This is a genomic window from Paenibacillus sp. FSL W7-1279 (assembly GCF_037969845.1).
Classification (GTDB): domain Bacteria; phylum Bacillota; class Bacilli; order Paenibacillales; family Paenibacillaceae; genus Paenibacillus_AQ.
Map to the genome: position 1 here is coordinate 5,361,404 of NZ_CP150215.1, position 56,979 is coordinate 5,418,382.

61 protein-coding genes and 1 other RNA gene (2 of these 62 only partly in view) are annotated in these 56,979 nt (G+C 50.6%); 21 read left to right on the top strand and 41 right to left on the bottom strand.

The annotated features are described in order from the left end of the window. The 3 genes in view from MKY82_RS24235 to MKY82_RS24245 are tightly spaced (at most 25 nt apart) and all read right to left on the bottom strand, a layout consistent with a single transcriptional unit that may run on beyond the window. Positions 1-155: the start of a DUF309 domain-containing protein gene (locus MKY82_RS24235; RefSeq protein ID WP_220684341.1), read on the bottom strand. It extends 289 nt beyond the left edge of the window; the window shows 155 of its 444 coding nt (coding positions 1-155); the start codon lies at positions 153-155; the stop codon falls past the left edge of the window. Next, on the bottom strand, positions 145-957 hold the full coding sequence (locus MKY82_RS24240) for a GTP pyrophosphokinase family protein (RefSeq protein ID WP_194543877.1): 813 nt from the start codon (positions 955-957) through the stop codon (positions 145-147). The genes MKY82_RS24235 and MKY82_RS24240 overlap by 11 nt, the downstream gene beginning before the upstream one ends. A 25-nt stretch (positions 958-982) precedes the next feature. Further along, on the bottom strand, positions 983-2,077 hold the full coding sequence (locus MKY82_RS24245; protein WP_194544902.1) for a quinone-dependent dihydroorotate dehydrogenase: 1,095 nt from the start codon (positions 2,075-2,077) through the stop codon (positions 983-985). A 196-nt stretch (positions 2,078-2,273) separates the two neighbouring features. On the opposite strand from MKY82_RS24245, the gene MKY82_RS24250 reads away from it, so the two are divergent. Continuing rightward, positions 2,274-2,411, top strand: coding sequence for a hypothetical protein (locus tag MKY82_RS24250; RefSeq protein WP_015736685.1), 138 nt, complete (start codon positions 2,274-2,276; stop codon positions 2,409-2,411). On the opposite strand, the gene MKY82_RS24255 is transcribed toward MKY82_RS24250, so the two are convergent. From MKY82_RS24255 to MKY82_RS24265, 3 genes are all read right to left on the bottom strand, one after another. Continuing rightward, complete coding sequence (locus tag MKY82_RS24255) at positions 2,408-3,820, bottom strand: L,D-transpeptidase (RefSeq protein WP_220684340.1); 1,413 nt, start codon at positions 3,818-3,820, stop codon at positions 2,408-2,410. The genes MKY82_RS24250 and MKY82_RS24255 overlap by 4 nt on opposite strands. Positions 3,821-3,986: 166 nt before the next feature. Further along, entirely contained in the window at positions 3,987-4,226 is a 240-nt protein-coding gene (locus tag MKY82_RS24260) for a ferredoxin (RefSeq protein WP_009594795.1), read from the bottom strand. A gap of 187 nt (positions 4,227-4,413) precedes the next feature. Further along, on the bottom strand, positions 4,414-5,745 hold the full coding sequence (locus MKY82_RS24265) for a DNA polymerase IV (RefSeq protein ID WP_194543879.1): 1,332 nt from the start codon (positions 5,743-5,745) through the stop codon (positions 4,414-4,416). 324 nt (positions 5,746-6,069) lie between these two features. Here MKY82_RS24265 and cimA point away from each other — a divergent pair, with 324 nt between their 5' ends. After that, positions 6,070-7,686 carry a citramalate synthase gene (cimA, locus tag MKY82_RS24270; protein ID WP_194543880.1) on the top strand — a complete coding sequence of 539 codons (1,617 nt, stop codon included), beginning with the start codon at positions 6,070-6,072 and terminating at the stop codon, positions 7,684-7,686. A gap of 90 nt (positions 7,687-7,776) precedes the next feature. Here cimA and MKY82_RS24275 read toward each other — a convergent pair whose 3' ends face one another. Next, positions 7,777-8,328, bottom strand: coding sequence for a TlpA disulfide reductase family protein (locus MKY82_RS24275; RefSeq protein ID WP_339294554.1), 552 nt, complete (start codon positions 8,326-8,328; stop codon positions 7,777-7,779). A gap of 480 nt (positions 8,329-8,808) precedes the next feature. Between MKY82_RS24275 and MKY82_RS24280 the strand changes: the two genes are divergently transcribed. Further along, entirely contained in the window at positions 8,809-9,342 is a 534-nt protein-coding gene (locus tag MKY82_RS24280; protein ID WP_339218821.1) for a Mov34/MPN/PAD-1 family protein, read from the top strand. A 31-nt stretch (positions 9,343-9,373) separates the two neighbouring features. On the opposite strand, the gene MKY82_RS24285 is transcribed toward MKY82_RS24280, so the two are convergent. Genes MKY82_RS24285 through MKY82_RS24295 form a run of 3 tightly spaced genes read right to left on the bottom strand, consistent with a single transcriptional unit; the run spans position 9,374 to position 12,678 of the window. Then, complete coding sequence (locus MKY82_RS24285) at positions 9,374-10,114, bottom strand: 3'-5' exonuclease (protein WP_113060337.1); 741 nt, start codon at positions 10,112-10,114, stop codon at positions 9,374-9,376. Then, entirely contained in the window at positions 10,111-11,190 is a 1,080-nt protein-coding gene (locus MKY82_RS24290) for a DUF294 nucleotidyltransferase-like domain-containing protein (RefSeq protein ID WP_339294555.1), read from the bottom strand. Before MKY82_RS24290 ends, MKY82_RS24285 begins: the two co-directional genes overlap by 4 nt. A gap of 48 nt (positions 11,191-11,238) precedes the next feature. After that, entirely contained in the window at positions 11,239-12,678 is a 1,440-nt protein-coding gene (locus MKY82_RS24295; RefSeq protein WP_339294556.1) for an ammonium transporter, read from the bottom strand. A gap of 315 nt (positions 12,679-12,993) precedes the next feature. On the opposite strand from MKY82_RS24295, the gene MKY82_RS24300 reads away from it, so the two are divergent. Beyond that, positions 12,994-13,443 carry a MerR family transcriptional regulator gene (locus MKY82_RS24300; protein WP_071223103.1) on the top strand — a complete coding sequence of 150 codons (450 nt, stop codon included), beginning with the start codon at positions 12,994-12,996 and terminating at the stop codon, positions 13,441-13,443. Positions 13,444-13,485: 42 nt separating this feature from the next. Further along, positions 13,486-14,166, top strand: a complete 681-nt coding sequence (locus MKY82_RS24305) for a zinc metallopeptidase (protein WP_009594846.1) — start codon at positions 13,486-13,488, stop codon at positions 14,164-14,166. 118 nt (positions 14,167-14,284) lie between these two features. Here the strand turns inward: MKY82_RS24305 and MKY82_RS24310 are convergent, their stop codons facing one another. Together MKY82_RS24310 and MKY82_RS24315 are read right to left on the bottom strand one after the other, a co-directional pair. Further along, entirely contained in the window at positions 14,285-15,205 is a 921-nt protein-coding gene (locus MKY82_RS24310; RefSeq protein ID WP_071223104.1) for a LysR family transcriptional regulator, read from the bottom strand. A 90-nt stretch (positions 15,206-15,295) separates the two neighbouring features. After that, entirely contained in the window at positions 15,296-15,910 is a 615-nt protein-coding gene (locus MKY82_RS24315) for a rhomboid family intramembrane serine protease (protein WP_194543885.1), read from the bottom strand. Between the two features lie 121 nt (positions 15,911-16,031). Between MKY82_RS24315 and tpx the strand changes: the two genes are divergently transcribed. Continuing rightward, positions 16,032-16,550: a thiol peroxidase gene (tpx, locus tag MKY82_RS24320; RefSeq protein WP_071223106.1), complete on the top strand. Its 519-nt coding sequence runs from the start codon at positions 16,032-16,034 to the stop codon at positions 16,548-16,550. A 72-nt stretch (positions 16,551-16,622) separates the two neighbouring features. Here tpx and MKY82_RS24325 read toward each other — a convergent pair whose 3' ends face one another. The 3 genes from MKY82_RS24325 to MKY82_RS24335 form a co-directional block, all read right to left on the bottom strand. Next, a complete protein-coding gene (locus MKY82_RS24325; RefSeq protein ID WP_006211699.1) occupies positions 16,623-17,015 on the bottom strand; it encodes a DUF1499 domain-containing protein in 393 nt (130 codons plus the stop codon). A 145-nt stretch (positions 17,016-17,160) separates the two neighbouring features. Then, positions 17,161-17,352, bottom strand: a non-coding RNA gene (ssrS, locus tag MKY82_RS24330) — 6S RNA. A gap of 43 nt (positions 17,353-17,395) precedes the next feature. Continuing rightward, on the bottom strand, positions 17,396-18,199 hold the full coding sequence (locus MKY82_RS24335; protein ID WP_113060342.1) for a DUF624 domain-containing protein: 804 nt from the start codon (positions 18,197-18,199) through the stop codon (positions 17,396-17,398). Between the two features lie 188 nt (positions 18,200-18,387). Between MKY82_RS24335 and MKY82_RS24340 the strand changes: the two genes are divergently transcribed. Beyond that, positions 18,388-18,489, top strand: a complete 102-nt coding sequence (locus MKY82_RS24340) for a sporulation protein YjcZ (RefSeq protein WP_194543886.1) — start codon at positions 18,388-18,390, stop codon at positions 18,487-18,489. A 190-nt stretch (positions 18,490-18,679) separates the two neighbouring features. On the opposite strand, the gene MKY82_RS24345 is transcribed toward MKY82_RS24340, so the two are convergent. Further along, positions 18,680-20,281 (bottom strand): DEAD/DEAH box helicase, encoded by a 1,602-nt coding sequence (locus tag MKY82_RS24345; RefSeq protein WP_194543887.1) that lies wholly within the window; start codon positions 20,279-20,281, stop codon positions 18,680-18,682. A gap of 286 nt (positions 20,282-20,567) precedes the next feature. Here MKY82_RS24345 and MKY82_RS24350 point away from each other — a divergent pair, with 286 nt between their 5' ends. The 4 genes from MKY82_RS24350 (at position 20,568) to MKY82_RS24365 (ending at position 24,977) form a co-directional block, all read left to right on the top strand. Then, positions 20,568-21,389 (top strand): YitT family protein, encoded by an 822-nt coding sequence (locus tag MKY82_RS24350; RefSeq protein WP_071223109.1) that lies wholly within the window; start codon positions 20,568-20,570, stop codon positions 21,387-21,389. Positions 21,390-21,561: 172 nt separating this feature from the next. Next, positions 21,562-21,756, top strand: a complete 195-nt coding sequence (locus tag MKY82_RS24355; protein ID WP_071223110.1) for a hypothetical protein — start codon at positions 21,562-21,564, stop codon at positions 21,754-21,756. A 388-nt stretch (positions 21,757-22,144) separates the two neighbouring features. Beyond that, the gene (locus MKY82_RS24360) at positions 22,145-23,332 is read left to right on the top strand and encodes a putative glycoside hydrolase (RefSeq protein ID WP_194543889.1); all 1,188 of its coding nucleotides are present in this window, start codon (positions 22,145-22,147) and stop codon (positions 23,330-23,332) included. A 268-nt stretch (positions 23,333-23,600) separates the two neighbouring features. Further along, a complete protein-coding gene (locus tag MKY82_RS24365) occupies positions 23,601-24,977 on the top strand; it encodes an MATE family efflux transporter (protein WP_194543890.1) in 1,377 nt (458 codons plus the stop codon). Positions 24,978-25,148: 171 nt separating this feature from the next. On the opposite strand, the gene pfkA is transcribed toward MKY82_RS24365, so the two are convergent. Next, complete coding sequence (pfkA, locus tag MKY82_RS24370; protein ID WP_113060346.1) at positions 25,149-26,120, bottom strand: 6-phosphofructokinase; 972 nt, start codon at positions 26,118-26,120, stop codon at positions 25,149-25,151. Positions 26,121-26,141: 21 nt separating this feature from the next. Then, on the bottom strand, positions 26,142-27,224 hold the full coding sequence (locus MKY82_RS24375; RefSeq protein ID WP_233355033.1) for a tetraprenyl-beta-curcumene synthase family protein: 1,083 nt from the start codon (positions 27,222-27,224) through the stop codon (positions 26,142-26,144). Positions 27,225-27,467: 243 nt separating this feature from the next. On the opposite strand from MKY82_RS24375, the gene MKY82_RS24380 reads away from it, so the two are divergent. Then, positions 27,468-28,658, top strand: a complete 1,191-nt coding sequence (locus tag MKY82_RS24380) for an MFS transporter (protein WP_339294557.1) — start codon at positions 27,468-27,470, stop codon at positions 28,656-28,658. 92 nt (positions 28,659-28,750) lie between these two features. On the opposite strand, the gene MKY82_RS24385 is transcribed toward MKY82_RS24380, so the two are convergent. After that, positions 28,751-28,948 (bottom strand): cold shock domain-containing protein, encoded by a 198-nt coding sequence (locus tag MKY82_RS24385; RefSeq protein ID WP_006211711.1) that lies wholly within the window; start codon positions 28,946-28,948, stop codon positions 28,751-28,753. A 195-nt stretch (positions 28,949-29,143) separates the two neighbouring features. Between MKY82_RS24385 and MKY82_RS24390 the strand changes: the two genes are divergently transcribed. The 5 genes from MKY82_RS24390 (at position 29,144) to MKY82_RS24410 (ending at position 33,065) form a co-directional block, all read left to right on the top strand. Next, on the top strand, positions 29,144-29,377 hold the full coding sequence (locus MKY82_RS24390) for a hypothetical protein (protein WP_071223114.1): 234 nt from the start codon (positions 29,144-29,146) through the stop codon (positions 29,375-29,377). 3 nt (positions 29,378-29,380) lie between these two features. Further along, the gene (locus tag MKY82_RS24395) at positions 29,381-29,563 is read left to right on the top strand and encodes a hypothetical protein (protein WP_071223115.1); all 183 of its coding nucleotides are present in this window, start codon (positions 29,381-29,383) and stop codon (positions 29,561-29,563) included. Positions 29,564-29,765: 202 nt separating this feature from the next. Next, a complete protein-coding gene (pepF, locus tag MKY82_RS24400; RefSeq protein WP_071223371.1) occupies positions 29,766-31,556 on the top strand; it encodes an oligoendopeptidase F in 1,791 nt (596 codons plus the stop codon). Between the two features lie 108 nt (positions 31,557-31,664). Further along, positions 31,665-31,991 carry a lipopolysaccharide assembly protein LapA domain-containing protein gene (locus tag MKY82_RS24405; protein WP_100538498.1) on the top strand — a complete coding sequence of 109 codons (327 nt, stop codon included), beginning with the start codon at positions 31,665-31,667 and terminating at the stop codon, positions 31,989-31,991. 39 nt (positions 31,992-32,030) lie between these two features. Continuing rightward, positions 32,031-33,065, top strand: coding sequence for a M42 family metallopeptidase (locus MKY82_RS24410; RefSeq protein WP_339294558.1), 1,035 nt, complete (start codon positions 32,031-32,033; stop codon positions 33,063-33,065). 177 nt (positions 33,066-33,242) lie between these two features. Here MKY82_RS24410 and taeA read toward each other — a convergent pair whose 3' ends face one another. The 7 genes from taeA to hemE form a co-directional block, all read right to left on the bottom strand. After that, entirely contained in the window at positions 33,243-35,189 is a 1,947-nt protein-coding gene (gene taeA / locus MKY82_RS24415; protein ID WP_339218839.1) for an ABC-F type ribosomal protection protein TaeA, read from the bottom strand. Positions 35,190-35,255: 66 nt separating this feature from the next. Continuing rightward, positions 35,256-36,062: a DUF92 domain-containing protein gene (locus MKY82_RS24420; RefSeq protein WP_194543894.1), complete on the bottom strand. Its 807-nt coding sequence runs from the start codon at positions 36,060-36,062 to the stop codon at positions 35,256-35,258. A gap of 36 nt (positions 36,063-36,098) precedes the next feature. Then, a complete protein-coding gene (locus MKY82_RS24425; protein WP_339218842.1) occupies positions 36,099-36,722 on the bottom strand; it encodes a fumarylacetoacetate hydrolase family protein in 624 nt (207 codons plus the stop codon). A gap of 4 nt (positions 36,723-36,726) precedes the next feature. Further along, positions 36,727-37,500 (bottom strand): glycerophosphodiester phosphodiesterase family protein, encoded by a 774-nt coding sequence (locus MKY82_RS24430; protein ID WP_194543896.1) that lies wholly within the window; start codon positions 37,498-37,500, stop codon positions 36,727-36,729. 33 nt (positions 37,501-37,533) lie between these two features. Continuing rightward, positions 37,534-38,859 (bottom strand): CapA family protein, encoded by a 1,326-nt coding sequence (locus tag MKY82_RS24435; RefSeq protein ID WP_339294559.1) that lies wholly within the window; start codon positions 38,857-38,859, stop codon positions 37,534-37,536. Positions 38,860-39,001: 142 nt separating this feature from the next. Beyond that, positions 39,002-39,943, bottom strand: a complete 942-nt coding sequence (gene hemH / locus MKY82_RS24440) for a ferrochelatase (protein WP_194543898.1) — start codon at positions 39,941-39,943, stop codon at positions 39,002-39,004. Between the two features lie 35 nt (positions 39,944-39,978). Beyond that, the gene (gene hemE / locus MKY82_RS24445) at positions 39,979-41,037 is read right to left on the bottom strand and encodes a uroporphyrinogen decarboxylase (RefSeq protein WP_339294560.1); all 1,059 of its coding nucleotides are present in this window, start codon (positions 41,035-41,037) and stop codon (positions 39,979-39,981) included. Positions 41,038-41,274: 237 nt separating this feature from the next. Here hemE and MKY82_RS24450 point away from each other — a divergent pair, with 237 nt between their 5' ends. Beyond that, positions 41,275-42,486 (top strand): MFS transporter, encoded by a 1,212-nt coding sequence (locus MKY82_RS24450; protein ID WP_098748046.1) that lies wholly within the window; start codon positions 41,275-41,277, stop codon positions 42,484-42,486. Between the two features lie 200 nt (positions 42,487-42,686). On the opposite strand, the gene MKY82_RS24455 is transcribed toward MKY82_RS24450, so the two are convergent. Then, positions 42,687-43,322: an O-methyltransferase gene (locus MKY82_RS24455; protein WP_113060359.1), complete on the bottom strand. Its 636-nt coding sequence runs from the start codon at positions 43,320-43,322 to the stop codon at positions 42,687-42,689. A gap of 163 nt (positions 43,323-43,485) precedes the next feature. Here MKY82_RS24455 and MKY82_RS24460 point away from each other — a divergent pair, with 163 nt between their 5' ends. Continuing rightward, positions 43,486-44,634, top strand: a complete 1,149-nt coding sequence (locus MKY82_RS24460) for a class I SAM-dependent RNA methyltransferase (RefSeq protein ID WP_339294561.1) — start codon at positions 43,486-43,488, stop codon at positions 44,632-44,634. Positions 44,635-44,755: 121 nt separating this feature from the next. Next, entirely contained in the window at positions 44,756-46,741 is a 1,986-nt protein-coding gene (locus MKY82_RS24465) for an LTA synthase family protein (RefSeq protein ID WP_339218851.1), read from the top strand. A gap of 185 nt (positions 46,742-46,926) precedes the next feature. Here MKY82_RS24465 and MKY82_RS24470 read toward each other — a convergent pair whose 3' ends face one another. The 9 genes from MKY82_RS24470 to racE all read right to left on the bottom strand — a co-directional run bounded on the left by MKY82_RS24470 (position 46,927) and on the right by racE (position 53,163). Beyond that, entirely contained in the window at positions 46,927-48,387 is a 1,461-nt protein-coding gene (locus tag MKY82_RS24470; RefSeq protein ID WP_339294562.1) for a serine hydrolase domain-containing protein, read from the bottom strand. Continuing rightward, a complete protein-coding gene (locus tag MKY82_RS24475) occupies positions 48,384-48,947 on the bottom strand; it encodes a hypothetical protein (protein ID WP_339294563.1) in 564 nt (187 codons plus the stop codon). The genes MKY82_RS24470 and MKY82_RS24475 overlap by 4 nt, the downstream gene beginning before the upstream one ends. Next, the gene (locus MKY82_RS24480; RefSeq protein WP_194543905.1) at positions 48,944-49,306 is read right to left on the bottom strand and encodes a PadR family transcriptional regulator; all 363 of its coding nucleotides are present in this window, start codon (positions 49,304-49,306) and stop codon (positions 48,944-48,946) included. The genes MKY82_RS24475 and MKY82_RS24480 overlap by 4 nt, the downstream gene beginning before the upstream one ends. Positions 49,307-49,429: 123 nt before the next feature. After that, positions 49,430-49,693, bottom strand: coding sequence for a hypothetical protein (locus tag MKY82_RS24485; protein ID WP_339294564.1), 264 nt, complete (start codon positions 49,691-49,693; stop codon positions 49,430-49,432). Positions 49,694-49,826: 133 nt separating this feature from the next. After that, positions 49,827-50,048, bottom strand: coding sequence for a DUF1450 domain-containing protein (locus MKY82_RS24490; RefSeq protein WP_076325704.1), 222 nt, complete (start codon positions 50,046-50,048; stop codon positions 49,827-49,829). A gap of 30 nt (positions 50,049-50,078) precedes the next feature. Beyond that, the gene (locus MKY82_RS24495) at positions 50,079-50,381 is read right to left on the bottom strand and encodes an iron-sulfur cluster assembly accessory protein (RefSeq protein WP_194543907.1); all 303 of its coding nucleotides are present in this window, start codon (positions 50,379-50,381) and stop codon (positions 50,079-50,081) included. A gap of 103 nt (positions 50,382-50,484) precedes the next feature. After that, the gene (locus tag MKY82_RS24500; protein ID WP_220684327.1) at positions 50,485-50,760 is read right to left on the bottom strand and encodes a hypothetical protein; all 276 of its coding nucleotides are present in this window, start codon (positions 50,758-50,760) and stop codon (positions 50,485-50,487) included. A 164-nt stretch (positions 50,761-50,924) separates the two neighbouring features. Further along, the gene (locus MKY82_RS24505; protein WP_194543908.1) at positions 50,925-52,127 is read right to left on the bottom strand and encodes a M14 family metallopeptidase; all 1,203 of its coding nucleotides are present in this window, start codon (positions 52,125-52,127) and stop codon (positions 50,925-50,927) included. 229 nt (positions 52,128-52,356) lie between these two features. After that, the gene (gene racE / locus MKY82_RS24510; protein ID WP_194543909.1) at positions 52,357-53,163 is read right to left on the bottom strand and encodes a glutamate racemase; all 807 of its coding nucleotides are present in this window, start codon (positions 53,161-53,163) and stop codon (positions 52,357-52,359) included. 261 nt (positions 53,164-53,424) lie between these two features. Here racE and MKY82_RS24515 point away from each other — a divergent pair, with 261 nt between their 5' ends. Beyond that, a complete protein-coding gene (locus MKY82_RS24515) occupies positions 53,425-54,492 on the top strand; it encodes a nitric oxide synthase oxygenase (RefSeq protein WP_339296714.1) in 1,068 nt (355 codons plus the stop codon). A gap of 128 nt (positions 54,493-54,620) precedes the next feature. Here the strand turns inward: MKY82_RS24515 and MKY82_RS24520 are convergent, their stop codons facing one another. The 5 genes from MKY82_RS24520 to MKY82_RS24540 form a co-directional block, all read right to left on the bottom strand. Further along, complete coding sequence (locus MKY82_RS24520; protein ID WP_194543910.1) at positions 54,621-54,983, bottom strand: YtxH domain-containing protein; 363 nt, start codon at positions 54,981-54,983, stop codon at positions 54,621-54,623. A 15-nt stretch (positions 54,984-54,998) separates the two neighbouring features. Then, a complete protein-coding gene (locus tag MKY82_RS24525) occupies positions 54,999-55,451 on the bottom strand; it encodes a DUF948 domain-containing protein (RefSeq protein ID WP_339294565.1) in 453 nt (150 codons plus the stop codon). A gap of 272 nt (positions 55,452-55,723) precedes the next feature. Continuing rightward, positions 55,724-56,146 (bottom strand): HepT-like ribonuclease domain-containing protein, encoded by a 423-nt coding sequence (locus tag MKY82_RS24530; RefSeq protein WP_194543912.1) that lies wholly within the window; start codon positions 56,144-56,146, stop codon positions 55,724-55,726. A 43-nt stretch (positions 56,147-56,189) separates the two neighbouring features. Continuing rightward, entirely contained in the window at positions 56,190-56,477 is a 288-nt protein-coding gene (locus MKY82_RS24535) for a Dabb family protein (RefSeq protein ID WP_194543913.1), read from the bottom strand. Positions 56,478-56,672: 195 nt separating this feature from the next. After that, positions 56,673-56,979: the 3' portion of an NAD(P)/FAD-dependent oxidoreductase gene (locus tag MKY82_RS24540; protein ID WP_339296715.1), read on the bottom strand. Its footprint extends 1,130 nt past the window's final position; 307 of the gene's 1,437 nt are visible here — the last part of the coding sequence; its start codon lies beyond the right edge, outside the window; it ends in the stop codon at positions 56,673-56,675.

Consider the following 56,979-nt stretch of genomic DNA (forward strand, 5'->3'; position numbering starts at 1 on the left):
TGGAAAAGCCCGACGGCTACTTGCAGAAGTCCCTTATACCTTGGATCGCGGTCCCGCGCGAGCCACAGTTCCTCTAGCACCTCATGGCATTCGAAGTAGTCTTGATCCCGGTTAAAGTAAACGAGGTAAGCGACATACAGCGGTTCATAACTCATGCTCGTTTACTTTCTTCTTGGCTTCGGCCAGCATCTCCTTCACCTCGTCCAGAAGCACCTTCATCGCATCCAGGTCATGATCCTGAAATAGCGTGTTAAACCGGCTCTGAAAAGCAATCGCCTCATTGACCAGATGAAAGAAATACAGCTTGTGTATCGCGTTCAGCACCTGTGTCGTAATATTGGAATCATCCTCGAACTGGCGCTGCGCCTCCAATATATCCTCCCGGATGCTCGACATTTCCGTATCCAGCGTATTCGCCGCTTCTCCGGCTTTCTTCAGCCGCGCCCGAATGTCATCCGGCAGACTTTCCCGGTACTTGTAGCTAAGCGAATGCTCAATCGTAGCCCAGAAATTCATGGCCAGCGTGCGGATCTGAATTTCGGCAAGCACTTTCTTTTGCCCCAGAGCCGTTTGCACCGGATACTCAATAATCATATGAAAGCTCCGATAGCCGCTCTCTTTGAAATTGGTAATGTAATCTTTCTCATATAATACGGTCAGGTCTTTCCGTGCCCGGATGTATTCGGCTACCCGCCGGATATCCTCCACGAACTGACACATAATCCGAATGCCTGCGATATCCTCAATCCCGGTTTCCAACTCGTCCATCGGCACATCGAGGCGTTTCGCCTTGTCCAGTATGCTCGAGATCCGTTTGACGCGACCCGTTACGAATTCGATCGGTGCGTATTCCTCTCTTTTTTTCAGTTCGGAACGCATCGTCTTGAATTTAACCTTCAATTCCTCAACGGTCTGCTCATACGGAAGCAAAAATGTTCCCCAGTCTCTAACGTCCATCGCCTTGCCTCCTGTCTTTACCCCATTACCGATGATTAGCGCCGACGGCTTCGGAAATATGGCTGAAGCCATCCCGTGCAAGCAGCTCCCGGAGACCGGAATGAAGCTTGCGGTTCACCTCAGGCCCTTCATAGATAAGTGCTGTATAAATCTCCACCAGGCTTGCGCCTGCGCGTATTTTGTCATAAGCATCACTTGCCGTGAAAATCCCGCCAGACCCGATAATCGGAAGGGCACCGCCGGTCTGCCTGTATATCCGGGATACAATCTCCGTCGAACGGTTACGCAGCGGTTTACCGCTAAGGCCGCCGGTTTCTTTGGCGTTACCGTGCGTCAATCCATCCCGCGATAGTGTCGTATTCGTGGCGATAATGCCGGAAACGCCGCTTGCGCTGATCGTATCCACCATGAATTCCAGTTCCTCATCGCTCACATCCGGCGCAATCTTCACCAGAACGGCCTTCTCGCCTCCATGAATCTTCGCTTGGCGGGACATTTCGTTCTTCACGGCTTCCAGCAGGGATGACAATTCGCTCCCATGCTGAAGGCTGCGCAAGTCCGGCGTGTTCGGGGAACTGATATTGACAACAAAAAAGTCGCCATACGGAAATAAAGCTTGAATGCAAGCTTCGTAATCACCGTTGGCTTTCTCGTTCGGAGTCGCCTTGTTCTTCCCGATGTTGACGGCAACCGGGATGCGGCGTTCCTTGAGTGCGGACAGCCTCTTTGCCATCGCCTCGGCCCCTTCGTTGTTGAAGCCCATCCGATTGATGAGTGCCTCGTCAGGAGGAAGCCGGAACAATCGCGGCTGTTCATTGCCCGGTTGTCCCTTCGGGGTCACCGTGCCTACTTCCATAAATCCGAAGCCGATGGAGGAGAATCCTTTGACGGCCTGAGCGTTTTTATCCAATCCGGCGGCAAGTCCGACCGGTGTCGGGAAATGAAGCCCGAACAGGTCTACTGCCAAATCCGGTGTTTCGCTAACACCGTACATCCCTCGCATGACAGCGTCTGCGCCAACCACGCCGGAGGCACGTCCAAGGCCGCCAACCACAAGGTGGTGAGCTTTCTCGGGATCGAGTTTGAAAAATATAGGTTTGCCTATGTTGCGGTACAGCACATCCACTCTTCCTCTCATCCAGTTATTTCTCTATCCTTCAGTTTATCCGTTTCTGCCTCAAAAAGAAAGTTCTTCAGCATAAACCGGGCGATCATCCCGGCGAGAAAGCGATATGGCAATTTCGGGACAAACGCCTTACAATAAAGGAAGATTGTACAAATCATTATCACGATCATGAGAGAAAGAGGGGAAGCACATGTCAGCCAAACGTAAACCTCCGACCTTGCAGCAGAAAAAAGAAGAGGTTAATAAGAAGGCCATACTATGGATCAGCTCCGGCATCGCTCTTCTTATTATCCTGATTATTGTTCTGATTGTGATCGCCCAGCCTTAATCCAGCCAGTGATACACCTTGCCCGGGTTGGTCTGCCCCTGGGCAAGCTTGAGCTTGAAGCGATCTTTCGGCGTCCACAGGCCCTCGGGCAGAACCCCTTCCCGAATTTTCACAACGGTTCCCATCGGAACCAGATCAAACAGCTCCTCCACATCCTCCTTAAGCATACGGATACAGCCCTCGGATTCATTCGCTTCGATACTGTCCACGTCCAGCGTACCGTGTATGGCGTACAACGTATCGGACAGCTGCATTCCCCGCGTTCCATAGGGGCCCTTCGTGGTCCCGTTCGGATTCACAACCTTGTCATTGATATGAAAATCACCCAGCGGCGTTTTCGCTCCCCCGAGCCCGACCGCATAGTTGCGCAGCATGACGGTCCCGCTGACAACGGCTAGCCGATGATGTTTCCGGTCGATGATGACCTGAAGCGGCTGCTCAAAAAAAGGATCCCCATTCGGCGATGTCCCCCAGTATCCCGTCTCTTTCGGATCGTTCCAAGGCGGCTGCTGCCCCGGCTGGTCCTCATGGCCGCCTGCTCCTTGGGCCTTATGCTTCATTAAAGCTCCGAACATCTCCTCCATCGCTTTCGATCGGCCGGACAGCCAATTGTTCGGATACGGCTGCGTCAATTCATTCAAGCTTTTAGGCAGGCGCCCATGCCGAGCCTTATACTGGTTGGCCGCTTCCTGCAGCACGGCCGTTTCGACTTGCAGATCCGCCCATTGCCCCGCGCTTCGCTTAAGCTTCGAACTATCCGCAGGCTCGCATTCACACTCCAATGCCGCTCCTTCATATGGCTTGATCGCAATGGCGCCCTTTGCGTCCCGATGCAATCCGTATAAACGCTCCATGTCCTTGCTCCATAACTGCCACTTGCCGGATGGCTTCATCCCCAGTGCAACCGACCAATTCGGCAATTCCTGAGGATGCCGAAGCAATGAGGACAGTGCGCCGGCGGAATCCTTTCCCTGGCCGGAAGCAACGGCGATGTACAGCGGTTCTTTACGCGAATCCCGCTTCTCGTTGTTAGCGACCGAGGCGGATACGGGTTCATTCGGCGGGAACACATCGGATGCAAAATCCCCCGGAACGGAGCCCGGCGCCTGGGCCGAAGGAAGAAATACGAGCAGCAACAATACCAGCGCAGCAAGCAACCGTCGGGTTCTTTTTCGCCTGCGGTCCTTATCCTTCTCCATCTCCAATAAGCGCTGTTCGTAATTTTTCCATATATCGGACGGAACCTGGCTAAGCTCGAAGGCTTCATAGACCCCCTCCGCCTTGTTATAGCAGTAATTTGCCTTCCCCTGTTCGCCGGCCTGCTCATATTCCTTGCCGAGCAGATACCAGGCCATTTTATTATCAGGATGCGTCTCCACATATCTTTTGAGGTACAGCGAATTGTTCATTCGGGAGCCTCCTTTTATGACATTTTTACCTCTATTATCCTGTATATCGGAATATACGCTCCAATTATGTATGAATCGTGGATACGAAAAAACGCCCCCTGCCTTTGTCGGGCAGAGGGCGTCGGTATAAGTTCAAGATGGAATATCAGGGCTCGAGCGGTATTGGTTATTCTGCGTTAAACGGCTCGTCTGCAATCCGAATTGAATCTGTCGGACAGCCGTCGCAGGCATCCAGCATATCGTCATGCATATCTTCCGGAATTTCGGTTACCCCGCGGTTGTTGTCTCCGTCAAAAATGACTTCTGCCAGGCCTTCGTCGTCGTAATCGTAAATGTCGGGTGCCGTTGCGCCGCATGCTCCGCAAGCGATGCAGGTATCTTTATCTACCCAAGTAAACTTCGCCATAGTCTCTCTTCCTCCTGTATATCTATAAACATCTCTATAAACATAGTATAAGCTGACGGTCTCCCGCCACCATCTACATATATTAATACAATTTTTTTAGGAATACAAATAAATTTCCTCACATTTTCCGACAAAATTCAGGTGTGCTCAAAGGATATGGAGTATCTTCAACCAGCAAATAAAGCGATTAATCCCGGTCCGGATCCTGCGAGATCGGCTGATCGGCATTTTTATTATCGTTCCCCAGATCCCTTACAAAATCCATCTGTAAAGATGTTCCTCTCCGCTTATGATTACGGATTAAAGACGATGGATCATCACCCAGCATGCCAGCGGTCAGCACCGCACTTTCCCCGAATTTATTGCGCAGCTCGTCCATAACCCGGGTCAGCGATTCTTTCTTCGGCTGTTTCTCGTAATCGAACAAATCCAGCTGAATGGCGGACTCCTCCTTAGGGGCAAGCTGCTGGAGCGTAACGCCAAGCAGACGGAGCGGCTTGTCCTGCTTCCAGTGCCGATGATACAGCTCGCACGCTTCCCGGTAAATATCCTCGGTATTTTCCGTCGGAATGGCAAGATGCCTCGACCTGGTGATCGTCTTCATGTCCGGTGTACGCAGCGTGATCTGTATGCCGCCGGTCACAAGACCCTGTCTGCGGAGCCTGCGCGCTACCTGATCGCTCAAATTCAGAAGCACCCTTCTCGCCTCCTCCGCCGATGTAACATCCTGCGGAAGCGTGGTCGTGTGTCCGATCGATTTGCTCTGTTCCCGCTCTGCAACGACAGGAGCATGGTCGATGCCGCTGGCTGCCCGTTTCATCCATGACCCCATCACGCCAAAAGTCGAGGTCAGCAGGCCTTCATCGGCGGCGGCCAGCTGTCCGATCGTCTGGATATTCAGCTTGCGCAGCTTATCGGCTGTCTTGCTCCCGATGCCGAACAGCTCTGCACAAGGTCTGTTCCAGAGCACCTGCGGGACATCCCGTATCCGCAGCACGGACAGCCCGTTAGGCTTCTTCATGTCAGATGCCATCTTGGCCAGCAACTTATTGGGAGCAATGCCGACGGAGCAAGGCAGCGACAGCTCCTCGCGAATACGCGCCTGAATTTCGCGGGCGATATCCAAGGGGGTGCCGAACTGCTTCGATCCCGTGATATCCAGGTAACATTCGTCAATCGAAGTCGCTTCCAGCAGCGGCGTATAAGCATAAGCTATATTCATAAATGCATTGGAATACTTGCGGTACAGATGAAAATCCGGCTGGATGATCATCAGGTCCGGGTAAATCCGCAGCGCCTGTCTCACGTTCATTCCTGTGCGTATCCCGAGGGATCGTGCCGCATAGGAGCAAGTAACAATGACGCCTTTTCGCAGCTCGATGCTGCCTGCGACAGCCGTGGGCTTCCCCCGGTAAAGCTCCGGCTCCTCCGCTTCGTGTACCGAGCAGTAAAAAGCATTCATATCCACATGTAGTATAACGCGGCCGCTGGCCGGATAATAATTGTCGATATGTCCCACGCAGAATTCCTTCTTTCTTATGATACGGTTCTTCCCTATATCATGCCCCCGTCTTTTCGCAGTCGGGTTGATGATTCTATCATTTCTATGTGTTCCATTATAACTTGTTTAGGACCTTGTGTGCCGCAACGTCTTGTTCGTAGGATCATGATCGCATAACTGCCAGCCTAACGCCTCAAGCATACTGCTCCCCTTAACACGGGTCAAGAATAAACCCCGCGGGGTAAAGTTTGTTTTTTACTCTGTTACTTTCCCGCAAAGAAATGTTATAATACAAAATTATAAACAATGCGGTCCAATCCCGGACACCCAAAGGAGGACATCATGTCTAAGTCCATTTCCATCTTTGATACGACACTTCGCGACGGAACCCAAGGCGAAGGAATCAGCTTGTCGGCGGACGACAAGGTCAAAATCGCCAAGAAACTCGATGCTCTTGGTGTTCATTATATTGAAGGCGGTATCCCGGGAAGCAACAGCAAGGACATCGAATTTTTCAAAAGAGTCCAGGATCTCGGCTTAACCTCAAAAGTAACCGCCTTTGGCAGCACTCGCCGCAAAGGCTCCATCGCCGATCAGGATGCCAATCTGCTTCGAATTCTGGAATCCGGCGTTTCTGCGGCCACTTTGGTCGGGAAGTCATGGGATTTCCACGTCCACACCGCGCTTCAGACGACACTGGAAGAGAATCTGGCCATGATCTATGATTCCATCGCTTTCCTGAAGCAAAAGGGCCTCGAAGTGATTTTTGATGCCGAGCACTTTTTTGACGGATATAAGAACAATCCCGAATACGCTGTTGCCGTATTGTCCAAGGCTCGGGAGGCAGGTGCTGATTGGCTTGTCATGTGCGATACGAACGGCGGCAGTCTTCCGCACGAGATCTCGAACATCGTGGCATCTTTAGCGGGTCCATTATCTGGCGCTCCGCTCGGCATTCACACCCATAACGATTGCGAGCTTGCTGTTGCCAACACGCTAAGTGCCGTACAGGCAGGTGTCCAGCATGTGCAAGGAACGATGAACGGTTACGGGGAACGCTGCGGGAATGCCAACCTGTGCTCCATCATTCCAAATCTGCAGTTGAAGCTGGGATACGAGTGCATCGGAGACGATAACCTCCGCACGCTGACGAACACCGCACGATATATCAGTGAAATCGCCAACGTCAATATGCCTGTCAACCAGCCGTATGTCGGTAACGCTGCCTTTGCCCATAAGGGAGGCATCCATGTTTCGGCGATCCTGCGCGATTCCAGAACGTACGAGCATATCGAACCGGAGAAAGTCGGAAACAAGCAGCGCGTGCTGGTGTCCGAGCTTGCAGGACAGAGCAACATCGTATCGAAGGCACAAGACATGGGTCTTAACTTTGATCCGGCTAGTGAACAATCCAAGCTTATTATCGGAAAGATCAAGGATCTTGAGCATGAAGGATATCAATTCGAGGGGGCAGACGCTTCCCTGGAGCTGCTGCTTCGAGAAGCGAACGGAGAGTTTAAGGAACTGTTTACCTTCGAATCCTTCAAAATGCTCGTAGAGAAGTCAGCCGGCCAGCCGGTTGTTTCCGAAGCCTTTGTCAAAGTCAACGTTGCCGGTGAGAGCATCTACACCGCAGCGGAAGGCAACGGCCCGGTCAATGCGCTAGACAACGCGCTGCGTAAAGCGCTGGTCCAATACTTCCCGACACTCAAGGAAATGCATCTTGCTGACTATAAGGTACGGGTGCTGGATGACAAGGATGCGACGGCAGCCAAAGTACGGGTGCTCATCGAGTCCAAGAACTTTGAGAACTCCTGGAACACCGTCGGGGTTTCCAGCAACGTCATTGAGGCGAGCTGGGAAGCGCTGGTTGACAGTATGCGTTATGCGCTGCTCGGTCAAATCTCACCGGAGCAGGTACATGAGTCCGCGGCAAGGCAAGGGTTGGTTAATCACTAAGGATGTATCCAATATAAAAAGCGCGTATCCGCCATGTATGCACATGGAGGCCGCGCTTTTTTGGTGTTTCAGCCGCTCTTCGCTTCACAATTAATTCAACAACTTAGCTATCTTTTTGCGAAGATCCTTGGGATCCGGAGCGCCAAGAATGATTTCCTGGATCACGCCGTTTCGATCAATCAGCACATTCGTCGGGAAGACCTGACCTTTATACAGCTCCTCGAACACTTCTCCTTTCGTATCAAGAAGTATTGGATACCGGAGTTCAAAATCCTTAACGAATTGACGCGCTTTCTTCTCATTATCATACTTGGACACGTTCACGCCGTAGATTTCCAGCTCATCTGCATATTCCTCCGCCAGCTTATCGAGCTCCGGGGCTTCTTGTTTGCACGGCTCACACCAAGATGCCCAGAAATTGACAACCATCGCTTTATCGCGTGCTCCGCCGCCGGCATATGTCTTGTCGTCCATCCCCTTCAGGGTGAAGGTAGGGGCAAGCAGTCCGGCTTTGGCGCCTGTCTCCGTCGGGAGCGGCTTCTCCTGCGTGAAGACAGCCTGGATATTGTCGCCGGCTTGGTTATAGATTACAGCGCCTGCCGCTACAACCAGCAGAACGAGGATGATGATGTTTCGTTTCATAGATATAGGTTCCTTTGCTAAACTTAGTTATAGAGGTTGTTCAAAAAGTCCGCTTTTGATAAGAAAACCTCTATCGAGGCCACTTCAAGGATGAGCGACCGCGATGCATAGGTAGGTTTTCTTGCGATATAGAATTTCATCAGTTCCACTGATAACTCATAAATTCTATATCTAACACGAAGCGAATCAGGAAGCAGCTCGGCATCGAATCTTGAATTCAGCCGGGCCTAAGCAGTTGCTTCCGAAGTATGTTTCCTGCGGAAACATTTCAGGTGCTCACGTACCCAAACGTACGCTCCGCTCCTGACGTCCCTAGCTTCATCCAACTGAAGCGTTTTGAAAAAACGCACATCGAAAGCATAAGCTTCGGTGCTGAAAATCGACCTTTTTGAACACGCACTTATAGTCCCTATTGTACCCTGAAACCCTGATCTTTCAAACACGTGATCAACTCTAAAATATAGCCCGGGAGGGAAAAAGATGAACCCGTCTGACATGGCCCTGGAGCAGCTTCTACTGCACGCGGCCGTACAACAGCATATATCGGACTATACGTATGATTGTCTGCCACAGGAGGCTTGTGGTGTCTTTATCGGGCACTCCAGCGCAGCAAGGCGATCAGTAACCGTTACGCAATTTATCCCCATAAAAAATACAGCGGAGTTTCCGCTGCATTCTTTTCATCTGGACCCTGTTCAATGGACCCGCTTGGTGTTAACTGAAAAAGGAATTGTCGGATTGTTTCACAGTCACCCGGATACATTCCCTGAGCCGTCCGGCCAGGATCTGCTGCAGCTTCAGTCCTTCGGCGGATTGCTCCAGGTGTATGCCATCGGATCTCCTGCAGCTCCAAACGCTCCCGATTCAAAACCATTACAGCTTCAAACTTACAAAATTATTCGAGGACAAGAGACCTCAGAATTATTCAGCAATCTGCCGACACATTCCTGGGTGCGGCAGGAATCGGAATTCTATTCCCTCGCCCCGATTCCTTGCAAGATCATAACAGAATAATAAGCTATCGCGGCAACCATCTTATTCGCGGTTACGCCTCGCTTAGATAGACATACAAATCTCCAAGCGTGGTTGCATGGCCGCGCGCCTGAATTTCTTTCATATAATCCGCCCACAGCCGGGCAGTCATTCGCGCGTCGGACAGAGCATGATGCCGGCCCTCCACCGGAATGCCGCTGCTCCGCAGCAGCTCATCCAGACTGTAGTCCTTCTGCTCAGGATATAATCTCTGCGCGAGCATCATCGTATCAAGGAGCCGATGGGTTAATCGAACCTTTGACGTCTTCCACAAGGCTGCGTTCAGGAATCCGCGGTCATGCGCAGCGGCATGGGCAACAAGCACCCTGCCTCCTATAAAAGCCATAAAATCATGCAGCCCCTCCATTAAGGGCGGGGCTGCATCAACCATATGCTGCGTAATTCCTGTCAGCTCAGCAATGAATGGGGGAACAGGAGCACCGCTGTTAACAATCATATGAAAGGTTTCGTTCTCGATCACTTGCTCGCCGATGACCTTGATAGCACCGAATGACAAAATTTCATCACCGTGCTGGTGATTGAACCCCGTCGACTCCAGATCAAACACAACAACCTCCAGCTCGTCCAGCGGGGTACCCAGAACCTCCGGCCTCCGGTTATCCTTCATCTGGGATCGGATGAACGCCAGCTGCTGCGCCGTCTGCGCCCCGCGCATAGAGGCAATGGCAGAATTAAAGTTACCCGAACGGAGGGATCTCCAGAAGCCCCCGTTCGATTGTCCCGGTTCAGTCATGGGTTCCTCCTCTCCGCAAAACGGTGCTCTCGCTGCAATGACCGGTGTATCCGTCTGACCACACCAAGCGTATCGCGAAGCTCGTACTGCATGGTTTTGTTCTTGAGCTGCTCCTGCGGGATATACCCGCTGCTCGTGATCAGCCCGTTCTCCAGCCGATGGGGCGTGTTATTTCTCAGCCGAAGCGCCGTCAAAAAAGCACGCTGCACGCTTTCCAGCAGCAAGTTGCCGCCCTCAAGCAGCATCACCTTCTCCATCCGCTTTTGCGTCGAGGTTTCGATGATGCCTCTTTGGAGCGCCATCGTGCGAATACTGTTTACAAGTGGAATATAAACGCCATACTTTACGTCAAATTCACCGGCATGCTCACCAAACCGCTCCGTTACAATTCGCCCCATGACATTCAGCGTTGCCTTGTGCTTGACCGTATTGCGCAGCACGGCATTGCCGATATTCGGGTTCAACTCGACGGAGCTCCGGAAATGGTCGACCCATGCCTCCGTTAGCTCGCCATCTCCCGCTATATGACGGAGATCCGAAGCAATGATAAAATTGCGAATCGGCTCCCACTGCTGGTCTCCACACCACTCGCTAATCTGATTTTTCCAATCGCCAAGCTTTTTATTCCATAAAGGTTCGGAACACATCACTTTTCCCGAACATTTGGGATAGCCTGCATACTCCAGCAGGTTCGCCAGTCGAAGGCCATATTCCCGAAAGAAGGGAAGCTGTTCCTCCTCCAGCTCATCGCCAATGATCAAACCGTTGTCCTGATCGCTCCACAGCGTAGCTTCCTGCCTTCCGCTGCTGCCAAAAGCAACAAACGCATAACGCGCAGGAGGCCGGCCCAAGCCAGCCTCCCACATGTCCTGCTCACAGATTGCCGCGGCACGCTGTCCAATCAGATCGTGCATCGTATTGACGGATGCGATCCACTCTCTCAGCTCCATGTCATGACGCATCTCGATCAGATGGTTCTGACAAACGATCCGTTCATCTCGTAATTGCTGGGCTGTTGCTGCTGTCTGAATTTCCGAGAATACCGGAAACAGATTTACGGATTTCAGAGGTTTCATGCCGCGGCCTCCTCATTACATAATCAATAACCATTTAGAGTTTCATATTTATAACGCCGTATCGCTTCCAGGTACCCCTTTGCCTCCGGAACGAAACTCTGGTAATTTCCCTTCCGATTCCGCCAGAAGTTTCATTTGCTCCGGATATCCGTAAGTTCCATGTTCGCTCATATCTAGACCCACTAATTCTTCTTCCTCCGTTACACGGATACCCATCGTAATTTTCATGAGGTACAGAATAATGAATGAGATCACGAGAACGAATGCAAACGTACCGATGAGGCCCAATAGCTGAACGCCAAGCTGACCGAAGCCCCCGCCGTAGAACAAACCTTCTTTGCCTACGCCTGTAATTTCAACAAGTCTCGGTGCTGCGAACAAACCGGTGGATACAGCCCCCCACATACCGGCAATACCATGTACGGAGAATGCATATACAGGATCATCAATGCCTTTGCGGTCAAACCACTGTGCCGTAAAGAAGGTAATCGTACCGGCTACTGCACCGATAACAACAGCCGCCCAAGGTTCCACGAATGCACAGGCCCCCGTGATGGCCACAAAAGCAGCAAGAATACCGTTCAGCATGCTAGGAATATCTGCTTTGCCAAGAACCGCCCAAGAGATCAGCAATGCCGCTAGCGCACCTGCCGCAGCCGCGATATTCGTATTTAAAGCCACAAAACCGAAGAAGCCGTCCGTGAGTGCGGAGATGGTGCTGCCTGGATTAAATCCGAACCAACCGATCCAGATGATGAATACGCCGAGCACCGATAATACCTGGTTGTGGCCCGGAATGCTGTTAGGCTTCCCGTCCTTATTATATTTGCCAAGCCGTGGCTTCAGAAGAACGGTAGCCACCAGCGCCGCTGTAGCACCTGTCAAGTGAACGACCGTCGATCCGGCAAAGTCCTGCATACCCAGAGCTCCGAGCCAGCCTCCGCCCCATACCCAGTGAGCAACAATCGGATAAATCACGATGGTGAACAGCAATCCAAACACGATATAGACGCTGAGCTTTGCCCGTTCTGCCATACCACCGCAAGCGATGGCCAAGGATACGGCCGCAAAGGATAAGTGGAACAAAAACATAATGGTTGTCGGCACATCGTAAGCGGACAAGGAATCAAAAGAGCCAGCCGCATTGTCGCCACTTAAGAAAAAACCTTCAAATCCGAAAAAACTGTTCCCGTTGCCGAATGCCAGGCCAAACCCTAGTGCCCAGAAGGCAACGATCGAAATGCCGAAGGTCAGGAATGTTTTGCCTGCAACGTGGCCTGCATTCTTCATACGGACAGATCCGGCTTCCAGCAGTGCGAACCCTGCTTGCATGAAGAATACGAGCAATGCTGCCAAGAATACGAACACGGAGTTCAAACCAGCCGTTAATTCAACGTTCGTGGCTCCCCCATCAGCGGCGAACGCGCTCGCCGGGAATGCAAGCAATGCGATTACTCCCACCATTAAACCTAGCCATCTTTTTCCCATGTTTTACACTCCCCTTAATGTGAACTATTATAACATGACCTTGAATTCATATTGTCATTATAGGGGGGTTAACCAAAATCCGCAACGGTTATTTTCATAAAAAACGAAGTTTGTGTAATATAATCTAACATTAAGTGCATACAGTGCAAATCCTCAAACATCATGTATCGATTAAAAAAACTAGGCTTCAAGATTTTTTGTCACAACTATGACGTTTGACTGTATGGTTCAAGATCATGTATCATATTTCTATTAAAATGAAAATATAAATGCATTCATTAATTTCCAATTCAATGAAAGCTTGTGAGGTGATGAATGATGGGGATCACGAGCGGAAACCTTTTCCGAATCGGTGAGCTGGCCAAAGTTGCCGGAATCAGCGAAAGAACCATTGACTATTATACGAAGCTGGGTTTGATCTCCCCTGAAAAACGGACGTTAAAAAACTACCGGTTGTACAGTTCTGAAACCTTAAGCACTCTCGAACGTATTAATCAGTTAAAGCAAGAGAAATATACTCTCGATGAGATTAAGGAGAGACTTGATCGCTGGAAGTCGGTTCCCGATGATTCCGAAATGACGGAGAAGCTAACCAAGCTCGAAATACAGATGAAACAGCTGGAACGGGATGTGAAGGAACTCAACCCGCTTCTGAGTGAATTAAAGCCAAGTCAAGCCCGGGAAGTACTCGCTAACATTCTTCCTAAAGGGGCTGCTTGCATCGAGTCGCTACAAATCTTGCTGAACCAGTTCACTTCGATGTAATGGTGAAGAACCAAATAACAACTTTGTATGGGGGTATGATACATGTATTCTGACTGGATGTTTATTCTCATTATTATCGCTTTTATATTCTCGCTATGGGCCCAGTTCCGGGTCAAAGGCACGTTTAACAAATGGGCTAAGGTCGAGAACAGCACCGGCATGACAGGATACGATGCTGCCCGGCATATGCTGGATGCCAACGGACTCCATGATGTACCGATTGAACCGGTGCCAGGCACACTCTCCGACCACTATGATCCAACCAAACGCGTTGTGCGTTTATCGGAGCCCGTTTATTATGAACGCACGATCTCGGCTGTCTCTGTTGCTTGTCACGAGGTTGGCCATGCGATCCAGCATGCCGAGCACTATCCGATGCTAGTAGCCCGTCACAAAATGTTCCCGGTGGTAAACTTCGCATCGGGTATCGCTCCGTTTCTCTTGATTGCCGGTTTCCTGTTCCAAGCCATGAACCTGGTCGGTCTCGGCATCATCTTCTTCTCTTGCGCCGTTGCCTTCCAGCTCGTCACCCTGCCGGTCGAGTTTAACGCAAGTAACCGTGCTCGTCAGCTGATGGTTCAAGAAGGCTATATCGCCAATGACGAAGAACGCGGAGTTGCTAAAGTATTGAACGCCGCGGCCTTGACCTATGTCGCTGCAGCTTTGATCTCTCTGCTCGAGTTGATCCGTTATATCATGATCTTTACGAGCAACCGGGAATAACCCAATAAAAAAAAACAACAAAGGGCTTTCCTCTCTACCTGGATTGGTGGAGAAGGAAAGCCCTCTTTTTTATATATGTTATTTTTGATTAATGAAGCCAGGTTAGGGAGTTGATGCGTCAGTCCGCTTTCCCTTCCTTTTTCGGCGACGGATCAATACCAAAATATTGAAGCAGAAACGCACGGAATGCCTGAGCAACCGGTGGCAGCTTCTCGTCCGCGCGGTGGATCAGACCGATGGAACGCGTTACCTTCGGCTCCGAGATCCGGACGCGTGCCGGCTGCAGAGGATTCGTCTGGAATAGGGCCATTTCAGGAAGCAGGCTGACCCCCATACCGGCCGCAACCAGCCCGCGGATCGTATCCGTTTCCTCGCCTTCAAAAGCAATCTTCGGCGTGAACCCTGCTTCAAGACAGGCATGCCACACAATTGGACGCAAGGAGTAGCCTTTGCTGAACAGCACAAAGCGCTCCTCTTTCAACTGCTCCAGCTTGATGGACTGCTCCCCCGCAAGCGGGTGATTCGGCGGCAGGATCGCAAACAGCTCCTCTGTCAAAACGATATCCCCATCCACTTGATCATGACGATCCGGAAACGGCGACACAAATGCCAGATCCACTTCAGCTCCAACCACGTCCCGGATCAGTGTCGGGAACATCCCCTGCTTGAACCGGAACTTCACGTTCGGATATTTCTTCCGGAATTCAGCCACAATGGACGGAATCAAATGGATGCCCAGGCTGTGTGGGAATCCGATGCGGATCTCTCCCTGTTCCGGGTCCAGAAATTCATGTATCTCGACGACCGCACGGTCCAAGTCCTTCATAATGCTCTCCACCCGTTTGCAAAAAAGCTGGCCTACCGGGGTTAACTGCAGATTCCGGCCTTTTTGCATGAACAAATTAACACCAAGCTCTTCTTCCAACTGATGTATTTGACGGCTGACGGCTGACTGAGCCACATGAAGCTCTTCTGCCGCTTGGGTAACGTGTTCCTTTTGCGCAACCTTTACAAAGTATTGCAACTGTCGTAATTCCACGCCTTTTATCGCTCCATTCTTATTCCCTAGAAGACTTGAAGACTTTATCAAATCATCCAATTCTATTATAACAGACCCTCTAAGGTCCGATTATGTTCGACGTTTAAATAATCGAATCATGAGACCGTAGAGGAAAAATCCGCCTACCAATCCGCCGACATGCGCTACAAGGCTGACCCCTGGGGTAAACGAGAACAGTATCCCCAAAATAAGCAGGGTGAACAGCGTCTTGCGAGACGACTCATCAATGACATGCCGCTGGAACAGGGCGATGTACAGATAAGCGCCATAAGCTCCGTAAATGGCTCCTGAGGCGCCTACAAGGAAGGTATAGTCCTCCATGCGCTCATAATAAGCCAATCCGATTACATTACCGAGAACACCGCTGAGCAGATACAGAATGGCAAACTTCCAGCTCCCCATGATTCTCTCCAGCGGGGGAACAAATACCAGCAGTGCGAAGCCGTTGAACAATACATGATCAAACCCGTTATGCAGAAACATCGCCGTAAAGTATCTCCATGCCTGGTCAACGAATTGCGGCAAATCCGATAAAGCCCCATATTTCAGCAGCGTAACCGGATTTCTGGAACCGCCGTCTAAGGATGTGATCACAAACATCACCAGGTTAATGACAAGCAGCAGCGATGTAACGGGATAATAACGCAAATAACTTTTCCAATTTTCATAACGTACGAATATCATAGCATCCTCCTCATCCTAAACCAGGGCAGGGATGCTCCTAGTGGACATACCCTTTTTAAAAAGATTATAATGTACCATGAACCTGATCACCAAACTTTGATATCCAAGGAGGAGATTTCTCATGGCTCAAGAACGTTCAGGAGCTGCCACTTTCAAAGGCAATCCTATTACACTCATCGGTCCACAGCTCAAGGCTGGTGATGCCGCGCCGGATTTTACAGTGAGCAAAAACCTGCTCGAAGACGTATCTCTTAAGGATTATGCCGGTAAAATCAAGCTGATCAGCGTCGTTCCTTCCCTCGACACCGGGGTATGCGATGCACAGACGCGCCGTTTCAATGAAGAAGCTGCTGGTCTGGGCGATGATGTGGTGATCCTTACGATCAGTGCCGACCTTCCGTTCGCTCAAGCCCGTTGGTGCGGAGCTGCAGGCGTTGACCGGGTCATTACGCTCTCCGACTATAAATCGCGTTCTTTCGGTGAAGCGTATGGCGTGCTCATCAAGGAATTCCAACTCGACATGCGTTCGATCTTCGTCGTGGATACTAACGATACCATCACCTATGTTGAATACCTTGGTGAGATGACGGAGCACCCGAATTACGAAGCCGCGATCGATGCAGTAAAATCTTTGCGGTAACACGCCAAAAGCTACATACACTGCACACTTTTAAAAAGCGGGAGAGCAGCTCTCCCGCTTTTTCTTATTCTACTAAGCATCCACTTTATACTTGCTCAGTTTTTTATCCAGAACAGCGTACAGGTTCAAGATAACCCGGTAGTTCGCTCCCAGATCCCCTAGGGAACCGCGGGAAGCCGAATACATATCAACTGCGCTGCGAACCGGACTGATGCCGAGCACGGATACGGTAATGTCCAGTGTACGTCCAAACGAGGTTCTTTTCTCGAGCGTGATCTCTCCCACGGATTTAACCTCATGCAGAACTTTGTAACCCGGAATTTTTTTCAGTGTCGAGGAAACCTCTTCAAAACACTTTTCTTTTGAAAGATTGTAATAACGCGTCTTCAGCTTGGGATCTTTAGCACGGTCGCTTGTGCCGTCATAGCTGCGCACGATACCAATTAGAACTCGTTTTAATGACAAAGACCGTTCCTCCTTTATAAATGACCGTTCCTTTCCATACTCTAGTTTAACATTGTTTATGCTTTCAGCAAACCTTTATATATAGCAAAAAGGCACCTCTTTCACTTCGAATTCGAAATGAAAGAGGTGCCCATTCATTGACTTAACGAAACCCGCCTATGCCGTCCGGTAAACATTGTCTTCGAACCTGCATTAGCAGGTGGGTGACCGCAGAACCGCTTATGAATTCCCCTTGTCATATAGACAGGGCATTTCAGCCACGATTACGTATAGATCTCCCTAGACATCGTCATTGGTTCAAAACAACGGAAAACCGAAACGAACATCGCAGGATGTAGTCTTATTATAGGGGGTTTTGCCGGAAAAGTAAACCTCGCGTACTAAGGTTTCGATCCGTTCTCTCCCTTTTTGGCAGATTCCATGCTCTCCAGAAGAGCTTGTTCGGTTTCGGACTCCTCTTCCTCCGCTTTCTTCATCTTCTCCTGCTGTTCCTGCATTTTGGTGAAGGTGGCATAGAAATTAAAGAATGCGAACAATGCCATCAGGCAGAACAGGAAGAACACGAACAGCACCGGCATCTGCGTGCCGATATACGCCAAGACAGCGCTTCCGATCAAAGTCGAAAATACGCGAAACGGACGAATCAATGTCAGCAGCACCGCATTTTTTAACAGCTGCGTCGTTTTCATCTCATAATGAACGGTCATGGAGAAGAAATTAAACAGGGAGACAAACAGCACGATAAGCAGCACGAGCATCACAATGCCGACAAGCTGGAAACCATCTAGCTGCGTCATATAAACCGTGTAATCCACGTACATAATCACGAACAGCAGCGTATAAAAAATACCGCCGATCATGCTCTGCTTGTAATTTTCCTTATAACCCTTGAAGAACGTTTTAAATACGGACACGTCCGGATTGCCCATTACCCATTTGCGTACAACGGTAAATAAAGCCGCCGTAGCCGGAAACAAAACAAACGGTGATAATATTCCCAGAACCCAGTTCGACAGCAGCTGCTCATTATGCGCATCCGGTGTCTGAACGGCCATTAGGAATTTGGTTAGAACAATAAACAGGAAAGGCGATGTACAAATAACCCACAAGATGTTCGAAAAAGCAATACGGGTAATCCACTCGGTGAGCTTATATAAGCCACCCATGGCTCCTTTCATTTCCAAATCCGTTTCCTCCTCACTCAAATCATGCATGTATCTATTAATATACCTTATTTGGTACATGCATTGCCAGAGCCTAATTTATACGAACCTGGGTGTTTATCCAATCCAGTGCCCCTGTTTCTCCATACGATATCACGTAATCCGTTCAACAAGCTTGAATTTCCAAATTTAAAGAGGAGGGATTATGTATGTCTTGTGAAGGCGGCGGTTACGGCTACGGAAGTAATGTTGGTATTGTCCTGGTTCTGTTCATTCTCCTTGTCATTATTCTCAGCACATTCTACATCTAATGTCTCTTTGAATCATGAAGTGAAACAGATCAGCTTGGTATTGCTCTAAAACTGCGAGTTTAAAGGGGATGCACCCTGGGTGCATCTTCTTTAAACATGAAAAAAGACGAAGCGCGGCTCCACCTGGCGTGGGCAGCTGCTTCGTCTTTTCTGTTTGGTTTCTTCAATCAGAAGAAATTACACGTATATATTATTCGTCTCCGCCCCGGTTAGGACGACGCTCGCCGCCGCTGTAGGAACGAGGTTTACGGTCACCGCTATTGTTGCGGTCACGGTTGTAGCCACCGCCCTCGCGGTTGCCATAACTGCTGCCGCCGCCATCACGGTTGTATCCGCCTTTGGAGTAGCCGCCACGGTTACCACCGCTGCCGCTGCCGCCATCACGGCGATATCCGCCGCCGCTGCTGCGGCCGCCATAGCCACCGCTTGGCTTGCGACCATTGCGGATGTCCGGCTTCCGGCGTTTTGCACGGATCGGATCTTCAGGCGTCAGATGAATATCGGATGCTTCCTTCTTGTCGCCTGTCAGGATTTTCATTGCAGCTGCCAGCAGCTGTACGGAATCGTACTGCTCCAGCAATTGAATCGCAAGACCTTTGTATTCGGTCAATTCACCCTGCTCAATGATTTCAAGCACTCGCTCAGCGATGATACGTTGTTTGCCTTCAATCGCTTCGGCAATCGTTGGCAACGGCTTGCGTGGAATACGATGACGAGTCACACGCTCGATGAAATACAGATGATCCATTTCACGCGGTGTCACGAAAGACCAAGCCGTACCTTCCTTACCCGCACGGCCTGTACGTCCAATACGGTGTACATAACTTTCAGGATCTTGCGGCAAGTCAAAGTTTACAACATGGGTAACGCCGGATACGTCGAGACCGCGTGCTGCCACATCGGTTGCCACGAGGACATCGATGCTTCCGTCGCGGAATTTACGCATAACGGTATCACGTTGGTGCTGGGACAGATCGCCATGAAGACCATCCGCCGAGTACCCGCGTTTTTGCAATGCTTCTGCCAATTCGTCAACACGGCGCTTGGTACGTCCAAAGACGATCGCAAGCTCAGGTGACTCCATATCCAGAAGGCGGCTCAATGCTTCGAATTTTTGACGTTCAGGAACTTCGATATATGCTTGATCAATCAGAGGTGCACTAACGTGCTTAGGAATAACGGATACATGCTCAGGTTCCTTAAGGAACTGGGATGCCAGCTTCTGAATGTTAGCCGGCATAGTTGCGGAGAACAGCAAGGTTTGACGTTCTTCAGGAACAAGCTTCAGGATCGACTGGATGTCTTCCATGAAGCCCATGTCCAGCATTTCATCCGCTTCATCCAATACAACGGTTTGGACATCGTCAAGTCGGATGGTTTTTCTGTTGATGTGGTCAAGTAGACGACCTGGTGTGCCGATAATAATTTGAGGCTTCTTTTTCAAAGCGCGGATCTGACGCCCGATATCCTGTCCGCCATAAATAGCCAAGGAACGGATTCCTTTAAAACGGGACAGTTTACCGATTTCTTCAGCAACCTGGATGGCAAGTTCACGGGTCGGTGTCATAATCAGAGCGACGATACGCTCCTCTTCCTTGGCGATTTTGTGGATAAGAGGAAGGCCGAATGCTGCTGTCTTACCAGTACCCGTCTGTGCTTGTCCAATCATATCCTTGCCGGTCAGAGCAATCGGAATGGATTGGGATTGGATCGGTGTGGCTTCCTCAAAGCCAAGTTCAGTAATTGCTTGCAGCACGCGAGGCTCCAAGCCAAAATCTGCGAAATTTTTCAATAGGTTCATACTCCTTCTATCTGTGGACTTCCACTTTCTTCTCTGTATTCTTAAGTAGTGGTAACGTTTATAGGCTTTCCCGGCCAGCAGGATTTTCTGCACGAGGTGAACCGGTATATTTCTCTTATCACCAGTATGATGACTGGTTAATGTATAATCATCCTGATAAGCTTGCAAAGTTATCAATGTAACGGACTACTCAAGAATATCCAATACATTATATCACAAAACATTTCTGGAATACCAGCAAGCTTAAAGAAGTCATAATAACCGGGAGGTGATTCCTATGTTGAAGCGTCTATGGACCTATTTCTCGATCGTGTTCGGCGGCATCATTATCGCCGGCGGATTTAATTTGTTTCTGATTCCCCATCATCTGCTCAGCGGAGGCGTTTCCGGCGTGGCCCTAATTATCGGCTACTTCACGCCGCTTAATATCAGCGTCATGTATTTTGTGCTCAATATCCCGATTCTTATCACAGGTTGGTTCAAGCTCGGCAAAAGGTTCGTTGGTCTCAGCGTTCTCTCGGTTATTGTGACTACCTTGTTCCTAGAGCTCATTCCGGTCACCCCGGTTGCAACCGACATGCTGCTGTCCTCGGTGTTCGGCGGCGTGCTTGTCGGATTCGGTACCGGCCTCTCCTTTCGGGTTGGCGGTTCCACCGGGGGCTTTGATATTATCGGCTCCCTCGTTACGAAATATCGGGACTTCCCCGTAGGAAGCGTACTCGTGACGCTGAACGCCATCGTCATTATGGCGGTTGCTTATTTGGAAAACGATTGGAACTTGGCCCTTGCCTCCATGGCCTCCATCTATATTGCCGGAAAAATGGTCGATATGCTCCACGTCAGTCATATCAAGGTTACCGTCTTTATTGTAACGAACCAGACGGAAGCTCTGCTGGAGAAGCTGCTTAAGCGCCCACGCGGCATAACCAAGATCAAAACCGAGGGGGCCTTCAGTCATAAAGAAAAGGATATGCTTATGACCGTCACGACGCGATATGAGCTGGCTGAGCTAAAACAGATTATTACAGAGACGGATCCACTGGCCTTTGTTAATATCGTGGAAACCACGGCTGTCATGGGTCAATTCCGCAAGAACTAAATATTTACCACCTGTCAGGGCAAGGTAAATTTGTGGTATAATATTTGTGCGCGGTTCCTACAATATTCATGAGATCTGTTTCCCGGGCATCGCTTTGGCCCAATTTTAATTGTTTTTCCGTTTTACAAAAGAACGTCCTGCCTAACCAATTTGGAAGGAAAGGGTGATTTTTATGGAAATGGAAACGGTAAAATTGTCACAAATCGTCATGAAGTGGTTCCCGGAAATGTTATCGTTCTTTAGACAGAACGAACTAAATTCCATGATCGTTCTTAGGGACGGGCTGAGTATTCTGGAGCAGGAGGACGCTCTTGAAATTATTCAGTTCAGCATTTGCGAGCATCAGAACCAAACGCCGCTTCATTAATTTTTATGCAACACGTGAATATCGCACGACAAGTGCCGTTATTCTCCGGTAAAATTCACCGGTGAGTAACGGCATTTTTTTATGGATAAATGTAAATTCTATAAGCACGTCATTTCCCGCCAGCAGATAAAGCTGCATGTAAACGCTGTCCGCCTTCTTACGGGTAATATATTCCGATGCTAGTCACTCCCCAAGTTCACACGTTGTTCACGACCACCTGCCACAAATGTCGATATTTAGCGTTTAAAACGCCCTTGACCCGTTTAATGAACTAAGTACGCTCACCCGCCGTTTCCAATTTATTGTCGATTGTAACAATCCTGTTCTTTTTGAAGGCATCCGTTCCTTTATAATCATGATGTGAATGTACACAAGGGAGAGAGTAATTATGAATATCATCTTGGCTTTATTCATCTTGGCGTCTGCGGGCTTCGGCGGTTCCAGTCCGCAAGATAACAATCTTACCGCCAAACTTCAGGCATCGTTAAATACCGCCGTGATTCAAAGCATGCACCAAAAGAACAATCAAGGTCAGGGCCAATCCGGCATCAAGCCAAACACGACGGAAATCGATCCGCAGATTGACGCTCCCAAAGTCAAAGGCATTTATGTAACGGCTTATAGCGCAGGCGGCTCCAGAATGAATCAGCTCGTGGATCTTATGGACAAGACCGAACTCAATGCCATGGTCATTGACATCAAGGACGATGAAGGATACATAACGTACAAAACCGATAATCCGAAGCTGAAGGAACTCGGTAAATCCCAGCCTTTTATCAAAGACATCAAACAGCTGATGAAGCGGCTGGAGAAACACGATATTTATCCGATCGCCCGAGTTGTCGTGTTCAAGGATACCATTCTTGCCAAGAAAAACCCGGAGCTTTCCTTCCGTAAAGGAGACGGCAGCGTGTGGACCAATGGCGGGGGCGACAGCTTCGTTAACCCGTACAGCAAAGAGGTATGGGATTACAACATCGAGATCGCCAAGGAAGCCGCCAAACTCGGGTTCAAGGAAATCCAGTTTGATTATGTCCGTTTTCCGGAGGGCTTTGAGAAACGCGCCGATTCCCTGAAGTATACCAAAACGGATCAATCGCGCGTGGACGTGGTATCCGATTTTGTGCAGTATGCCCGGGAAGAACTCGCGCCGCTTGGCATCCGCGTATCCGTTGACATCTTCGGCTATGCGGCCTCGGTGCCTGCAGCAGAAGGCATCGGGCAGGACTTCGTCAAAATTTCCAAAAACGTCGATATCATCAGTCCGATGGTATACCCAAGCCATTACACGGCAGGCTGGTTCGGCTCCCCCGTACCGGACAAGGCTCCTTACCAGACCATCAAGGGGTCCATGGAAGATACCCACAAGAAGCTCGAAGAGCTGGGAGAGCAGAAGCCGATCATCCGGCCATGGATTCAGGACTTTACCGCGAGCTGGCTCGGAAGCGGTAATTATGCCAAGTACGGCAAAAAGGAAATCGAAGAGCAGATTCGCGCCCTCAAAGATACAAACGTCGATGAATATTTACTCTGGAATGCTTCCAACCGGTATACGGAAGGCGTCACTCATAAATAATTCAATTATCCATTCGCAAAGGGTCGGCCATCAACATGGTCGGCCCTTTCTGCCTTCAAGCAGTTCAGTGAACTCTCTTGACAGCAGATGCTATGATGATGGGTAGGGCTGGATTGCCCCTTAATCTGTCAAATTGACGCACTCCAATTCAACGATTGGTTGAGTTTTGGGTCGCCGCTCAATAAGCCAGTTATTGTCCCCAACCATAGCAGAACCCTACAATATGGTGGCACCGTCCGAAAACTACAATAAGAAAGGCACATCGCACATGCAACCGACTACGACAACACGGGGAAAGCTGAAGCAATTTGCAATCATTCTTATCCCCATCTTAATTACGCAGCTAGCCTTATCGGCCATTAGCTTTTTCGACACCAACATGTCCGGAAAATTCAGCTCAGTCGACCTGGCAGGCGTAGCAATCGCGACAAGCATCTGGATCCCGGTCCAAACCGGCCTTAGCGGAATTCTGATGGGGATCACCCCCATCGTTTCGCAGCTCATTGGCGGGCGACAAGAAAATAATGTCGCTTACCAAGTGAACCAGGCGCTCTGGCTGTCCATCTTACTTGCCATCGTCGTCCTTGCGATCGGGTATGCCGTTGTACCGAGCATTCTCGGAGCTATGAGCCTGGAGCCGGAAGTTCGGCGGATTGCCTCCCAGTTTCTCGCCGCAATCTCGATCGGCATCATTCCGCTGTTCGCTTATACCGTATTGCGCAGTTTTATTGATGCGCTCGGGCAAACTAAAATTTCCATGGTGATCACGCTGATTACCCTGCCGGTGAACGTAGGCCTGAATGCGCTGTTCATTTATGGATTCTGGGGCTTTCCAAGAATGGGGGGCGTGGGCGCCGGCATCGCTTCCGCGATTACATACTGGACCGTGCTCATCATCGCCATCGTGATCATCCATAACAGCCACCCGTTCTCTTCCTTCGGCATCTTCAGGCAGCTTCAGGGAGTTTCATTGAGCGCATGGAAAAGCCTATTAAAAATCGGCGTGCCGATCGGGTTCTCCATCTTTCTGGAGACCGCCGTCTTCGCTGCGGTGACGCTGCTTATGAGCAGCTTTGATACGGCAACGATTGCCGCTCACCAAGCGGCCCTGAATTTCGCTACAACACTGTATATGCTGCCATTAAGCATATGCATGAGTCTCACCATCCTTGTAGGCTTCGAGGCAGGCTCGGGACGAATGAAGGATGCCTGGAAGTACGCGAAACTCGGCATCAGCACAGCCGTTATCCTGTCGCTGATCACGGCTGTCATCCTGTTTATGGCCGGCCGCCAGGTTGCCGGATTATATTCCAACGAGCCTGCCGTCGTGGCGCTGATCCAGCAGTTTCTGCTGTTCGCGATCTTCTTTCAGATCTCGGACGCGATCGCCACGCCGACCCAAGGAGCGCTGCGGGGTTATAAAGACGTGAATGTCGCCTTCATGCTCGCTTTTCTGTCGTTTTGGGTGATTGGTCTGCCCGTAGGTTATGTTCTCGCCAACTACACCGATTGGCAAGCCTTCGGCTACTGGATCGGGTTGATCACGGGCCTTGCCGTCGGCGCTGCCCTGATGCTTATGCGTCTGGTCAAAGTTCAGCGTAAGTTCGCACGCCAGGTACATGCTCCATCCCGATCCGCATCCTAACGTCAACCGAAGAACCTCTAAGAGACAGACCGTATTCTGCGGGAGTTTTTCTTGCGAAATATCTTTGACTGGCCTCTGAAGTTTCTGCTTTCTTACCGCTACAAAAAGACCGTCTCCATGCAGAATGCGTTCTGCAATGAGAGACGGTCTTTTTACTGACGTGTGCTGATTTTATTGGGACAACCGCAATGCCAAGTCGTAAAGCTCACGGTTAAATTCTTTCTTCGTGTTAACGACCTTGTCAATATCCGTGAGGACCAGCTCGCCCTTAATGATGCCGCATCCTTTATCGGATTGGCCGTCAATCAGACTGCGAACCGCAAAATCGCCAAGACGGCTTGCCAGGTTCCGGTCAAACGGAGTTGGAGCTCCACCGCGCTGGATATGTCCGAGCACCGTTACCCGTGCATCGATCGAGGCATGGCACTCTTTAAGATCACATACGATGTCCTCGCCGCGTCCGACGCCTTCCGCTACGATGATGATACTGTGACGCTTGCCTTTTGCGAAATTCTCGCGCAAACGGGTTGCCACTTCATCAAGGTTGTACTCCACTTCCGGCACCAGAATGGTCTCTGCGCCTGAAGCAAGGCCCGCATGGAGCGCAATGTCGCCGCAGTGGCGTCCCATAACCTCTACAACGGAGGAGCGCGCATGGGAAGACATCGTGTCACGCAATTTATTAACGGCGTCTACAACGACGCTCACAGCTGTATCAAAGCCGATTGTATAGTCCGTATAGGAAATATCGTTATCAATCGTGCCCGGAAGGCCCATGGTTTTGATTCCGAGTTTGCTGAGCTTGTTCGCCCCGTGGTAAGAGCCGTCCCCTCCGATAACGACCAAGCCGTCGATGCCGTGCTGATTCAGAATGTCGGCACCCTTCTGCTGTCCTTCCGCCGTCTTGAACTCTTCACAGCGGGCGGAACGAAGGATCGTGCCTCCGCGCTGGATAATATCCCCTACGCTGCGAAGATCCATTTTGACAATGTCGTTCTCCAGAAGTCCTTGGTAACCACGCTGAATTCCATATACTTCAAGACCATAATACAGACCGCTGCGCACAACGGCGCGAAGCGCCGCGTTCATCCCTTGGGAATCGCCACCACTTGTAAGAACTGCAATTTTTTTAACCTCTGCCATGTTTCTTTTCCTCCTTCAATGTCACTCATGCTTATGCTTGCGAATCCATCGGCTGTTGACGTAGAAAAAAATCCGGGTCATCGGACTCTTCTTCATCAAACGCTTGGATACAGAGCGAACCAGTTGCTGCTCGCTGACTTTTGGATCGGATAAATATAACGCCAGTAACCCCTCAATGATCATACGATGAAAAGGGGTCGAGGGAATTGTTCTGACATCTTTCCGGGCCCACTCAACAATGGAAGCTATCCGGTTCAGCATCGTATCGGCATCTTCGTAATAATTACAAAAGTTCAGATCGCCGCCCAGCCTGTCTTCGTCTTGATCAATAAGATAATCCAGCATAATGTGGAGACTGCATACATTCGGAAAATAAGACGCATGAATGGACGAAGCATCCTCGTCATCCAGAAACGGATCGGTTGCAGCCAAGAATAGCATGAACACGCCCAAGGTTGATCCCGTTGCTGCCGCAAACTCGTTCCACCGCAGATGCGGTGTCCGGTGGGCATGCTGGGACCACCATTCAAGCAATGCCGCTTCCCTCTTATCCGGATGGATGTGCTTGTATACCTGCAAATCGGTATACAGCCCAGCCAAATCCCTTATGTAGGGCTTTGCCGCTTCATATCCTGATAATTGACCGATACAATCCCGGCATTTCTGCACAAGACGGAGAAGGTAACCTCCATCCTCCCTTTCGGTCCGGAGGGCGTAATAATCGGCCGGCTCAGTCTCAGGCGAAACGGCATCCAGCATCGACTGATGGAGCTGTCTGAAATCCGCTGGGTCCAGCGAAGTACTACGGTCACATAAATTATCGAGATAATCGCTAATTGTCTGGTAAGCTACAATCAATGGAATGAGAATATGCTTCTCCGGCAGATTGGCTGCGGCATACACCGCGCCGCCCTGGCAGTGAAATCTTTTGGTATCTATACTGGCCAGTGCCTGCTTTTGTAGCTCCTCATCCGGAATTTGCTCAGCCTCCCGGCGCCACTTCTCCAATTCGATTCGCACTTCCGGGAGTATGAATTTGTACACCCGGCTCATCAGCCCGACCGGACTGCGCGGAACCTTACGGCTTAGCTCTTGATTATTCAATGAACTCTGCCTCCACATGGTTGTCTTTTTATACCTATCCAAATCAAACCTATTATAATATGATCGTTCATTTTGCACAAATAACACAAATCATTGACGACCTATGGCAGTAAACGCATCTTATAATCCATCTATCTCCATTCTGCGATATGTTATATACTAGTCGGAGCTGAATAACAGACCATGAACCTCACGAATAACGTTAGCTACGCCGGGTTCGTGAAAAGAACGGAGATCCCCAGCATGAAACTTCCCGCTACGCCCAGACCGGATCAGAACTGGCTGCGCGCCTTTATGTTTACGATATTTGGCACGACAGCCCTTGTCATTTCCTATTTTCCGCTATATTTCAAAGAAATCGGCTTCAGCAGCGCGCAGATCGGTTATCTGTATGCCATCGGCCCGCTTATATCCATGTTCTCCAATATGATTTGGAGTTACACCAGTGACAAATACCGGACCATCAAACGCATCATGAACATTCTCATTATCGGACAGCTTGTCACGATGCTTGTTTTATGGCAGGTTGCAAGCTTCGGCGTAGTGTTAATCACAATCAGTTTATTTTATTTTTTCTACTACCCGGTCTATCCCCTGGCGGATACGATGGCCATCCAAACGGCACAGAGGTACGGACGCAGCTTTACCGTTATTCGCGTATTCGGCTCACTCGGCTACGCGTTCTTCGCGCTTGCCATCGGATATGCCATCAGTGCCGCGGGTGCGCCGGCCACATTGGCTATCGGCATCGGCATCGGCGTGTTCACGCTGCTCTGCTCGTTTCTTCTCCGCGACGGAGTTGCTGCCAAGTCGGAGCCTGTCGAGCTGGCAGCCCTTCTCAAAATATTGCGTTCCAAAGAAATATTGTGGTTCTTCGGCTGCACCTTCTGTCTTGCCATCGCCCACCGGATGAATGAAGCCTTTCTTACGCTTACCTTATCCGAGCTGGGAGCGGGTGAAGGACTCATCGGCTGGTCCTTGATGGTCTCGGCTGCCAGCGAGATCCCGATTTTCTTCCTCCTGAGCAAGTATGGCGACAAGATGAAGGAGCTGCCTCTGCTGACTTTTGCAAGCCTGATGTTCGCGCTCCGTTTTCTGCTCATGGCCCTTGCGGCTGACCCGTTGTCCGTGCTTGCGGTTCAATCGCTTCACAGCATTACCTTCGGCGTGTTCTATGTAACCGCGGTCCGCTATATTACAAGGATCATTCCTTGGCAGTACCGCGCGACCGGCATGGCTCTATTCATTATCTTCTGGTCAAGCGTTTCAGGACTTCTCAGCGGAGCCTTCGGCGGTCTGCTGTTCGAAGCGGCGGGAAGACCGGCCTTTTACCAGCTCGCAGCCCTCCTGGCCTTTATCGCCGGTCTCGGTTTTCTTTACCGGCACCTTTTTGCCAAGCCGGAGGATATGAATGTCGGCGGAATCAGCGCTTGACCCATTGAAATACAAAAAAGCACAGTTCTCTTAACCGAGAACTGTGCTTCATGCCTTGGTAATTCTATAAGATCTCCGAATTGGGAGCTAACTTACAGTTTTGTTACGTTGGCTGCTTGAGGACCACGGTTACCTTCAGTGATGTCGAACTCAACCGCTTGACCTTCTTCCAAACTCTTGAAGCCTTCTTCTTGAATTGCGGAGAAGTGTACGAATACATCCTCGCCACCTTCAACGGAAATGAAGCCGTAACCTTTTTCTGCGTTAAACCATTTAACTGTACCTTTCAAATGAACAACCTCCTAAAAATACCGCCATCTATGGCGAATATCCATATTATATCCCATGTTTTCTGACAATGCAATCCGTCAATTCGCCCTAAGGGGCTTTTTTTGAGCCACTATTTAACAGAAGATTATTTGCTTTTACGCCCGCCTGTGCGTTATCATTTACCCAAAAGCCTAAGTAGCAAACGGAGAATGCATATGATCAAAAAACATGAAATATACAAAAAAGACAAGTGGAACATGATGACGGTTGAAGTTCAGGGCCGGTACATCGTTCTCCGCGAAATTTCTGACCAGTGGGGTGAAGAGACCCATACCTTTCTGAGTCGTCCAGCCTTGATGCACTGGGCTCAAAACCGTTTTCCCAAAGCAGATTTTGAAGGCCGGGAAGATGAGTGGAGAGAAATGATGGCTGCTTTTAAGCAGGTGTAACGAATGGATTATACGAATATTGTCATCTTCATTATTCTCGCGTTCAGTCTCGGTGCCATCATGATCATGTACCGGGATAAGATACCGCCGGGACTGAGGAAGGGGATGGCCCTGATTGCCGTCGCCTTCATCTTGTTTGCCTTTTACCTTATTGTATACAGTTTCTTGAATCTGGGTTCCTCGTAAATTTATAGGATGAAAGTGGCGGGTACGCGGCATACTATCGCTCGGATGCTTCAATTCGAGGAGGTATGATGCCATGAGAGGCGCCAAGGTGCTCTGCATTACGATTGCAATCAGCCTGATCGCTCTATCGACTGCCCGCAACGAAGTCTTATCTGAAGGAACCCGGACTCCAACTAATACCTATCATTCAAGGAGGATTTCCATGGAACAATTGTTAAAACGCGCTGATGTCCCTAAAGAGCATCAATGGAAGCTTGAAGATTTATTCGCTGACCAGAAGGCATGGGATGCGAGCTATGCGGAGCTGAAGAATCTTCTGAAACGCACAGCCGATTATCAAGGCAAGTTAACCAACGCGGCTTCCATTAAGGAATGCTTCGAGCTTGAGGACGAAATCTCATATCATGCCGAACGTTTATACGTATATGCGCACATGCATCATGATGAGGATACAGCAAACCCTACATATCAGGCGTTATCTGCCAAAGCCAAAAAATTGAATGTCGAAGCCGGAGAAGCCCTCTCCTTCATCACGCCGGAAATTCTGTCCTTGTCCGAAACGGAGCTTGACAAACTGATTGAAGACCCTACCCTCAAGGAATTCAAGTTTACGCTGTCCGAAATGAAACGGGAGAAGGCTCATGTTCTGTCCAAGACCGAAGAAGCGCTGCTGGCTCAGGTCGGCAACCTCTCCTCTGCGCCGCAGACCATTTTCGGCATGCTGAACAATGCGGATATGAAATTCCCGAAAATCAAAAACGAGGACGGCAAGGAAGTCGAGCTCACGCACGGCAACTATATTCAATTCCTGGAAAGTCCGAACCGCGAAGTTCGCGAGCGTGCTTTCAAAGCCGTGTACGAAACCTATGGCAAGCAGAAGAACACGATTGCGGCTACGCTGAATGCCAATGTAAACAAAAATATTTTCTATTCCCGCGTGCGCAAGTACCCTTCCGTTCTGGAAATGGCGCTCTATGGCGATAACATTCCGAAGGAAGTCTACACCAACCTGATCGATACCATTCACGAGAGCCTGCCGCTCCTCCACCGCTACATGGAGCTCCGCAAGAAGCTGCTGGGCGTGGATGAGCTTCACATGTACGATTTGTTCGCACCGCTCGTAGAAGAGTATAAGTGGGATATCACTTACGAAGAAGCGAAGCAAATGACCAAAGAAGGCCTGACGCCGCTTGGTGAAGATTATCTGAGCAGCTTGCAGGCGGGATATGACAACGGCTGGATCGATGTATATGAGAATGAGAACAAACGGACTGGCGCATACAGCTGGGGCGCTTACGGCACCCACCCATATGTGCTGCTGAACCATAAAGATAACCTGAACAGCATGTTTACCCTTGCACATGAGATGGGTCATGCGCTTCACTCTTACTATTCCGACAACGCTCTGAAATACCGTGACGCCCAGTACACCATCTTCCTGGCTGAAGTGGCATCTACAACGAACGAAGCGTTGCTGATGGATTACCTGCTGAAAAACGCCAAGGATCCGAAGCAGAAAATGTACCTGCTCACCTACTATGCCGATCAATTCCGGACCACGGTATTCCGTCAAACGATGTTTGCCGAGTTCGAGAAGATTGTGCACGAACGCGCGGAAGGCGGCGAATCCCTTACTCCTCAGGATCTATCCGACATCTATTATGAGCTGAACGTGAAATATCACGGTAAAGGCATGCAGGTAGACAAGGAGATCGGAATGGAATGGGCGCGAATTCCCCATTTCTACAACAGCTTCTATGTTTACAAATATGCGACCGGCTTCTCGGCCGCGACCAGCTTCTCCAAGCAAATCCTTGAGGAAGGCCAGCCTGCCGTTGACCGTTACCTCGGCTTCCTGAAGAGCGGCGGCAGCGATTACTCCATTAACATCCTCAAGAAGGCCGGCGTGGATATGTCCTCACCGGAGCCGATTCGTGAAGCGATGAGCGTGTTTGAAGACATCATCAGCCAAATGGAGCAATTGACGAAATAAACAGCCGCTATGGCAGTATGAGCGTATCTCAATTGACCAGTGGAATAAAATCCCTTGCCCTTTACAGGCAAGGGATTTTATACTGTTTGGAGGAAGGAGGTGTTCCCCATGAAAATTCAATGGTCGCTAATCGCAGCCTTATTGTTTGCCCTGATTACGGCTGTATTCGCCGTCATTAATGTCAATCCGGTCGCAGTGAATCTATTATTCGGCACAGTCAATGTACCGCTGATTCTGCTGATTATCGGGTGCTCGCTGATCGGGGGACTCATTGTCGGCACGTTCGGCATTTACCGTCAATATCAAATGCAGAAGGAGATCCGTTCGTTAGCCGAGCAACTTATACATATCCGTGAAGTAACGGGATACACCCCTGAAGTACAAGCTGCGGAAGAGGAAAGCAAGAAAGAACAGAAGGACGCCCCCGCTGAATAGGGAAGGCTGTTCGATTGAACCAAGGAGGCTGAACAATTAGTGGCGATACAACCGAATGAAACTTATGTGCTGAACCTGCTAAAAGAACTGCTCGATACACCGAGCCCAACCGGATATACCCATGACATCATGAAGCGGATCGAACAGGAAGCCGCAACGCTTGATGTTTCGCTCGAATGGAATGAAAAAGGCGGCGCCATTCTGTCCGTTCCCGGACAAGACGGCAGCCGTACGGTTGGTCTGAGCGCCCATGTGGACACGCTTGGCGCGATGGTTCGTGCCGTGAAATCAGAGGGCACGCTCCGTCTTACCTCCGTTGGCGGATACATGATGAACAGCATTGAGAATGAATACTGCATCATCCATACCCGCAGCGGCAAGAAATATACGGGCACGATCCTGTCCACGCATCCTTCCGTCCACGTATACAGCGATGCACGCGATTTCAAGCGCCAGGAAGCCCATATGGAGGTCCGGATCGACGAAATGGTGGAGTCGGCCGATGATGTGAAGAAACTCGGCATCGGGGTTGGAGATTTTGTTTCCTTTGATGCCCGTGCGGTCATTACGCCAAGCGGTTACATCAAATCGCGCCATCTGGATGACAAAGCCAGCGTCGTTGCCCTCTTCGGCTTGCTCGAAAGCATGAAGCGGGATAACTGGAAACCTAAACATAATGTAAAGCTTCTCATTTCGAACTATGAAGAAGTGGGACATGGCGCGGCTTACATTCCTGCCGACATCAATGAGATGATTGCGGTCGATATGGGCTGCATCGGCGATGACCTAAGCTGCAAGGAAACCGATGTATCCATCTGCGCGAAGGATTCATCCGGTCCCTATGACTATGACATGACCAGCCGTTTGATCCAGCTGGCCGAAAGCGAAGGCATTGCGTATGCGGTGGATATCTACCCTCATTACGGCTCTGACGCTTCTGCAGCACTTTCCGCGGGCAGCAACATCAAGGCCGCGCTGATCGGTCCGGGCGTCCATGCATCCCATGCCATGGAAAGAACGCATAAACAAGCCGTTCTTAACACCGTAAAGCTGCTGGCGGCCTACGTCAGTTGATCATTTTATAAACAACGTCTGTTCGCGTACTTTCACAAAAAAACATCCTCTCTTTAGAAGATGTTGTTGCTGTATGATCAAAATGGTTCAGCCACGCTGGCCTTATACTAACAAAGGGGCGTCCCGCCAAGGCATTATGCCTGGGGACGCCCCTTTATTTATGGATCGTGTGAATCCTTACGATTTCTTGCTCTGTTCAATCTTCTCCGCGAGCTCGTTCAGATAGGTCCAGCGCTCCATCAGATGCTCCAGCTCACGCTCCGTTTCCTCCTGAGCCTTCATCAGCTCCTGAAGCCTGGCTGCGTCGCTGCCGGCGGTCTCCATCTCGGATTGAATCGAAGCGAGCTTGCTCTCGGTATCCTCGATGAGCCCATCAATCTGCTCAAACTCCCGTTGTTCTTTGTAACTGAATTTCAAGCGCTCACGCGGCGCTTCTTTAGCTGAATCGCTGTCCCTGCCATCACTGCTCCCCGAAGCAGATTTGGCTATGGATGCTTCCGCCTTGCTCCCGGAAGCTTCACCGCCGTGACGCTGCATCCATTCCGCATATTCGCTGTAAGAGCCGACATGGACACGAATCTGACCGTCGCCCTCAAAGGCCATAATCTTGTCCACCGTTCGATCCAGGAAAAAGCGATCATGGGATACCACGATACAGACGCCCGGGAACTCATCTAAATACTGCTCCAGAACGGACAATGTCTGGATATCCAAATCATTGGTTGGTTCATCGAGCAGCAGCACATTCGGTGCGCTCATCAGCACCCGCAGCAGATACAAGCGGCGCTTCTCGCCTCCGGACAGCTTCGCAATCGGCGTCCACTGCAGCGCGGGCGGAAACAGGAAGCGTTCCAGCATCTGGGCTGCGGTAATCGCCGAACCGTCCGCCGTACGGACAACCTCGGCCTCATCCTTGATATACTCAATCACGCGCTGACTGCCGTCCATCTCCTGATGCTCCTGCGTGAAATAACCGAGCTTGACCGTCGGTCCGAGCACGACTTCCCCGCCACTCGGCTGAATCCGCCCGGCAATCAGATTGAGCAGCGTGGATTTGCCGCTGCCGTTCGGGCCTACGATACCTATCCGATCCTCGGGAACAGCGATATAAGAAAGGTCCTGAATTAACGTTTTGTCGTCGATCTTCATCCAGAGACCTTCAATCTCCAGAATTTTGCGTCCCAAGCGGGTGGAAGCGACCGAAACGTCCAGTTCACCGGAGCTGTGTACCATCTCCTGATCCTTGAGTTTCTCGAAGCGTTCTATCCTCGCCTTCTGCTTGGTCGTGCGGGCCTTGGCCCCTCTTCGGATCCAGGCAAGCTCGCTCCGCAGCAAATTTTGGCGCTTTTGCTCGGAAGCGGCTTCACGCTCCTCGCGTTCTGCCTTCAGCTCCAGAAAACGGCTGTAATTCGCCTCATATCGAAACAGCCGTCCGTGATCCAGCTCCAGCATAACATTGGCTACCCGGTCCAGAAAATACCGGTCATGCGTAATCATGAGCAGTGCGCCGCGGCGCTTCTGCAAATACTGCTCCAGCCAGGCAACGGATTCATTGTCTATGTGGTTGGTCGGCTCGTCCAAAATGAGCAAATCGGAAGGTTGAATCAAAGCGGCGGCTAATGCCACCCGCTTACGCTGGCCGCCTGACAGCGTCCCCATCTTCGCTTCATAATTCCGAATCCCCAGCTTGGACAGGATGGTTTTCGCATCGCTTTCAAGCTGCCATGCCTGCAGCGTATCCAGCGTCTGATTGAGCTTCAGCAGTTTCTGCTGCAGCTCCTCATGACTTGGATGCAGCTCCAGCAGCTCCATCGTTTCAGTATATTCCCGCACTGCCTTCATCTCCGGAAGATCGCCCTCAAACACCTGCTGCAGGACGGTTTTGTCCGGATCAAACTCCGGATTCTGCGCCAGGTAACGAACCCGGATGCGATTGCCCATCGATATTTTACCGGAGTCGGGCGGTTCGAGCCCCGCGATGACCCGCAGAAATGTGGATTTCCCCGTGCCATTCACGCCGATAATGCCGATTTTATCCTGATCCTCCATTCCGAAGGATGCATCTTGAAACAGAATTTTGTCTCCATAGCTTTTTGTTACCTGTTCGACGGTCAAAATATTCATTGTTATGATCCCTACTTACATCTATAGATTTCGTTGAACGTTTGTTTCATCGGTAAGATGGATACATTATAACGCAATCAGCACGGCAATCCCATAAGCTGCCGCTCCGCCGAGAAGCGAACTGACCAGATTGACTGCATCGTTGGACATCCACGAAGCGCCGCGCGTACGCACGGTATCTTCACCACAATGATGCGACACTTCCACCGATTTGCCGCACACACGGCAGCGATACATCACTTGTAATGTCGCTCCGAGGTACGAATCGGCGAAAGCTCCAACCAATCCGCCGGCGAGGGCTGCCAGGACATACGGCAATAGCTCTGCATCCATGCCGCTCCATCCGGCAAGCAGCCATCCGCCTGCCCCAATCAGTAAACTCCCTGCCGCTGCAGCCGTGGAGCCGACCCAGGACACGCCGCCGGATTCCCCGGCGGTCAGCACCTTGCCATTCAGCACGGAACGCGGGGGCTTCCGGCTAAGGCTGCCTAACTCCGTGGCCCAGGTATCCGCCGTTACCGTAGCCATTACGCCTATAAACAGGAATACCCACAGATCGGATTGAATCCATACGTTTAACAGACACAGCACCATGCCGATGCCGCCATTGGCGAAGACCTGACCCGCATCCCGCCGGCCTGTCTTGGCATAGGATTTCTCCAGGTCTGCCTTCCGCTGTTTCCCGTACCGGGATAGCAGTGTGGATGTAATGAAAAAAAGAAGCAGGGTTCCGAACCAAAACACGTTCCCTGCTCCGTAATATATGGTACCCATCAGAATAGCGGCTGCGGCTCCGGATTCCGATAGTGATCGTTTCCTGTAAGCGGCTCCTGCCACGATAAAAGCGCCTGCCGCTCCGATCAGCCAATCCATCTGTGACCCCTCCCATGTGTTAAAGCATATATCCGTTTACCCGATTTCGCAGCGGCCCAGACGGTCATCTCCCCAGAACAATTCGAACACGTCGCCAGATTCCGTCGGTCCTACACCAGCCGGTGTACCCGTGAAGATTAAATCACCTTGGCCAAGGCCATAATGCTCGCCGATGTAATCGATGATGTGCTGAAGGGAGAAGATCATATCCTTCGCATTCCCGCGCTGCACCTCTTCGCCGTTCTTCCTTACGGTAAAATCGATATCGCCCAGCTTCGCGGTCCCGGGAAACGCAATGGATGGCGTAAGCGGTGCGGAAGATTTAAACGCTTTTGCCGCCGTCCAAGGATGTCCCTTCTCTTTAATGACCGACTGTACGTCACGCAGCGTGAAGTCGATGCCAAGGGCCATCGTTTTTACAAGCTCGTCAACGGTCTTGCCTGGCGCGTAATCCTCCGCAAGCTGGATAACAAGCTCGCCTTCAAAATGAAGACTGCCGCGGTCCATCGGCAGCTTCAGCACGCTGCCATCCAATGGAACGACGGCATGCGAGGGTTTAAGGAAAATCATCGGCTCTTCCGGCACCGCATTGCCGAGCTCCGCCGCATGCAATTGATAATTACGACCTACACAATAAACGTTATTCACTAGGGCACACATAACATTAAAACCTCCATTTTCTTCGCCAGAATGGAACTTTGGGTGCAATTTTATGGATAAAAATCTGCCCCCATGTATCGGGGCGGTTCGTACAGATCATGATGGCGGGATTCATTCGGGCGAGCGATCTCATGCTCTTCGCATCATCCACCGTCCAGGCCATGGGCGTAATGCCGTTCTTCACCAGATCGGACGCAAAGGCCGCATCCAGGTGGGAATAGCCGATCGATAAAAAGGAACATTTCATTTGCTTCAAGCGCGCCAACAAATTGCGGGGATGCGCATCGATAATAAGTCCGGTTTTTACGTTAGGTTCCAATTCCTTGGCCTTCATCAAGGCTTTTGGCTCAAAAGAAGTAAGCACCACGTCCGGCAGCATCCGGTGGGCATGAATCCGCTCCAGAACGGCTTTCTCCAGGCCGGGATACATGTCGCCGCTCGTTTTAAGTTCGATATTAAGTTTCAATCGTCCTTTGACAAGCTGCAAAACCTCATCCAGCGAAGGAACCTGCTCTCCCCTGAATTGGCGTCCCTTCCATTCTCCGGCGTCCATCCTCCGAATTTGCTGCCAGGTCAGATCCTTCACCTTGCCTTTCCCGGTCGTGGTACGGTCCACACTATAGTCATGTATCACGACAGGCACCCCGTCCTGAGTCAATTGCACATCAATTTCCATCCAATGCACGAAGGGCTCATCCATCGCCATCTGAATGGCTGCGCGCGTATTTTCAGGTGCTTTACCGGAGAACCCCCGGTGAGCCACACATAAATTGTTCATGGTGGGACCTCCTTGATGTAAGGATTTAAAGAATTATTCCACTGCCTTGCCAGCGATAACTTTACCATCGAGCGCTATTTTTACGCCGCCGACAGATCGCTTCTCCACCTCTTTCAGCAAGGCCTCAGCTTCTTTGCCTTCGAGCGGGATGACCTGTCCGATCTCCGTACGGTAAGGCGTCAGCTTCAAGTCACATTCTCCTTGCTTACTGCATGATGCCTGGAATACGGCAGTTTTCCACGTATCTTCATTCGAGGATTTGGTAAATATGAAATTACCGGTACTGTAAGCAATCCACTTGCCTTTGTACTGCTCCAATCCCTGCAGCACATGGGGATGCCCGCCGATAATCAGGTCGGCTCCACCGTCAATAAACGCACGTGACAGATTAATCTGGTGAACATTTGGCGTTTTATGAAGCTCCTCTCCCCAATGGGCAACCACGACCACCAGATCGGCCTTGGAACGCGCCGCGTTGATCGCTTCAACCGCCTTGGGCAGCACATGGTCATATGCCCCGGCCACCCCCGGCCTGTTCTCCAGCGCGTACCACGTCGTCTCCGGAAGCACACGGCTGAATCCAAGCAAGGCAACCGTCATGCCCTGAAGCTCGAAATACTGGGCCGCGAAGGCCTCCTTCTCATTCCGTCCTGCGCCTACATAACGGATATCATGATCCTTTAAATGCTTCAAGGTATCCAGAAGTCCTTCTTGTCCTTGATCTAGGATATGATTGTTAGCCAGATTAACGGCCTCTACCCCGGCATCTCGCAGAGCCGGCAATACGTCCGGTGAGGATTTGAATACAAATTTCTTATTGGCGGCGCCAACACCTCCGGTCGTAACCGGCGTTTCCAGATTAAGTACGGTCAGATCATCCTCATGGAATGCAGTACCCAGATGCTTGTACGGATAATCGTACCCGTGATTCTTCAGCGCATCCTCCACTTTGCCCGAGAACAAGGTATCCCCGGCAAAATGCATGACCACCCGCTTGGCGAGAGCGGAATCGCCAGGATCATCTGCTGCGCTGCCTTCAGGCTCGGTCATATCGGAATCTGGGGGCTCGCCGGTCTCCGTCGTCTCTGTCGTCTTCGGAGGCATCGAATCCGTCCCCTCGCCGTCAGCTGGTTGTCTGGAACCCGGGTTACCCTCCTGCTCCCCTTCCATGCCAAACTCCGGCATACCGGGCGGATAAGCCGTTTGCTGAACAGGATCTTCCTTAAATTTAAAATGATAGACAAGCAAAGCAGCGATCATAATGATCAGACATAAGTTAAGTATGATCCAAACCTGACCGGTTCGCTGCTTACGGGCCTTCTTCTCGGCCTTGCTCTTCTCTGATCGTGACAGATGCATAGGTCACTCCTTTATTCACTTATAAGCTCGCGTAATAAGTCGCTCAACCCATTATACCAGCTTCCCTATAAAGAATAGAACCCCCCGTCACCGGGGAGTTCCATATCTAAGCATTCTATTCGAATTTCCGGTAATAACGGATTTACAGACCGATCAAGGTGATCACGGAATCGCTGAGCGCTTCCATGTATAGCGGATCGCTGTTCAAGGAGTCGATGCGCTCAAGCCGCATATCCATTTCCTTGGCAATGCTTTTGGCTTCAATATCCAGATCGTACAGAACCTCAAGATGATCCGAGACAAAACCGACCGGCGCAACCAGCACATCCTCGACCTGCTCTTCTTTATTCAGCGTTTGCAGCGTATCCAGTATGTCCGGACCGAGCCAAGGCTCCGCCGTCCGGCCAGCACTTTGCCATGTGAACTGCCACTGCTTGACGCCTGCCTGTTCGGCTACGGCTTTGGATGTCTCAAGGAGCTGATCCTGATAAGGATCTCCGATGGACAAGATGCGTTCCGGGAGGCTGTGAGCACTAAACAGCACTCTCACGCTGTCACGGTCAGCCCCTGCTTCCTCGAACTGGTTCAGCTTGGCGGACACCCGGTCCGCAAAGGCCTCGATCAGTTTCGGATGCATGTGATAGCTTTCAACAAACGAGATCTGAAGTCCCAACTCATCCGCTTTGGCTTGAGCGCGCTTCACGTAGGATCCGATGCTCATCGTGGAGTAATGAGGAGCCAGCACAATGCCGACCGCTTCCTTAATGCCGTCCCGCACCATCTGCTCAACGCCATCTTCGATGTATGGGGCAGCGTGCTTCAGTCCCTGATAGCATACAAACTCAAGATCGATCGCGCGAGGATCCGCATTCAATGTATCCTGCAGCGTGCGTACCTGTCGGTCCGTATTCTCCCGGAGTGGAAACACACCTCCCACAATCGCCTCATAGCGGTCAGTAAGCTCCTTAAGTTGCTCCTCCGACGGCTTATTCCCGCGACGGATATGGGTATAATAACTCTCGATTCCTTCCATGCTCTCCGGTGTGCCGTAGGACATAACCAACACGCCAATCTTGTTCTTCATACCATCTCACCTCTGACTAATAAAATATTCAACATTTAAGAGTGTTGTGCACCTGCCTGCAGTGCCTGAGCGGAGTATTCGTGAATATACGATGTCAACTCACGAAGTTTCTCCAGCGAAGCCTCCGGGAATAAACCGTGCCCTAGATTAAACACAAAGCCGGGCTCCTGAATCCCCTGATCGATAATCTCTTTCGCATACTGCTGGATGACCGGCATCGGTCCGGTCAGTACGGTCGGGTCCAGATTGCCCTGAACAGCATACTTATGCTCTAAACGGCGGCGTCCTTCTGCAATGGACACTCTCCAATCGAGACCGATGACATCCGTTCTCAGATCGGTAAGCGTAGGCAGCAGCTCACCTGAGCTCACGCCTGGAAAATAAATTTTCGGAACACTCAGGTCCTGAAGCTCTGCAAAAATACGCTTAATGGTTGGAAGGACATACGTTTGGAAATCCTGTGGAGACAAAGCCCCCACCCAGCTGTCAAACAATTGAAACGCTTTCCCGCCGTTAGTGACGTGGGCGCGCAGATAAGCGATCACCATATCCCCGAGCTTGTCCATCAGCGAGAACCATACCTTCGGCTCACTGTACATGAGTTCTTTCGTGCGAAGATAATTTTTGGATGGTCTACCTTCGATGAGATAGCTGGCAATCGTGAACGGAGCGCCCGCAAATGTGATTAGCGGCACTTCCAGCTCCTTATCCAGGATCCGGATGGTCTCCAGGACATGTCCAAGATCCCCCTCGACATCGATCGGGCGCAGTTTCTCTACATCCGCCGCAGATCGGATCGGATTATCAATCACCGGGCCGATATTTTTCACAATATCGAAGTCTACCCCGATCGAGGCAACGGGATTCATAATATCGGAATATAAAATAGCCGCGTCCACACCAAGCTTCCGTACGGGCATCAAGGTTACCTCTGCCGCCAGCTCCGGTTGACTGCATATTTCCAGTAAGGAGTACTTTTCTTTAATCTTTCGGTACTCCGGGTCGTAGCGTCCCGCTTGACGCATATACCATACAGGAACGTGGTTCACTTCCTGCTTGCGGCAAGCGCGAATGAATTGATCGTTATAGGTCATGATTAGGCCCCCATCAATGTGTATAAAGTTTCCTAAATTTCATTATGCCCTTTTTAAAAGTAAGTAACAACCGTCTTACATGGACATCCTATGAAAATCGCATGACAATCTTATGACATTGTTAGCATTTGGCACTTTTTAAATATGTTATACTGGAAGAACGGCATTTTTAGGATAGTTCCACAATTCGCCCGGTTATTTCGGGCTCGACAGCTTAGAAAGGAAGTGAAGGGCACATTGACCAATTGGAAAATCAATCTCATTGTGCTTTGGTTCGGACAGTTTTTGGTCAACTCCGGGATGACCATGATCACCCCGTTCCTGACGTTATATCTGGCGCAAGACCTGAATGTCGTGGGAGATCGGGAAATAGGACTATGGGCAGGATTAATATTCGCTGCCAACTTCCTGACATCATTCATTTTTCAACCGATCTGGGGAAAGGTCGCAGACAAATACGGACGCAAAATCATGCTGCTGCGCTCCGGCTTCGGCATGGCGCTGGTCATTGCGTGCATGGGCTTTGCTACCCATCCATGGCATCTGCTGGTTCTGCGTCTGCTGAACGGTACCATATCGGGATTTAACCCTGCGGCGATATCGCTCGTATCGGGTACAACGCCCAAGAATCGAATGGGATTTGCGATGGGCATCATGCAGTCCGGACAAGTTGCAGGCACGATTCTTGGTCCGTTGATCGGCGGACTCATGGCAAGCTGGGTCGGATTCCGGCCAATCTTCTATATCACGGGCGGATTGATTTTTGCCGCTTCGATGCTTGCCTTGTTCCTCGTCAAGGAAAATTTCAACCGCGAGCAGGCGGCCAAGGCGCCGCAGCCTTCGGTTATAGCCGGGCTCAAGGAGCTGAGCCACATTCCGCAGCTGCCGGCGTTATTCGCCGTCACGTTCCTGCTGCAATTCGCCATGATCAGTCCCATGGCGCTGCTTCCGCTGTACGTTCAGAAGCTACATGGAACCGCGGTGGATATTGCGATATGGGCCGGGTTCGTTGTGGCGGTAACGGGGCTGTCGAACATGATCGCTTCCCCGATTCTCGGCAAGCTCAGCGACAAGGTCGGCGCGCACCGCATCTTGACCTACGCCTTGATCGGTACGGGACTTACGCTGATCCCGCAAGCTTTTGTTCAATCGGTATGGCAGTTGATTATCGTACGGTTCATGATGGGCGTCTTCATGGGCGGGCTGCTGCCAAGTGTCAACGCGCTGATTCGCTCTTACACGCCGGACGGCATGGAAAGCCGCTCCTTCGGCTTCAATACAAGCTCGCTAGCGCTTGGCAACATGCTGGGGGCGGTGATCGGCGGATTCTTATCCGGCTTCATCGGCATCGAAGGATTGTTTATTACTTCCGGCTGTCTGTTGATCATCAATATGATGTGGGTGAGAAGAAAGCTGTTCTCGCAAAAGCCTTCGCCCAAATATCGTTGATCCCCCGGAGTCTGTCATCTATAGCTTGAGCTTGTCTCCAAACAACAAGGGGCTGTCCCGTGGTCTGCATCGACCCGAGGACAGCCCCTTGTTCTGTTATTCATACCACTCGCCCAAATCTGACTTCCAGTCGACAGCCCAATGGCTGCACTCCTGCCAATGGTTATCTTATCGTCCAGCACAGCTCGCTATTGGTTGATTCATCCTTTAACGCGAGCAAGGATCAGCCCGTCATAAGCAGGCAGCAGCGTGCTGACCAGCCTCTTGTCCGTCGCAATGACTTCATTAAACCGGCGTACCGCTTGAACCGAAGGACCGTTCTTGTCCGAGTTCAGCGTTCTGCCGCGCAAGAAACAGTTATCCCCGGCAATAAGGGCACCCGGATTCGCTAGCTCCAAAGCATAATCCAAGTATAGGGGATAGTTCTCCTTATCCGCATCAATAAAGAAAAAATCGAAGGTTCGTCCTTCCTGCTTCAACGCTGCCAAACTGTCCGCAGCCGGACCGATCCGGTACTCCACCCGATCCTTGAATCCGGCCTTCTCCAGATGCCTGCCTGCTAGTTGCGCGTATTCTTCCTTAAGCTCAAGGGAGGTGAGCTTGCCGTCCGCAGGAAGCCCACGGCATAGACAGATCCCGCTATAGCCGCCAAGGGCGCCGATTTCGAGAATATTCCTGGCGCCGGCTGTCTGTACCAGCATGGTCAGCAATCGGCCATATGCCGGTGCCACCGACACCTCCGGCATCCCATGCTCGCGAATGGCCTCTATCACGAACTGAAGCTCTTCATCTTCAGGGTATAATTGGTTAACATAATCATCAGGGGTCGTAAGCAATGAAGCCGCCTCCTTTGTCTTAATTAAGAAACGTTGTTTCCCGTTAAACCTAACGAGAACTATCATATGATAATTGTCTTAGTCAATGCAATCGCCTATACTATATAGATTGAACCGGCGGCGACTATCGCCGTACACATGTTAAATGGAGTTGACATCGTTAATGCCTCGATTACAATTGATCGCGACGGCCCCGATGGGGCTGGAAGCCGTCGTTGCCCGCGAGTTGAAAGAGCTCGGGTACACCGACATGGAAGTAGAGAATGGTAGAGTGACCTTTACAGGTGACCTGATTGATATTTGCCGCTGCAATCTGTGGCTCCGGACGTCCGACCGTATTCTCGTCAAGATGGGTGAGTTTAAAGCCTTTACCTTCGATGAGCTCTTTGAAGGAACCAAAGCTCTTCCATGGGAAGAGTGGATTCCTGCTGATGGCGAATTCCCTGTGGAAGGGCGTTCCCATAAATCGCAGCTTAGCAGCGTTCCCGCCTGTCAGGGCATCGTAAAAAAAGCAATCGTGGAGAAGCTGAAGCTCTCGCACCGTACGGAATGGTTCCCCGAGGACGGCCCCCGTTATGTAGTCGAGGTTTCTCTATTGAAGGATCGAGCCATACTGACCCTTGATACCACAGGACCAGCCCTTCATAAACGCGGCTATCGCAAGCTGGTTACGGAAGCTCCGCTGAAGGAAACCATGGCTTCCGCTCTGCTGCAATTAAGCCGCTGGGGCCCGCATCGTCCGCTCTATGACCCGTGCTGCGGTTCGGGCACCATTCTGATCGAAGCCGCGATGATGGCCTGGAATATTGCGCCCGGCCTGCGCCGCTCGTTCCCGTCCGAGCATTGGGATATTATTGGGGACAACCTCTGGGAGGATGCGCGCGAGGAAGCTTTTGACGCTGTGAAGGACGATATTCCGCTGCATATCGCCGGAAGCGATATCGACCCGAAAGCGATCGAAGTAGCCAAGGCCGCCGCTAAAAGTGCGGGACTTGCCGACGAAATCGACTTTAGGGTTCTCCCTGCAGCCAAAGCCATCCCTGAGGGCGAATTCGGCTGTATCATCACCAACCCGCCATATGGCGAGCGGTTAAGCGAGAAAGAGGAGGTTGAGCGCCTCATTCGCCAGCTCGGATCCGTAACGCACTCACTTCCGACCTGGTCCTTCTTCGCGCTCAGCCCGACCAAGCAATTTGAACATTACTTCGGACGCAAGGCGGACAAGCGTCGCAAGCTGTTCAATGGCCGGATCGAATGTCAGTATTATCAATACCTGGGCCCCTTGCCGCCGCGTAACAAATCGGCGGAATAACGAAATGACGCTTCTTGCAAACGCCGCCCTTGGGCGGCGTTTTTTGCTCGGTCATCCGGGCCAAGCTATAATAAGAAGACTGTGATTAAAGGATGTTTTTCAAAAAAAGGAGGATACCCACGTGCTCTCATCCCCATCATGGAGCGATATCCGAAGCCGGGTCTCCAAAGGGCTGCATTACCGGTACACCGCATATTTATTATTCCTTATCCTCATGATGTACAAGCTGATCATGCTTGATCATCATCTCCATATTACCAACATGAAGCTGGATCAGGCAGACTATGTGATCGCTGTCGGCTCGCTCCTGCTGATCTCCTTCTGGACCTTGTGGCTTCCGCCAAGAGGCCGACTTGCAGCTTTAACTTTATTAAATCTCTTATGGACGGGGATCCTGTACGCCGATTTGATCTATTACCGCTACTTCGATGATTTCATAACCGTGCCGGTGCTTATGCAGGCCGGACAAGTCGGTTCCCTCGGGGATAGCATACGTTCCCTGATTCATGCGTACGATCTGTTCTTTTTTATCGATTGGCTTATTATTGTCCCGTTTACCGCCGTGATGGTATTCCGCAAACGGAGAACCGCCTTGGAAACCTATGCACTCCCGGGTGAATATCGCCAGCATCGGCGGAACCGGATCATTCGCCGGTTGGTTACAGGCACGCTTGTGTTCATCCTGGGCATGATCATGACTTTCGTTCCGATCAAGAAAGCGTCCAATACATGGGCCGTTGGCCTCTTTGAAGGCAATTGGTGGAATATTACGCTGTATAATGTGACGGGACTGATCGGCTTTCACGGATATGATATCTACCGTTATGGACGAGATCATCTCGTGGGGCAGCCCAAGCTGGCAGAGGAAGAGGTCAACCAGGTCAAGGCATGGTTTGATACCAAGCGTATGGAGCCGTCCGATACGGGCGCCTTGTTCGGCAAGTATAAAGGCAGCAATGTCATCATGATTCAGACGGAGGCCTTTATGAATTTTGTCATCGGCCAGTCGATCGAGGGTCAGGAAATCACCCCTAACTTCAACCGATTGATGAAGGACAGTATGTATTTCAGCAATTTCTATCATCAAACCGGTCAAGGGCGAACGTCCGATGCGGACTTTGTCACGCACAGCTCCTTGCTTCCGCTCCCCACAGGTTCGGTATTCACGCGATATGCTGACCGCGAGTACGATACCCTTCCGGAGATTCTGAAAGAACAGGGGTATGGAACAAACGTATTCCATGCCTATGACAGCAGCTTCTGGAACCGTACCACAATGTACCGGGAAATGAATTACGACCGATTTTACAGCAAGAAGGATTTTGAAATGAACGATGTGCAGGGATGGTCATTAAGTGACAAAGCGTTCTTCGCGCAATCGCTGGATGAGATGAAAGGCATCAAACAGCCCTTCTATTCCTTCCTCATTACGTTAACGAGTCATCATCCGTACTATGTACCCAAGGATGCTGCGAAGCTGGATACGGGGGCTTTCGAAGGCTCGATATTCGGGAACTATCTGCAGTCGATCCACTATGTCGACGAAGCATTTGGCCAGTTCGTCGAGCAGATGAAACAACAAGGGTTGTGGGATAACACCATATTGCTTATCTATGGGGATCACGACAATTCGATCAAGGAAAAAGCGGACTATGAGAAATTCCTGGGACGAGACCTGAATGCACTCGACATGGAGCAAATCATGAACCAGGTTCCCCTCCTCATCCGCCTGCCAGACGGAGGGCATGCCGGAGTTTACCCGGAGGCCGCCGGCATGATGAACGTGACGCCGAGCATCCTTCATCTGCTCGGTGTATCGGATGAGCCGTATTACTGGATCGGCAGCCATCTGTTTGATGATAAACCTCGCCTGATTCCGCTGCGCAGCGGCGCTTTTTCCGATGAGAAGGTATTCTACCTGCCCACCGAGACGGCCGGGCTTGAAGGTGGAACCTGTTACGATCTGACGACGCGTCAGCCAACTGACATCCAGGCATGCCGTGACGGATATGATGAGACACAGAAGCAGCTGCGGATATCCGATCAAGTGATCACGTATGACCTGCTGAAGTTATATAAAGCAGAAGGTGAAGCGAATACTCGATAACCGCGCCTAACGTTAGTAAATTTCAATATTTTAGCCTCTCACTGCTGTTGAATGAGGCTGCTAAACGAAACAAACCAGGCTGATCTCACTCATCGGCCTGGTTTGTTTTTTGGGGCTAGGCAATGTCCGAACACACACCCAAGCTGGATTTATGGGGGGCATCTTTTTACTGATTGCATTTCATATCAAGCGCGCCGGGTAATCGAATCAAGATGTTTCCTACGGCTGACAAGCGTTCCGTACATCAGCACAAGCCCCATCAATGCCAGGCTAGCTGCAATCCCCAGCGTCATATAGGCAATGTCCGGTGCAAAAAGTCGTATGGAATTCCAAGGGGAGCTTGTCAGCCGCGTGAAGAGCGGAATGATGCCAGCTGAAACCGCAAAGAGAAACAAACTCAGCGGAAGCGTGAGATATAACTTCAAGCTGCGTTTCTGCATTCTTAGCAGCATCCATATCACGATAGCGAGCAGAATGATCAAAGTTACCGCCAATCCCCAAATCACCGGATGGATTCCAGCGGAAGGCGGTTTCGGGTCTTGTCCGTCTAATATCCCTCTCAAATCCTTGGAGACCTGAATCAATCTGGCTTCCTCCAGAATGTGGTCCTTGTTGGTTAAAATAACGGCCCCTACGCCCCGTTCCGGGACGAAGAAGATTTCCGCCCGTGCTTCCGGTGTTGATCCGGAGTGCCATACCATTCTCTCGCCTTGTTCCGTCTCGCTTATTCTCCAGCCAAAACCATAGGCACGATCCGGTCGATGCTGAACTAAAGGCGACAGGAGCAGCTCCTTGTATTCCCGACTAACCAACATGTCATTATCTTGGAGCAAAAATTGGAGATACCGCGCCATATCGTCGATACTCGCCGAGATATAACCATAAGAAGCACCGCTGTTGTCATAGGGGACGCTGCTCACTCGCGGATAGCCGAACCATGATTGATACCCATGTTCAAATCCGGTTTGAACCGCCCGATCCTGATCGGCTGCAGCCGTACTCATGCCCAGCGGGCCAAACACATGCTGCTCCATATAATCGGCATAGGATTGACCCGACACCTCCTCCAGAACAGCTCCCAGAATCATGTAATTGGCGTTGCTGTATTGATGTTGTTCCCCTGGTGGTCTGTTAAGCTTCGTGTTGGAGAGATGGCGCACATTCTCTTTCAGGGCTGAAGCATCCTTCGCACCCACATCGGAATACGCCAAGCCCGTATATGTACTATATCCGCTCGTCTGAGCCAGCAATTGCCTTATCGTTATTGACGATACCTCAGAAGACGCTTCGGCTGCAAACCACGGCAAATAGGTCCCAACGGATTCATCCAATTCGACCTGGCCCGACTCCACAAGCTGGACAATCCCTAACGCCGTCATGGATTTGGAGAGAGATCCGAGTAAAAATGGAGTTTTGGAGCTGACCGTACTGCCCTCTGCTGTAACACCATAACTGTTCGTAAACACGATGTCCCCATCCTGCACGATGGCAGCGGAAAGACCCGGAATTTGATATTCCTCCATCGCCGCTTTCATGTAGAGGTCAACCTTATCAGCCATGACTTCTTCTGCTTCAACAATATTCCCCCATGTCGGAAGCACGAAAGCCAGTACGGTTAATACGACATACGTCCACTTCTTTCTCACAATACGTTTCCTCCTTCTGTAAACGGGAGGATATCTCTATGTTTTCTTCTTTTACCGAAGACATGGGTCAGAATTGTAACGAGCGCCGAAATCGAAAGGCTAAATACGATCAACATCATATTCCACCACGTCTGATCGGATATTCGGTACAGCAGATTGAAGCCGATTATCTCATACCCCTTCACCCATGCCGTCGTTAATGCGAAGGAAAATAACAGCTGACATATGATATAGACGGCCGCAAAAACCAGCGAATATTTCAGAAAGCCCCATACGCCCAGCCGCCCGCTGCGCTGTCCCGGAGGTTCTTCAGGAACAGACTCGAGATCCATGGCGTCTTGCACTCTAACCAAACCTTGCACCTCTGCATAATCCCTGACATACATATCGGGAGAGCCCAGATCTTCAAGACCATACTCCCCGTGCTCCCGGCTTGCCTCCAGATGTTCCCGGATCTGTTCGACAACGGCTTCCACCTGGTTTGACGTCATTTCGTACCGTATCAACTCGCGGCGAACGTCCGCGACAAATTGTTCTTCTTCATAGGATAATGTCATCATCTCTGGCTCTCCTGTTCCACGCCATCTGCCATTCGCTGTACATTCGATGAAAGCAATGATCGAATATCCTGCTGCAGCTCCTGCCACTCCTGGATTTTCTTATCCAGAAACAAATCTCCGCTTGGCGTTATTTCGTAATACACTCTGGCTTTGCCGCTCTCGCTAAGCTCCCTCGTATCCGTCACCCATCCCTGATCTTTCAGCTTGGACAGGATGGGATAGATGCTTCCTACTCCCTTCAATTTCAGTCGGTGTTTCTCCAGCTCCTTCATGATCTCGTAACCATAACTCTTGCCATGACTCAGAATGGCCAATACGCACATCTCCAAATGCCCTTTTATTAAACTTGTTCTATCCATGACAACAATTTAACAGAATTATATATCGGAATCAAGTATATAATTCAAATGCGTATATAAATTAAAAAAAGCCCGTTCATTAGCTCGAAAGCTATTGAACGGACTGCACAGGATCATAAACTACTATTTAGCTGAACGAAGCTTGGACAGACGTTCCTTCTCTTCGCCTAACAACTCTTCCGCCAATTCCACGGCGTTTGCGTTCCCCTGCTCAATCACTTGGGCGACCGCTTGCTCCGTATGGGATAACGAATTCTCCGCTTGCTGAATCAGCTGTTCCGTCGGGTGGGACATTGCCGAGGATACGGCACGGTGCAGCTTCTCCACGGAATCTAGCGCACTGTTGCTTGGGCTGTTGGAATGAAGACTGGAATCGTGACTGTTCATGACGGATGCTCCCTTCTAAAGTTGTTGTTCCTGCTGCCCCCTTAGCATGGATGGCTGAGCCAGGAACTATACCCGAAGCATGGGAATTTTCCGCGAAACTTCGATTCTGAAGTAACACACAGCCAGTTGTTTGTTATTTCACAAACGGCAGCGCCTTTGCCAGCACTTCATCCTCTGTAGGCGCGCTGACATAACGGCCATTGATATACATGAAGGCGCGTTTACCGCAAGGACCGCAATAGGATTTGCAGCCGATCTTAATGTCGGCATCCGGTACCATTTTCTTAATTTTCGGGATCATTGTCTTTAACTTCGTATGTCTGCACTTCTCGCAGACGCGAATATCATTAGCCATTGTACATTACCTTCTTTATTCTGAAGTAACCTAGTGGTCGCCGTGATTGCCCTGGGACGGATTCGTAATGACAAAGCCTTCCTGAGGGAAATAAAGATAGTCGATTTTGACGCCGTCCAGGAAAGGTTGTCCCGCTTCCAATATGACGTCGATCTCTTTATCTGTGGATACGATGACATCATTTTCCTTCGGCGTATCCAGATCCAGACCGTAGTGGGCATGATCACCATGCGCATGGGTTACCAGTACGCGAATTTTCTTGTCCTTGTTCTCTTCCTTGTCCAGCTCTCTCTTTAACACCTTGGCGGCATTACGGGTAATTTTACATTTCACGTATATTCATCTCCTCACGGATGTTTCATTCAATATGTTATTGTAGACCCCTGCCGGTTTTTTCGCAAGGGTCCTGTCCGTATTGTTACATCCGAAAGCTCGTTTACCGTACGCGCTTGGCGGGGCCTTGATTTTCACCGAGCACACCTGGATATTTCCGCTCGACGCGGGATACGAACCAATTCATCAGCAGCATCGTGAATCCGATATCGTCGATCGGCAGCAAAGGCATAAAGTCCGGCAGCACCCAGTACAGCACAACCGGAACCAGAAATAACAGCTTGTCCCCGAGTGTAACCCGGGAAGAGGTTAAATAACCGAATATCCGCTGGAATACGTGCGACCAGCGCCGAAGCGACCACAATCTTCTCCACTTCATTTTGTTCCCTCCATTCCAGGCAGCATGTCTATATCATTACCCAATTAACAGGGTTGCAGCAATTAAAGCACGAAAATAGGCCACTGCCTTGTAATCCGTAAAAGCAGCGGCCGTATTCTTCTATTTTTACGTTGAATAGAACTTATCGTTTCATAATATATATCCTATTTCAAAGACATAAACGCAGCTAGAATGGATCCCACCTCGACGCACAAATCCTCGAAATCCTCAAGCGGCAGCGGATTCATCCCATAACCAATCTCCACGGTAAAGCCCGGCCTCCGGTAATGCTGAATATACCAATCTTTATATCCCGCATCACTACCCTGCAGCTTCACCGGCCTGTAACCGCTGGCCTGACCTAATCTTCTGGCCATGTCCTCACTTTCCGGAGGTTCGTAGTCCCTGTAATTCCAGTAGATTTCCCGCCCTTGGCTGTGAAGGGAAATGGCCCGTTCCGGAGATGTCGATAATGTATGCTGATAGACAGCTTCGGCTTCCGGCTCGCTTAACGGCTTAGTCCCCGCATAATCCTGCGGAGACGGACGGATTTTACCCCTTCGTGCGACTTCCTCATGCCAATGTGCAGGGAACTGGTCACCCAAATCCACGCCGTTTATATTAGCCTTCCAGCGCCGAAAATCCTCGCGTCCGCCATTCCACTCGAGCAGACGTTCATAATAGGGATGCGAAGGAGTGACTCCTTCTTGTACAAGCTCTACCCCGTCCGGGTTAGCCATCGGCACAACCCATAACGTATAGTTCCGGTACCAGTCATCCGGCTCCTGAAAATAAACCGGTGACTCTTGCGATAATGCCCTGCCGTACTCCTCCATGAATCGCATCAGACACGGGGTTGTGATCCATTCATTGGCATGAAGTGCTGCATTGATATGCAGGTTCTTGGGGCCTTTACCGATTTTGGCCGCATATAGCGGTTTGCCGAGCACGCTTCGGCCGATGACACTCCACTCGATAACAGGGTAACGCAGCTGCATCTCTTGTATATCGCGTTCCAGATCCCCCGGTCCGTATTCGCCGGTTAATCGTATCATGCGTCTAGGCGTGGTGCCCGGCAGAACGATCGTTTTCCCCTGCGGCAGATGATGAGCCGATAACCCGGGATTCAGTTCTTCCAAGGCTTCCTTCCGAAACCGGAACGTATTGGCAATACTATCAAAGGTATCATGTTCCTGGATGACATACCTTCGGCGCAGCGATGCAGGAAGATAGAGCATTTGCCCCTGCTGGAGATACGGCTGCTGTGCCGCCCATGGATTCGCCGTAATCAGCTGTTCATACGCCAGACTATATCTGGCAGCCACGCGTCTTAGCGTATCGCCTTTCTGTACGACATATTGCTGCATATTGGATTCCTTTCCGCGGCAAAGCCGCTTCAATTAGCGTCCATTCCATGTATATGAGCAGCCGCTTGTCCAACATGTATGATGCAAAAGATCGAAAAATGCGCCATATCCCGCTCATTTTCTAAACTGAGCACTGAAAATAATAAAGGCAGGACAAGGTCTTATTCCTTGTCCTGCCTGCGTTTTCTGCTCTTATTCATTCTGGATTAGCTCTTAGTATGAAGGTGAATTATAGCCTTGTAATTTGCCAGACAACAGGTGTCCGCTTGATATGATCTCCGAGCCATTCGGTCGCGATGCTCTGAAAAATAACCGGATCTCCTGTACAGAAGAATTGATGCACCGGGCTCTCCATGCTGCTCGCAAGCTGGCCTTTATCGTACAGGATCGTGCTGACCTCACGAGCTGTTTCATCGGCGGAGCTGATCAGTTTCACCGACGGCCCCATGACCGTTTGGATCGTATTCATCAGGAACGGATAGTGAGTACACCCCAGGATCAGACAATCAATGGAGGTATCCTTGATGCCTCTCAAGGATTCTTGTACCACCTGTAAAGCATCCTTGGATCGGAACAATCCGTGTTCGACGAGCGGCACCAGTTCGGGACAGGCTTGGCTTTCTACCTCGACGTAAGGCGAGAGCTGTTTCAGAGCCGCTGTGTATGCTCCGCTGCCAATGGTTCCGACTGTACCGATCACGCCGACGTTACCGGTCTTCGTTGCGCTTATGGCGGCACGCGCCCCTGGGTGAATGACACCGATGACGGGTACAGGAACTTTGGACGAAATATAATCAAGCGCCGCCGCCGTAGCCGTATTACAGGCGATCACAATCATTTTAGGATCATACTGAATTAAATAATCTACAATTTGCTCCGTAAATAAACGGACTTCTTCCGGCGTACGGGGTCCGTAGGGTGCGCGGGCTGTATCTCCGAAGTAAATAATTTTCTCTCTCGGGAGCTGTCTCATCACTTCTTTAGCGACAGTCAGCCCGCCGACACCCGAGTCTAGTATTGCGATTGCTTGCTGCACGAACCCACCGCTTCCTTCTTGTCAAATTCATGGTTTACAGTGATACCATATGTCATTTCGGATCGAAATGTACCTTAAATCTTACCCCAATTCCCCCCTATCTTCAACAAGATCGCTGCTGCAATAGACGGCTGGTAATTTGTTCAAGCAATTGTAGGACTCTCGCGCCAGTCGCTGACCGTTGGTAGTTTATACTATAGTAAGCGCGCGTATAGCAAAGGAGAATTTCACGTGAAGGACAACATACATCATACCGACCTTATGGAAGCTGCGAAGCAGTTTATCGAGCTTTGTTATGCAGAATTAAACCGTACCCCGGAAGAAGCCGAGGCCCGGCTCCTGGACATCCGCTCACAGATCAAGCTGACAGGTACATATGAGCATACGCTTGAGGAACTAACGCATGGGGCCAAAATGGCTTGGAGAAACAGCAACCGCTGTATCGGCAGACTGTTTTGGGATCGCCTTAAGGTAGTCGATGCCAGGCACTTAACCGAGACCTCTGACATTTTCTCAGCACTCCTTCATCATATCGAGATTGCCACCAATGGCGGAAAAATCATGCCTACGATTACGATATTCAGGGCTGCACGTCCAGGGGAGGCCCCATTGATGATCAAAAACCACCAATTGATTCGGTATGCGGGTTACGAAACGCCAGACGGGACGGTTGGCGACCCGGCTTCCCTCTCCTTCACGAAGGAATGCATGGATCTGGGATGGCGGGGAGACTTGACCGACTATGATGTGCTGCCACTGGTTGTGCAGCAGGGGAATGAGCCTCCGGAATGGCTTCCGATACCGAAATCCCACGTGCTGGAGGTCCCCTTGGAGCATCCCGAACTTCCTGCTCTGAAAGCGGAAGGAGTAAAATGGTATGGGGTGCCTCTCATCTCGGACATGCTGCTTGAAATCGGCGGCATTATGTATACGGCCGCGCCGTTCAACGGCTGGTATATGGGAACCGAGATCGGAGCCCGTAACCTTGCAGACGAAGGGCGCTACAACAAGCTTCCGCTTATTGCCAAGCTGATGGGACAGGATACTTCCAGCGAAACGACCTTATGGAGAGATCGCGCGTTGGTCGAGCTCAATGCTGCCGTACTCTATTCCTATAAAAAAGCTGGCGTCAGCATCGTGGACCATCATTCGGCAGCATCCCAGTTCGGTTTGTTTGAACAGCGGGAACAGCAGGCCGGGCGGGAGCTCACAGGGGATTGGAGTTGGCTGATTCCTCCGGTCTCGCCCGCTACAACACATATTTTCCACAACTCTTATCATAACGACATCCGTTCGCCGAATTTTCATTACAGGAACAAGAAAAAGTAGTTTGGTCTTTATCTTTCGAGTAGTTTATACACAGCAAAGCCGGGGTTGTTTGCCGCCCCGGCTTTCATGTATTTTGGCGTAATCCTTATCCTCGTGAATGAGTGCTGAAACGGTCATCTGATCCTGAATTAATCGTTGACCTTCACTTCCGCAGCAGCGGGAACATAGGCATCTTCTTCAAAATCCTCGTCAAACGAGGAAACCTGCGCAATTTCCTCTTCCGCCAGCCAGCTTTCTTGCCGGTTGCGCCAGGACTGAATATCGGAGATCACGTTCTCCGCCCGGTCCGTCATGATGCCGATCAGGTTGACGCCCTGCTCTCCTACCTTCTCTGCTGCCTCCTGCACCTTGGTGCCGATGCCGCGGGCGCCGTCGGCAATGTCATTCCGAAGCTCTTTGCCGGATTTTGGAGCCAGAAGAAGTGCGGTAACAGAACCTGCAACACTGCCGATCAATACTCCCCAGAGGAGTCCTTTGCTCTTCTCTTTCATATTCCATCTCTCCTTCTATTTGGCTTGCCCTTCGCCGGACTTGGAGGTGTACTTGTTCCATGAATGCCAAAGCGTCATTCCGGCATCAACCCACCGGAACATCTCCCCGATCTGCCGTTCATTATCGAGGCGAGCACGTTCCATATGCTCAATGGCGGTTATGGAAGCTTTTTTCCCTACAGCATGAACCGCATCGGCCGTCTTGGCTACCGCTGACGCAGCATCGGACATGGAAGCGGCAAAAGCTTCGCCTGCCGCCAGCTGACGCTGTATCATCTCTAACGAGACGGATGCCTGCACCAGCACTTGCGAGGCTTCCTGTGTCAATCGAGCACTGTCTTCCTCAAGCCGGCCCAGCATGGTCTCGGCCCGCCCGATCAGCTTTTTAACCGACACCATCATGACCACCGCCGCAACCGCGATCAGAACGATACCGATGGCAGCAGCCAGTGCACTCCATTCTGTCATGGGGAACTCCTCCTTTCGTCCGACCGGGCGAATGCCTAGTCGCTTGATGCATTATAAGCAGCATGGGCTTGTCTTGACACAACATTGGCGATTTTTTTATTCCAGCACAGCAGGACCACGAGTTTCCCCGCAATTTCGGAACATGCAAGCGCTTGAGATAACACCAACAAAAAAACAGACCGTTCAGGGATTCCCTGAAGGCCTGTTAAGGATCGTGTGTATGGAAGAGCCCATGGCATCATGGGATATTTCTTTGTGAAACTATATAACCATTAGTACATCTCGTTCTTTAAATACTCACGGACATTTCCCGCAAATTGCTCCAGCACATCAGGCAGAATCGGGGTTAAAGAATGAAGCGTATGCCTCTCCCAATCATAGTAGTCCTGCACGAGCGGTTTGCGTAATCGGACCAGCTCCAGCAGCACCTTATGAACTTCTTCGGGGAATACCTTTTCCTCATGATTAATATCCATGATATCTTCATAACTGCTGGCATCCCGCATAATAAATCCGTCAATCAAGTAGCTGCCGACATCCGTCACGACTTCGATCGCCAGATGAAGCGCACGCTCCTGAACCAACCCCAGCACCAGGCCTCCGTCCCATGATTGTGCCGCAGCACGCAACCCTTCCGCAATTTCAGGAATCGCGCTCAGCCGCCGTTCAATTTGTTCTTGATTTACATAATACACCGCAAATCTCCTCCAACCCGTTGTTGTAAGTCTATATCAATGCCTACACTTCAAAATCAACGCTAAGCGTATGATCTTTCACCGTATTGATGTATTGGATCACTTCCTGGTGAACAGGATGAACGGCATATGCTTGCAAATCTTCAAGATTGTCCACTTCAACGATCAATGCCAAGTCATATGAACGCTCCGAGCGAATTACATCTGCGCCCGCCTCAAGGGATCTAAGCATCGGAATCCTGCCATCCATATCGCGCAGCACCTGCACCGTCTTCTCAATATTCTCTGCGGATGAGTCCTTCAATTTGAAAAAAACAATATGTTTAATCATCGTCCGTTCCTCCATCTCTAGCATGTATGTAAATCTTTCGTATCTATCATACCCCGTTCGTCCGGAAAAAGAAATCGCTCCCACCAACATATCGGAAGATCGGCTGCGCCAGATCTAACCAAATAGGAGCACCGTCTGGCTTACACCAGAGCGTGCTCCTGAAATCAACACTCTATTTAAGGGAATAACGCTGAATCACGAACTTAATTGATTCAGCATGTTCTGGGCAATCCAGACGCCGGCGGCTCCTGCCTGAGCAAGCCCCCTGGTAATGCCCGCACCATCACCGCCACAATAAAGTCCCTTGATTTCCGTCTCGAAGGACTCCGTCAGCTTCGGTCTTGCGGAGTAGAACTTGGCCTCCACCCCGTAGAACAATGTGTGCTCCGACGCGATTCCCGGCGTGACTTTATCAAGCGCTTCGACCATCTCGATCAGGCTTTTCATGGTGTTGTACGGCAGCACCAAGCCAAGATCACCTGGAACGGCTTCCTTCAGCGTC

What these genes read in the sequence shown, in the direction of transcription:
- MKY82_RS24240 (WP_194543877.1), bottom strand. Translation starts at nt 957, where the DNA reads ATGGACGTTAGAGACTGGGGAACATTTTTGCTTCCGTATGAGCAGACC.
- MKY82_RS24250 (WP_015736685.1), top strand. Translation starts at nt 2,274, where the DNA reads ATGTCAGCCAAACGTAAACCTCCGACCTTGCAGCAGAAAAAAGAAGAG.
- MKY82_RS24255 (WP_220684340.1), bottom strand. Translation starts at nt 3,820, where the DNA reads ATGAACAATTCGCTGTACCTCAAAAGATATGTGGAGACGCATCCTGAT.
- MKY82_RS24260 (WP_009594795.1), bottom strand. Translation starts at nt 4,226, where the DNA reads ATGGCGAAGTTTACTTGGGTAGATAAAGATACCTGCATCGCTTGCGGA.
- cimA (WP_194543880.1), top strand. Translation starts at nt 6,070, where the DNA reads ATGTCTAAGTCCATTTCCATCTTTGATACGACACTTCGCGACGGAACC.
- MKY82_RS24275 (WP_339294554.1), bottom strand. Translation starts at nt 8,328, where the DNA reads ATGAAACGAAACATCATCATCCTCGTTCTGCTGGTTGTAGCGGCAGGC.
- MKY82_RS24280 (WP_339218821.1), top strand. Translation starts at nt 8,809, where the DNA reads ATGAACCCGTCTGACATGGCCCTGGAGCAGCTTCTACTGCACGCGGCC.
- MKY82_RS24285 (WP_113060337.1), bottom strand. Translation starts at nt 10,114, where the DNA reads ATGACTGAACCGGGACAATCGAACGGGGGCTTCTGGAGATCCCTCCGT.
- MKY82_RS24290 (WP_339294555.1), bottom strand. Translation starts at nt 11,190, where the DNA reads ATGAAACCTCTGAAATCCGTAAATCTGTTTCCGGTATTCTCGGAAATT.
- MKY82_RS24295 (WP_339294556.1), bottom strand. Translation starts at nt 12,678, where the DNA reads ATGGGAAAAAGATGGCTAGGTTTAATGGTGGGAGTAATCGCATTGCTT.
- MKY82_RS24300 (WP_071223103.1), top strand. Translation starts at nt 12,994, where the DNA reads ATGATGGGGATCACGAGCGGAAACCTTTTCCGAATCGGTGAGCTGGCC.
- MKY82_RS24305 (WP_009594846.1), top strand. Translation starts at nt 13,486, where the DNA reads ATGTATTCTGACTGGATGTTTATTCTCATTATTATCGCTTTTATATTC.
- MKY82_RS24315 (WP_194543885.1), bottom strand. Translation starts at nt 15,910, where the DNA reads ATGATATTCGTACGTTATGAAAATTGGAAAAGTTATTTGCGTTATTAT.
- tpx (WP_071223106.1), top strand. Translation starts at nt 16,032, where the DNA reads ATGGCTCAAGAACGTTCAGGAGCTGCCACTTTCAAAGGCAATCCTATT.
- MKY82_RS24340 (WP_194543886.1), top strand. Translation starts at nt 18,388, where the DNA reads ATGTCTTGTGAAGGCGGCGGTTACGGCTACGGAAGTAATGTTGGTATT.
- MKY82_RS24350 (WP_071223109.1), top strand. Translation starts at nt 20,568, where the DNA reads ATGTTGAAGCGTCTATGGACCTATTTCTCGATCGTGTTCGGCGGCATC.
- MKY82_RS24355 (WP_071223110.1), top strand. Translation starts at nt 21,562, where the DNA reads ATGGAAATGGAAACGGTAAAATTGTCACAAATCGTCATGAAGTGGTTC.
- MKY82_RS24360 (WP_194543889.1), top strand. Translation starts at nt 22,145, where the DNA reads ATGAATATCATCTTGGCTTTATTCATCTTGGCGTCTGCGGGCTTCGGC.
- MKY82_RS24365 (WP_194543890.1), top strand. Translation starts at nt 23,601, where the DNA reads ATGCAACCGACTACGACAACACGGGGAAAGCTGAAGCAATTTGCAATC.
- pfkA (WP_113060346.1), bottom strand. Translation starts at nt 26,120, where the DNA reads ATGGCAGAGGTTAAAAAAATTGCAGTTCTTACAAGTGGTGGCGATTCC.
- MKY82_RS24380 (WP_339294557.1), top strand. Translation starts at nt 27,468, where the DNA reads ATGAAACTTCCCGCTACGCCCAGACCGGATCAGAACTGGCTGCGCGCC.
- MKY82_RS24390 (WP_071223114.1), top strand. Translation starts at nt 29,144, where the DNA reads ATGATCAAAAAACATGAAATATACAAAAAAGACAAGTGGAACATGATG.
- MKY82_RS24395 (WP_071223115.1), top strand. Translation starts at nt 29,381, where the DNA reads ATGGATTATACGAATATTGTCATCTTCATTATTCTCGCGTTCAGTCTC.
- pepF (WP_071223371.1), top strand. Translation starts at nt 29,766, where the DNA reads ATGGAACAATTGTTAAAACGCGCTGATGTCCCTAAAGAGCATCAATGG.
- MKY82_RS24405 (WP_100538498.1), top strand. Translation starts at nt 31,665, where the DNA reads ATGAAAATTCAATGGTCGCTAATCGCAGCCTTATTGTTTGCCCTGATT.
- taeA (WP_339218839.1), bottom strand. Translation starts at nt 35,189, where the DNA reads ATGAATATTTTGACCGTCGAACAGGTAACAAAAAGCTATGGAGACAAA.
- MKY82_RS24420 (WP_194543894.1), bottom strand. Translation starts at nt 36,062, where the DNA reads ATGGATTGGCTGATCGGAGCGGCAGGCGCTTTTATCGTGGCAGGAGCC.
- MKY82_RS24425 (WP_339218842.1), bottom strand. Translation starts at nt 36,722, where the DNA reads ATGTGTGCCCTAGTGAATAACGTTTATTGTGTAGGTCGTAATTATCAA.
- MKY82_RS24430 (WP_194543896.1), bottom strand. Translation starts at nt 37,500, where the DNA reads ATGAACAATTTATGTGTGGCTCACCGGGGGTTCTCCGGTAAAGCACCT.
- MKY82_RS24435 (WP_339294559.1), bottom strand. Translation starts at nt 38,859, where the DNA reads ATGCATCTGTCACGATCAGAGAAGAGCAAGGCCGAGAAGAAGGCCCGT.
- hemH (WP_194543898.1), bottom strand. Translation starts at nt 39,943, where the DNA reads ATGAAGAACAAGATTGGCGTGTTGGTTATGTCCTACGGCACACCGGAG.
- hemE (WP_339294560.1), bottom strand. Translation starts at nt 41,037, where the DNA reads ATGACCTATAACGATCAATTCATTCGCGCTTGCCGCAAGCAGGAAGTG.
- MKY82_RS24460 (WP_339294561.1), top strand. Translation starts at nt 43,486, where the DNA reads ATGCCTCGATTACAATTGATCGCGACGGCCCCGATGGGGCTGGAAGCC.
- MKY82_RS24475 (WP_339294563.1), bottom strand. Translation starts at nt 48,947, where the DNA reads ATGATGACATTATCCTATGAAGAAGAACAATTTGTCGCGGACGTTCGC.
- MKY82_RS24480 (WP_194543905.1), bottom strand. Translation starts at nt 49,306, where the DNA reads ATGGATAGAACAAGTTTAATAAAAGGGCATTTGGAGATGTGCGTATTG.
- MKY82_RS24485 (WP_339294564.1), bottom strand. Translation starts at nt 49,693, where the DNA reads ATGAACAGTCACGATTCCAGTCTTCATTCCAACAGCCCAAGCAACAGT.
- MKY82_RS24490 (WP_076325704.1), bottom strand. Translation starts at nt 50,048, where the DNA reads ATGGCTAATGATATTCGCGTCTGCGAGAAGTGCAGACATACGAAGTTA.
- MKY82_RS24500 (WP_220684327.1), bottom strand. Translation starts at nt 50,760, where the DNA reads ATGAAGTGGAGAAGATTGTGGTCGCTTCGGCGCTGGTCGCACGTATTC.
- MKY82_RS24505 (WP_194543908.1), bottom strand. Translation starts at nt 52,127, where the DNA reads ATGCAGCAATATGTCGTACAGAAAGGCGATACGCTAAGACGCGTGGCT.
- MKY82_RS24515 (WP_339296714.1), top strand. Translation starts at nt 53,425, where the DNA reads ATGGAAGCTGCGAAGCAGTTTATCGAGCTTTGTTATGCAGAATTAAAC.
- MKY82_RS24520 (WP_194543910.1), bottom strand. Translation starts at nt 54,983, where the DNA reads ATGAAAGAGAAGAGCAAAGGACTCCTCTGGGGAGTATTGATCGGCAGT.
- MKY82_RS24525 (WP_339294565.1), bottom strand. Translation starts at nt 55,451, where the DNA reads ATGACAGAATGGAGTGCACTGGCTGCTGCCATCGGTATCGTTCTGATC.
- MKY82_RS24535 (WP_194543913.1), bottom strand. Translation starts at nt 56,477, where the DNA reads ATGATTAAACATATTGTTTTTTTCAAATTGAAGGACTCATCCGCAGAG.